Origin of the sequence: Microseira wollei NIES-4236 (assembly GCF_020521235.1) — a bacterium.
Lineage (GTDB): Bacteria > Cyanobacteriota > Cyanobacteriia > Cyanobacteriales > Aerosakkonemataceae > Microseira > Microseira wollei.
The window spans coordinates 1-57,671 of record NZ_BLAY01000026.1 but is presented as its reverse complement, the minus strand read 5'-3'; the positions used below and the strand labels follow the sequence as shown (position 1 = coordinate 57,671).

60 protein-coding genes (1 of these 60 running past the window's edge) are annotated in these 57,671 nt (G+C 45.1%); 21 read left to right on the top strand and 39 right to left on the bottom strand.

Translation table 11 applies throughout. The annotated features are described in order from the left end of the window. The 4 genes from MiSe_RS10785 to MiSe_RS10770 form a co-directional block, all read right to left on the bottom strand. Positions 1-1,575: the 5' portion of a hypothetical protein gene (locus tag MiSe_RS10785; RefSeq protein WP_226578648.1), read on the bottom strand. The gene continues 18 nt to the left of window position 1, outside the view; the window shows 1,575 of its 1,593 coding nt (coding positions 1-1,575); its start codon is at positions 1,573-1,575; its stop codon lies off the left edge, out of view. A gap of 53 nt (positions 1,576-1,628) precedes the next feature. Continuing rightward, positions 1,629-2,609: a glycosyltransferase family 2 protein gene (locus MiSe_RS10780; RefSeq protein WP_226578645.1), complete on the bottom strand. Its 981-nt coding sequence runs from the start codon at positions 2,607-2,609 to the stop codon at positions 1,629-1,631. A gap of 211 nt (positions 2,610-2,820) precedes the next feature. Then, a complete protein-coding gene (locus MiSe_RS10775) occupies positions 2,821-3,075 on the bottom strand; it encodes a helix-turn-helix domain-containing protein (protein WP_226578641.1) in 255 nt (84 codons plus the stop codon). A gap of 9 nt (positions 3,076-3,084) precedes the next feature. Next, entirely contained in the window at positions 3,085-3,255 is a 171-nt protein-coding gene (locus MiSe_RS10770) for a helix-turn-helix domain-containing protein (protein WP_307731329.1), read from the bottom strand. 195 nt (positions 3,256-3,450) lie between these two features. Here MiSe_RS10770 and MiSe_RS10765 point away from each other — a divergent pair, with 195 nt between their 5' ends. The 6 genes from MiSe_RS10765 to MiSe_RS10740 are packed head-to-tail and all read left to right on the top strand — an operon-like array spanning position 3,451 to position 9,821. Next, a complete protein-coding gene (locus tag MiSe_RS10765) occupies positions 3,451-3,696 on the top strand; it encodes a hypothetical protein (RefSeq protein WP_226578638.1) in 246 nt (81 codons plus the stop codon). Between the two features lie 26 nt (positions 3,697-3,722). Next, positions 3,723-3,914, top strand: coding sequence for a hypothetical protein (locus MiSe_RS10760; protein WP_226578635.1), 192 nt, complete (start codon positions 3,723-3,725; stop codon positions 3,912-3,914). Then, positions 3,914-4,201, top strand: coding sequence for a hypothetical protein (locus MiSe_RS10755; protein WP_226578632.1), 288 nt, complete (start codon positions 3,914-3,916; stop codon positions 4,199-4,201). The genes MiSe_RS10760 and MiSe_RS10755 overlap by 1 nt, the downstream gene beginning before the upstream one ends. After that, positions 4,173-4,382 carry a hypothetical protein gene (locus MiSe_RS10750; RefSeq protein WP_226578629.1) on the top strand — a complete coding sequence of 70 codons (210 nt, stop codon included), beginning with the start codon at positions 4,173-4,175 and terminating at the stop codon, positions 4,380-4,382. Before MiSe_RS10755 ends, MiSe_RS10750 begins: the two co-directional genes overlap by 29 nt. Continuing rightward, a complete protein-coding gene (locus tag MiSe_RS10745; protein WP_226578627.1) occupies positions 4,379-7,162 on the top strand; it encodes a two-partner secretion domain-containing protein in 2,784 nt (927 codons plus the stop codon). The genes MiSe_RS10750 and MiSe_RS10745 overlap by 4 nt, the downstream gene beginning before the upstream one ends. Next, positions 7,152-9,821, top strand: a complete 2,670-nt coding sequence (locus tag MiSe_RS10740) for a CHAT domain-containing protein (RefSeq protein ID WP_226578625.1) — start codon at positions 7,152-7,154, stop codon at positions 9,819-9,821. Before MiSe_RS10745 ends, MiSe_RS10740 begins: the two co-directional genes overlap by 11 nt. 276 nt (positions 9,822-10,097) lie before the next feature. On the opposite strand, the gene MiSe_RS10735 is transcribed toward MiSe_RS10740, so the two are convergent. From MiSe_RS10735 to MiSe_RS10725, 3 genes are read right to left on the bottom strand one after another with little or no spacing between them, the layout of a single operon-like run. Further along, entirely contained in the window at positions 10,098-11,171 is a 1,074-nt protein-coding gene (locus MiSe_RS10735; protein ID WP_226578623.1) for a tetratricopeptide repeat protein, read from the bottom strand. Positions 11,172-11,216: 45 nt separating this feature from the next. Then, positions 11,217-11,366 carry a hypothetical protein gene (locus tag MiSe_RS10730; protein WP_226578621.1) on the bottom strand — a complete coding sequence of 50 codons (150 nt, stop codon included), beginning with the start codon at positions 11,364-11,366 and terminating at the stop codon, positions 11,217-11,219. 25 nt (positions 11,367-11,391) lie between these two features. Next, a complete protein-coding gene (locus MiSe_RS10725; protein WP_226578619.1) occupies positions 11,392-12,474 on the bottom strand; it encodes a tetratricopeptide repeat protein in 1,083 nt (360 codons plus the stop codon). A gap of 216 nt (positions 12,475-12,690) precedes the next feature. On the opposite strand from MiSe_RS10725, the gene MiSe_RS10720 reads away from it, so the two are divergent. The 8 genes from MiSe_RS10720 (at position 12,691) to MiSe_RS10685 (ending at position 19,219) form a co-directional block, all read left to right on the top strand. Beyond that, the gene (locus MiSe_RS10720) at positions 12,691-12,870 is read left to right on the top strand and encodes a hypothetical protein (RefSeq protein ID WP_226578617.1); all 180 of its coding nucleotides are present in this window, start codon (positions 12,691-12,693) and stop codon (positions 12,868-12,870) included. A 261-nt stretch (positions 12,871-13,131) separates the two neighbouring features. Beyond that, positions 13,132-14,637 carry a lectin-like protein gene (locus tag MiSe_RS10715; RefSeq protein WP_226578616.1) on the top strand — a complete coding sequence of 502 codons (1,506 nt, stop codon included), beginning with the start codon at positions 13,132-13,134 and terminating at the stop codon, positions 14,635-14,637. A 539-nt stretch (positions 14,638-15,176) separates the two neighbouring features. Then, positions 15,177-17,354 (top strand): PA14 domain-containing protein, encoded by a 2,178-nt coding sequence (locus MiSe_RS10710; protein WP_226578614.1) that lies wholly within the window; start codon positions 15,177-15,179, stop codon positions 17,352-17,354. Positions 17,355-17,358: 4 nt separating this feature from the next. Beyond that, positions 17,359-17,766, top strand: coding sequence for a hypothetical protein (locus tag MiSe_RS10705; protein ID WP_226578611.1), 408 nt, complete (start codon positions 17,359-17,361; stop codon positions 17,764-17,766). Next, the gene (locus MiSe_RS10700) at positions 17,757-18,026 is read left to right on the top strand and encodes a DUF4160 domain-containing protein (RefSeq protein WP_226578607.1); all 270 of its coding nucleotides are present in this window, start codon (positions 17,757-17,759) and stop codon (positions 18,024-18,026) included. The genes MiSe_RS10705 and MiSe_RS10700 overlap by 10 nt, the downstream gene beginning before the upstream one ends. A gap of 14 nt (positions 18,027-18,040) precedes the next feature. Further along, entirely contained in the window at positions 18,041-18,505 is a 465-nt protein-coding gene (locus MiSe_RS10695; RefSeq protein WP_226578604.1) for a DUF2442 domain-containing protein, read from the top strand. Between the two features lie 121 nt (positions 18,506-18,626). Next, positions 18,627-18,995, top strand: a complete 369-nt coding sequence (locus tag MiSe_RS10690) for a GIY-YIG nuclease family protein (protein ID WP_444980483.1) — start codon at positions 18,627-18,629, stop codon at positions 18,993-18,995. After that, complete coding sequence (locus tag MiSe_RS10685) at positions 18,992-19,219, top strand: hypothetical protein (protein WP_226578599.1); 228 nt, start codon at positions 18,992-18,994, stop codon at positions 19,217-19,219. Before MiSe_RS10690 ends, MiSe_RS10685 begins: the two co-directional genes overlap by 4 nt. Before the next feature lie 175 nt (positions 19,220-19,394). Here MiSe_RS10685 and MiSe_RS52615 read toward each other — a convergent pair whose 3' ends face one another. The 3 genes from MiSe_RS52615 to MiSe_RS10670 are packed head-to-tail and all read right to left on the bottom strand — an operon-like array spanning position 19,395 to position 20,454. Continuing rightward, positions 19,395-19,535, bottom strand: a complete 141-nt coding sequence (locus MiSe_RS52615) for a type II toxin-antitoxin system HicB family antitoxin (protein WP_373872773.1) — start codon at positions 19,533-19,535, stop codon at positions 19,395-19,397. Positions 19,536-19,587: 52 nt separating this feature from the next. Beyond that, positions 19,588-20,010 (bottom strand): transposase, encoded by a 423-nt coding sequence (locus tag MiSe_RS10675; protein ID WP_226578596.1) that lies wholly within the window; start codon positions 20,008-20,010, stop codon positions 19,588-19,590. Positions 20,011-20,064: 54 nt separating this feature from the next. Continuing rightward, on the bottom strand, positions 20,065-20,454 hold the full coding sequence (locus tag MiSe_RS10670; RefSeq protein WP_226578593.1) for a helix-turn-helix domain-containing protein: 390 nt from the start codon (positions 20,452-20,454) through the stop codon (positions 20,065-20,067). Positions 20,455-21,061: 607 nt separating this feature from the next. On the opposite strand from MiSe_RS10670, the gene MiSe_RS10665 reads away from it, so the two are divergent. After that, on the top strand, positions 21,062-21,286 hold the full coding sequence (locus MiSe_RS10665) for a hypothetical protein (RefSeq protein ID WP_226578589.1): 225 nt from the start codon (positions 21,062-21,064) through the stop codon (positions 21,284-21,286). Between the two features lie 69 nt (positions 21,287-21,355). Then, on the top strand, positions 21,356-21,565 hold the full coding sequence (locus MiSe_RS10660) for a type II toxin-antitoxin system RelE/ParE family toxin (protein ID WP_226578586.1): 210 nt from the start codon (positions 21,356-21,358) through the stop codon (positions 21,563-21,565). A gap of 148 nt (positions 21,566-21,713) precedes the next feature. Here the strand turns inward: MiSe_RS10660 and MiSe_RS10655 are convergent, their stop codons facing one another. From MiSe_RS10655 to MiSe_RS10620, 8 genes are all read right to left on the bottom strand, one after another. Continuing rightward, entirely contained in the window at positions 21,714-22,121 is a 408-nt protein-coding gene (locus tag MiSe_RS10655) for a helix-turn-helix domain-containing protein (protein ID WP_226578583.1), read from the bottom strand. Continuing rightward, the gene (locus tag MiSe_RS10650; protein WP_226578678.1) at positions 22,105-22,404 is read right to left on the bottom strand and encodes a type II toxin-antitoxin system HigB family toxin; all 300 of its coding nucleotides are present in this window, start codon (positions 22,402-22,404) and stop codon (positions 22,105-22,107) included. Before MiSe_RS10650 ends, MiSe_RS10655 begins: the two co-directional genes overlap by 17 nt. 86 nt (positions 22,405-22,490) lie before the next feature. Beyond that, entirely contained in the window at positions 22,491-22,724 is a 234-nt protein-coding gene (locus MiSe_RS10645) for a hypothetical protein (RefSeq protein ID WP_226578580.1), read from the bottom strand. 38 nt (positions 22,725-22,762) lie between these two features. After that, positions 22,763-22,933: a hypothetical protein gene (locus tag MiSe_RS10640; RefSeq protein ID WP_226578577.1), complete on the bottom strand. Its 171-nt coding sequence runs from the start codon at positions 22,931-22,933 to the stop codon at positions 22,763-22,765. Continuing rightward, positions 22,908-23,318: a hypothetical protein gene (locus MiSe_RS10635; protein ID WP_226578575.1), complete on the bottom strand. Its 411-nt coding sequence runs from the start codon at positions 23,316-23,318 to the stop codon at positions 22,908-22,910. The genes MiSe_RS10640 and MiSe_RS10635 overlap by 26 nt, the downstream gene beginning before the upstream one ends. Positions 23,319-23,372: 54 nt before the next feature. Further along, entirely contained in the window at positions 23,373-23,780 is a 408-nt protein-coding gene (locus MiSe_RS10630) for a hypothetical protein (RefSeq protein ID WP_307731326.1), read from the bottom strand. Between the two features lie 55 nt (positions 23,781-23,835). Beyond that, a complete protein-coding gene (locus MiSe_RS10625; RefSeq protein WP_226578573.1) occupies positions 23,836-24,351 on the bottom strand; it encodes a helix-turn-helix transcriptional regulator in 516 nt (171 codons plus the stop codon). A 113-nt stretch (positions 24,352-24,464) separates the two neighbouring features. Next, positions 24,465-25,922: an aminopeptidase P family protein gene (locus tag MiSe_RS10620; protein ID WP_226578571.1), complete on the bottom strand. Its 1,458-nt coding sequence runs from the start codon at positions 25,920-25,922 to the stop codon at positions 24,465-24,467. Positions 25,923-26,004: 82 nt separating this feature from the next. On the opposite strand from MiSe_RS10620, the gene MiSe_RS10615 reads away from it, so the two are divergent. After that, on the top strand, positions 26,005-26,451 hold the full coding sequence (locus MiSe_RS10615) for a DUF4332 domain-containing protein (RefSeq protein WP_226578569.1): 447 nt from the start codon (positions 26,005-26,007) through the stop codon (positions 26,449-26,451). Between the two features lie 45 nt (positions 26,452-26,496). Here MiSe_RS10615 and MiSe_RS10610 read toward each other — a convergent pair whose 3' ends face one another. Further along, entirely contained in the window at positions 26,497-27,111 is a 615-nt protein-coding gene (locus MiSe_RS10610) for a TetR/AcrR family transcriptional regulator (protein WP_226578567.1), read from the bottom strand. Positions 27,112-27,309: 198 nt separating this feature from the next. Between MiSe_RS10610 and MiSe_RS10605 the strand changes: the two genes are divergently transcribed. The 4 genes from MiSe_RS10605 (at position 27,310) to MiSe_RS10590 (ending at position 33,387) form a co-directional block, all read left to right on the top strand. Then, a complete protein-coding gene (locus MiSe_RS10605) occupies positions 27,310-28,860 on the top strand; it encodes a M16 family metallopeptidase (RefSeq protein ID WP_226578565.1) in 1,551 nt (516 codons plus the stop codon). Between the two features lie 388 nt (positions 28,861-29,248). After that, on the top strand, positions 29,249-30,520 hold the full coding sequence (locus tag MiSe_RS10600; RefSeq protein WP_226578562.1) for an RNA-guided endonuclease InsQ/TnpB family protein: 1,272 nt from the start codon (positions 29,249-29,251) through the stop codon (positions 30,518-30,520). A 44-nt stretch (positions 30,521-30,564) separates the two neighbouring features. Further along, the gene (locus MiSe_RS10595) at positions 30,565-32,073 is read left to right on the top strand and encodes a M16 family metallopeptidase (RefSeq protein WP_444980481.1); all 1,509 of its coding nucleotides are present in this window, start codon (positions 30,565-30,567) and stop codon (positions 32,071-32,073) included. Between the two features lie 390 nt (positions 32,074-32,463). Further along, entirely contained in the window at positions 32,464-33,387 is a 924-nt protein-coding gene (locus tag MiSe_RS10590) for a hypothetical protein (protein ID WP_226578556.1), read from the top strand. Here MiSe_RS10590 and MiSe_RS10585 read toward each other — a convergent pair. From MiSe_RS10585 to MiSe_RS52610, 20 genes are all read right to left on the bottom strand, one after another. Beyond that, a complete protein-coding gene (locus tag MiSe_RS10585; RefSeq protein ID WP_444980482.1) occupies positions 33,384-34,289 on the bottom strand; it encodes an MvdC/MvdD family ATP grasp protein in 906 nt (301 codons plus the stop codon). The two genes, MiSe_RS10590 and MiSe_RS10585, sit on opposite strands and share 4 nt — an antisense overlap. Next, on the bottom strand, positions 34,267-35,025 hold the full coding sequence (locus tag MiSe_RS10580) for a peptidylprolyl isomerase (RefSeq protein ID WP_226578552.1): 759 nt from the start codon (positions 35,023-35,025) through the stop codon (positions 34,267-34,269). The genes MiSe_RS10585 and MiSe_RS10580 overlap by 23 nt, the downstream gene beginning before the upstream one ends. Before the next feature lie 35 nt (positions 35,026-35,060). Further along, on the bottom strand, positions 35,061-36,389 hold the full coding sequence (iscB, locus tag MiSe_RS10575) for an RNA-guided endonuclease IscB (protein WP_226578550.1): 1,329 nt from the start codon (positions 36,387-36,389) through the stop codon (positions 35,061-35,063). A 472-nt stretch (positions 36,390-36,861) separates the two neighbouring features. Beyond that, positions 36,862-38,268, bottom strand: a complete 1,407-nt coding sequence (locus tag MiSe_RS10570; protein WP_226578548.1) for a calcium-binding protein — start codon at positions 38,266-38,268, stop codon at positions 36,862-36,864. A 98-nt stretch (positions 38,269-38,366) separates the two neighbouring features. Next, complete coding sequence (locus MiSe_RS10565) at positions 38,367-39,095, bottom strand: SDR family NAD(P)-dependent oxidoreductase (RefSeq protein WP_226578545.1); 729 nt, start codon at positions 39,093-39,095, stop codon at positions 38,367-38,369. Between the two features lie 56 nt (positions 39,096-39,151). Continuing rightward, positions 39,152-40,477, bottom strand: a complete 1,326-nt coding sequence (locus tag MiSe_RS10560) for a DUF4910 domain-containing protein (protein WP_226578542.1) — start codon at positions 40,475-40,477, stop codon at positions 39,152-39,154. Positions 40,478-40,548: 71 nt separating this feature from the next. Further along, entirely contained in the window at positions 40,549-41,580 is a 1,032-nt protein-coding gene (locus MiSe_RS10555; RefSeq protein WP_226578539.1) for an RRXRR domain-containing protein, read from the bottom strand. Positions 41,581-41,791: 211 nt separating this feature from the next. Then, a complete protein-coding gene (gene rfbC, locus MiSe_RS10550) occupies positions 41,792-42,358 on the bottom strand; it encodes a dTDP-4-dehydrorhamnose 3,5-epimerase (protein WP_226578536.1) in 567 nt (188 codons plus the stop codon). Positions 42,359-42,382: 24 nt separating this feature from the next. Further along, the gene (locus MiSe_RS10545) at positions 42,383-43,036 is read right to left on the bottom strand and encodes a PIG-L deacetylase family protein (protein ID WP_226578534.1); all 654 of its coding nucleotides are present in this window, start codon (positions 43,034-43,036) and stop codon (positions 42,383-42,385) included. A 5-nt stretch (positions 43,037-43,041) separates the two neighbouring features. Next, positions 43,042-43,839: a sugar phosphate nucleotidyltransferase gene (locus MiSe_RS10540; RefSeq protein ID WP_226578531.1), complete on the bottom strand. Its 798-nt coding sequence runs from the start codon at positions 43,837-43,839 to the stop codon at positions 43,042-43,044. A 167-nt stretch (positions 43,840-44,006) separates the two neighbouring features. Then, the gene (locus tag MiSe_RS10535) at positions 44,007-44,192 is read right to left on the bottom strand and encodes a hypothetical protein (protein ID WP_226578528.1); all 186 of its coding nucleotides are present in this window, start codon (positions 44,190-44,192) and stop codon (positions 44,007-44,009) included. An 11-nt stretch (positions 44,193-44,203) separates the two neighbouring features. Beyond that, a complete protein-coding gene (locus MiSe_RS10530) occupies positions 44,204-45,457 on the bottom strand; it encodes a class I SAM-dependent methyltransferase (protein ID WP_226578527.1) in 1,254 nt (417 codons plus the stop codon). Between the two features lie 253 nt (positions 45,458-45,710). Then, positions 45,711-46,736 carry an NAD-dependent epimerase/dehydratase family protein gene (locus MiSe_RS10525; protein ID WP_226578522.1) on the bottom strand — a complete coding sequence of 342 codons (1,026 nt, stop codon included), beginning with the start codon at positions 46,734-46,736 and terminating at the stop codon, positions 45,711-45,713. A 46-nt stretch (positions 46,737-46,782) separates the two neighbouring features. After that, positions 46,783-49,572, bottom strand: a complete 2,790-nt coding sequence (locus MiSe_RS10520) for a tetratricopeptide repeat protein (RefSeq protein ID WP_226578520.1) — start codon at positions 49,570-49,572, stop codon at positions 46,783-46,785. 71 nt (positions 49,573-49,643) lie between these two features. Further along, complete coding sequence (locus MiSe_RS10515; RefSeq protein ID WP_226578517.1) at positions 49,644-51,560, bottom strand: tetratricopeptide repeat protein; 1,917 nt, start codon at positions 51,558-51,560, stop codon at positions 49,644-49,646. Positions 51,561-52,582: 1,022 nt separating this feature from the next. After that, positions 52,583-53,335, bottom strand: coding sequence for a hypothetical protein (locus tag MiSe_RS10510; protein ID WP_226578514.1), 753 nt, complete (start codon positions 53,333-53,335; stop codon positions 52,583-52,585). Then, positions 53,299-54,696, bottom strand: coding sequence for an RNA-guided endonuclease InsQ/TnpB family protein (locus MiSe_RS10505; RefSeq protein WP_264196433.1), 1,398 nt, complete (start codon positions 54,694-54,696; stop codon positions 53,299-53,301). Before MiSe_RS10505 ends, MiSe_RS10510 begins: the two co-directional genes overlap by 37 nt. A 311-nt stretch (positions 54,697-55,007) precedes the next feature. Continuing rightward, entirely contained in the window at positions 55,008-55,628 is a 621-nt protein-coding gene (locus MiSe_RS10500; protein WP_226578509.1) for a hypothetical protein, read from the bottom strand. Between the two features lie 845 nt (positions 55,629-56,473). Then, on the bottom strand, positions 56,474-56,980 hold the full coding sequence (locus tag MiSe_RS10495) for a hypothetical protein (protein ID WP_226578506.1): 507 nt from the start codon (positions 56,978-56,980) through the stop codon (positions 56,474-56,476). Between the two features lie 533 nt (positions 56,981-57,513). Next, positions 57,514-57,639 (bottom strand): tetratricopeptide repeat protein, encoded by a 126-nt coding sequence (locus MiSe_RS52610; protein WP_226578673.1) that lies wholly within the window; start codon positions 57,637-57,639, stop codon positions 57,514-57,516. Between the last annotated feature and the right edge of the window lie 32 nt (positions 57,640-57,671).

Genomic DNA, 57,671 nt, shown 5'->3' with positions numbered 1-57,671 from the left:
TTTTAACGTCTTACCCGCAGAAAGTTTCTTCACTTCCTCAGTTAAATCCATCCAAGGTTGCAATTGACCTAACTGAAAAGTCCGACTCATCACCACATAAATCGAAGTTTGATCGCAACCAATCCCCGCACTCACAACATTCTTCCACGACATCGCTACCAATTCATCCATCACTACCCATCCATCATTTTCCCATTTTAAAACCCGCGTAAACTTAAAAGGTGCATCTTTTTTACCCGTAATTAGCATTTTTTGCAGTAACTTGCGAATCAAATTCGGGAAAAATCGCCCAAAAGAAAGCATCACCACGCGCAGAATTAACAAATTTAGCGGCGTCATTTGTTTTTGTTTTGCCCACCCCAACTGACCTTGAATTGTAATCGTGTCATCCTCTAATTTTACTTGATATTTGTCAACCAGATGCCCCACGGCATTTTTCACTTTTTTACCCTCGCGTACTAGCAGGGAAAACTGCGTATCCGAAGCTACTAATTTTTTCCCCCGAAACAGCTTAAAAACACCGCCTTTATTCAAGGCCAAATAAAGTTCTGTATCCCCGCGTCGTTCGAGCAAAATTTGCGCTTCTTTTAACCAAAGACTATCATTAGTACGCGGTGCGGGTGCGGGTCGCTCTGCCACAAAATCTCGCCAAGCGAGTAGATAATTCCAAGTATGGTGACCGATAATATGGTCGTCAGCATAACAAGGTGCAAGATTGTTAGCAAGTGCCACTAAAAAGCGGTCATTTATCCTCAGTGCATCTGGCATCCACCGCCCGACTAATTCAAACCCGTGGGGGAAAAAGTTATAGGTATTTCGACTGGCATATTCTCCCCCGTAAGAGCCATCTGGATGCACGAAATGCGCCGCTAAATCAACCGCTTTAATCAGTGCTTCTTTCAATCTTATATCGGGTCTAATTTGATAAATTCTCGCCAAACAAGTAATCGTCAGCGTATGATACCCCGGATCGCAACCTTCGTATTCTTGAAACCAACCTTCAGCGTTTTGCCAATCTAAAACCCGTTCCAAACGTAGCGCTTTCGCTTTATCCCACTGGGTAGTTGATAATAGTTTAGAAAGCAATTCTAAACCCAAGACAATTAAAGCTTGGTGATTGGTCAATCTGCCGCTTTCATTGTGATGAGCTAACCAATTTGCCCGCTTCTCAAAAAACTTGAGAATCTCGTCATTTTTTAATTTTAATTCTGTGTAACTTTCAATACAAGCCAGTAGGGAGAAAGCAGCAGCGCCCCCCGCTCTTTCGTAGGGGAAATAATCATCGCAGGAGCCGTCGCGATGGGCGCTGCGGGCGGCGTAGAGTATTCCGGCTTCGACCCAATCTCGAATCACCCGCCTTCTATAAAAGGGATTATTCGGCACAGCGGTATGATAAACCAGCGCCAAAGGCCAGACAAATTCCTGTGCCATACCGCTGGGAAAATCGATGATTTTGTATTGCCAGAAGTTGCGGTCAAAACAGCCATAAGTGGGGCTGTGGGGATTGCGGTCTAGCAATGTTAATATTTTGGGAATTTGGGCGAGTGCTTCGCGGGCGAATAAGTCTTTGGTCATTGGTAATTGCTAATTGCAAGCTTGCTAATTGCTAATGGCTAATTGCTAATTGTTTATAGTTCGTTGTTCCTCTGCTCCTCTGCTCCTCTGCTTCTTTCTGCGTCCATTCTTCGCATCCGTAATTGAATTTCTTCCATGAGTTTGCGATTGACTGATAGTAAATCTGCTACTAAACCAAACATCCATAGTTGAAAACCGATTAAAATTAGAATTGTCGCCAATATTAAGCTGGGAATTCTCGTGCGAGCCGTACCTTGAAAGAAATAAATTAACCAGCGCAATCCTAATAAAAATCCGGCGCTAAATGGCACGGTTCCTAATATTAAGAAAAAGCGGAGCGGTCTGTAAACCATGAAGATTCGCAGGATGGTAAAAATCGACCGCTTGATATAAGTTGGAATGCTTTTAACTAGGCGCGAAGGGCGTAAATAACCGTTGGTTCTAATTGGAACTGATGTCATTACAATCCCTTTTTGTCCGGCTTGAATAATCGTTTCTAATGTATAGGTATATTCGTTAAATACGTTCATCCGCATTGCCGCTTCGCGAGTGAAGGCGCGAAAGCCACTGGGCGCATCGGGAATATCTGTACTGCTGGCGAGGCGCACTACCCAACTGCCGAATTTTTGCAGGAGTTTTTTGATGGGTGAAAAGTGTTTGATTTTGAAAATCGGTCTGGCACCGATCACAATTTCGGCTCGGCCTAATAAAATTGGTTCAATTAATTTGGGAATATCTTCTGCACAGTATTGGTTATCGGCATCGGTGTTAACAATAATATCTGCACCGGCTTTGATACTTGCTTCTAATCCTGCCATGAATGCTTTGGCTAAACCTCGATTGGTGGTCAAGCGCACGATATGATCGACTCCGTAAGCTTTGGCAACCTCTACGGTGTTGTCAATACTGCCATCGTCGATGATGAGCCATTCGATAATATCAATGCCGGGAAGCTGGCGAGGGAGTGCGTTTAGGGTTGTTCCCAGGGTGCTTTCCTCGTTGTAACAGGGAATTTGGATAATCAGCTTGGTCATGGGTGGATTTCCCAGATGGGAAATTTCATCGCAGGGAAAGCATGATATTACCAGAGTCGGATGGTTGTGCGATATGCCTCCCTTCCGCACTCGCGAACGCTTCCCCTCCCCAAACCACCCAATTTCTGGCAACTTTCAATCATCGATGGTTGGTAGGGGCACGGCAAGATTAACATTGTTCGCGATGCCAATATATTCTGATGCCGTGCCCCTACAGCGCTGTATCCCGATCGTCATTCCGGGAATTACGTTCAAGATATAGATCGATAAAGTCTTCCGCAGCAGCTTCATCTATCTGTCGCAAGGCTTTGATGATTTCGGTGACTGCTTCCGCCAATGGATCGCTAACTTCATTCACCCATTGGTAAACGGTGGAACGGTTGATGCCCATTTTCACGGCTAGCCGATTTTGGGCAATGCCATAGGTTTCTAGTACTTGTCTGAGTGCCTTACCTGCTTTTCCCATGCTCAAAGTTTATGTCTGGTCGTCATTCTGAACAATGCGCCCCAGGTACAGCACTAGAAACTCTTTCGCCGCCGCTTCGTTTATCTTCTCCAAGGCTGAAACAATCTCGGTCACTGCTTCAGCCGAAGGATCTCTGGTTTCGTTGAACCACTGGCTGACGGTAGACCGATTGATGCCCATTGTCAACGCTAGTCGATTTGGGCAATGCCGTAGCTTTCGAGTACTTGCCTGAGTGCCTTTCCTGCCTTTCCCATGCACCCAATATTGTCAGAGGAACATAACCAAGTAAATGTTCTCAATTGAGCGCATACGGGTATGATCTTATCCTTCTCGATTGAGAACAGAGGGATTTGTCAGCAATTCAGGTAAACCCAAATGATAGAAAATTTGACTGCTGATAGTAGCCAAATGCCTACTGTGTCTATCGCTGATGCAATACCAGCTTCAGATCAACCAGCCAATCGCATGATTCTGATTGGTACGCCAGATTGGATTAAGCAAAAGATCCACAGTTTGCACGTTGCGCGTATCGCGGCAATTTGGGCTTGGAGTCAACCAGTACCAACGCGCAACAAAGGTGAAATGATTAGCGTTCTGAAATGTCCGCGAGTGCAGGCTTGAGATTGAAATGAGGAGCAATCCAAATTATGATTGACGATCCCGAAAAAGAGCCTTACCGTTGGGACGAACCCATCGTTGCAGACAGCCCCAAGCAGGCACAGAAAGACTGCCAGAAACGAGCCGATCGGTATGGGGTTGAACTCGAATCAGTCACCGAACCCCGCAAAATTGAAGCTCGTCCACAAGTGTACCGTTGTAACTACAAGGAGAAACAGTAATGGTTGTTTTGGAATGCGTCAAACCAGGGGCTAAACCGGGTCAAATCATCCTCGCCGTCGATCTGACGATTGCGGGTTTAGCGGCTGAAGTTTTAGCTGCGATCGAGGATCTGGGTTACAAACCAGAAATTCGGCATGTCGCCTATCCGTCTGGTGTTCACGTACTGGCAGTTCTGAAGGATGAACAGCATCAGGCATCCGTGGATGGTGAATACTTACTCGAAGAATGGCAACAACTGCGATCGCACATCAATCCAGATGCCGTGCATTTGTGGCGTGGTAAGTAGAATTGGTAGGGGCACGGCACGATTAACATTGTTCGCAAGCCAATATATTTTTGATGCCGTGCCCGTACAGCAATTGATGGGTGCGATATGCCTCCCTTCCGCACTCGCGGGAGCATCTCCACCCCACACAAACCCGGTTTCTGGGAATTGCGATCGCGAGCGCGCTAAAATTCTCCCATGAAACACAAATTGGCAATTCGGTGTTGGAAGTGGAAAACCGCACAGCGAGCGCTACTTGCAGGTTGTGCGATCGCTTGCATTTGCCCTGTCGCGAAGTCTCAAATCGTCCCAGATCGCACTCTGCCAATCAATTCCACCGTTGAAGTGCAAGGTGAAGCTAATCTAATTCAAGCAGGAACAACAGCGGGTGGAAATCTTTTCCACAGTTTTGAACTGTTTTCCGTTCCTACGGGTATCGAAGCTTACTTTAACAACGCACAGAATATCCAAAACATTATCGCCCGCGTGACTGGTGGTTCTATTTCTAATATTGATGGTTTCATTAAAGCTAATGGGACGGCTAATTTATTTTTAATCAATCCCAACGGAATTATTTTTGGTGCTAATGCAAGGCTAAATATTGGTGGTTCTTTTATTGGTACGACAGCGAATAGTCTCAAGTTTGCCGATGGGACAGAGTTTAGTGCTGTTAATCCGCAAATTGCGCCTTTGTTAACAATTAACGTTCCGATTGGGTTACAAATGGGTGCAAATCCAGTCAGGATTTTATTGCAGGGTTCAGGGCATAATTTTACACTTGGTAAAATTGCCGAAATTCAAAGAGAAAATAGCCCTCAAGGTTTAGCAGTACAACCCGGAAGAACCTTAGCTATTGTAGGAGGTGAAATAAGATTAGAAGGTGGAACCTTACAAGCTCCAGGAGGGAGAATTGAGTTAGGAGGATATTCGCGAACTGGAATTATAACACTCAATAGCAATGGGAGCTTGAGTTTTGCTGATTCTGCCGAACGAGCTGATGTTGCGATCGCTAATCGATCTAGAATTAATGTGAGAACGGATGGCGGCGGCAGTATTAATATTAATGCCCGCAATTTAGAAATTAGTTCTGGAAGTATTTTAGAAGCTGGAATCGCCGAAAATTTAGGTTCGCCTGGTGCAATAGCTGGAAATATTGAGATAAATGCAACGGGTAAGGTTGCGATCGCGGGTGCAAGTCTTAGTCCACAAGAATTCTTTACCGCTATTATTAACGATGTCGGCGCGCCCGGTATTGGTAACGGTGGCGAAATTAACATCACAACCGAGTTGCTTGAAGTAACTGATGGAGCAGTTTTAATTACCAGTACTAGAGGATTAGGCAACGCAGGCAGCATTAATATCAATGCCCGTGACAGGATCTATTTTACTGGACAGCGGCCTTTTACACGCAATAATACTGATATTTATTCGAGTGGATCCTTCAGCAGAGTGGAAGGTACAGGCGCAGGGCAGGGGGGAAATATTAACATCAATACCGGGTCGTTGTTTGTTACTAACGGTGCAGTTTTGACGGCTAGTACCTTGGGACAAGGAAGTGCAGGAAATATCAATATTAATGTTCGCGATCGGGTTTTGTTTGATGGAGAAGGAGCCAATGAATTTTCCAGCGGTGCGTTCAGTCGGGTGAGAGGGGGAGCAGTTGGAGAAGGGGGTAATATTAATATCGCAGCTAGGTCGCTTGAGGTGAGCAATGGTGCTTTGGTCACTACCAGCACCAACGGAGAGGGAAACGGAGGAAATATCTGGATTAACACAGTTGATGCAGTAACTTTATCTGGGTTTGGCATTTATGATGGATTTTCTAGTGGATTATTTAGCCAAACAGAGCGGCTGGCATCTGGGCGCGGTGGAAATATTATAGTCAATACAAATGTGTTGCGAGTGCAAAATGGCTCCGTGATTAACGCTGCAACAATTAGGGACACAAATGGTGGCAACGTTACTATTAACGTTAATACTTTTGCAGCTATAAATGGCGGACAAGTATTTACTACAACTAACAGTGGTGGCAAAGCTGGCGACATTAGAATTAATGCGATCGCACGCATAATTATCTCTGGAAGCGACTCCACGTTTACGAATCGACTGGCTCAATTTGGTGCTGAAAACGTCGCGGGCGTTGGTGCAAATAGCGGACTGTTTGCAAATACGGCAGTTGAGTCAAAAGGTGCGGGAGGAAATTTAACCATTCAAACTGGACAGTTGCAACTTGAAGCAGAAGCTAAAATTTCTGTTAGTGCAGATGGAGAAGGGGCAGCAGGCGATCTTAATATTACAGCTAATTCTATCGAGTTAGATAACAGTAGCCTGAATGCCGAAACTCAAGCGGGTAATTTTGGTAATATTCGACTGCGATCGCATAACATAATATTGCGGGATGGCAGCGCGATCGCAACAAATGGCAGAACAAGTGCTACGGGTGGTAATATCATCATCAATACGGGTGTTTTAGCAGCATTAGAAAATAGCGATATTACCGCCAATGCGGAAAGAGGTGATGGAGGTAGAGTGCAAATTAATTCCCAAGGAATTTTTGGCACTCAATACCGTCAACAAGCAACGCCACAAAGCGATATTACTGCTAGTTCGACATTTGGACGAGAAGGAGAAGTTAACCTCAACACTCCAGATGTTAACCCCAGTCAGGGATTATTAGATTTATCCCCGCAATTTGTCGATACGTCAAGACAAATTGTCTTGGGTTGTTCTCCCGATGAAGATAATAGGTTAAGCGTCACCGGGCGCGGTGTACCGCCTCAACCAGCAGAAGCACTTCGCAGCGAGGCTGTAATATTTAATCAACTCGAAAATCAATCGGAAACAGTTACTCCACAAAATACACCTACCCAGATAGTAGAAGCAACTGGATGGATCAGAAACGATCGAGGTGAGATTGTTTTAGTAGCTTCTCCTCCTACTAATAGGTTGTTGCGGATTTCAGGAAATTGTCATGCACCTTAAACGATCGAGAAAATTTTGCACCTGCCTATTCACCCGCCAGGGATTAAAATCCCTGGCTCATAGCTTAAGTCCACTGAAGTGGACTAAATTTTATTTTCCAGTCCACTTGAGTGGACTTCAGCTATTAGCCCGCAAATTGATTTGCGGGCGGTTTATGGGAAAAATGCGAAATCTGAGTATATTTATTCTGTTCTTAATAACGCTGGTTTTAACTTTGATTATACCAAGTGAAGCGGGGGAGCGATCGCCCGCTTCTCCGGCTTTACAGCTAACAATTCAAGCCCAAAAAATTCATCAAGCTGGACAGTTTGAAGCCGCTGCCCGAATTTGGCAACAAGCAGCAGATCTTTCGGCTCAAATTGGGGATAAAGAGGGAATGACTTCAAGTCTAATTAATAAAGCCGAAGCATGGCAAAGTTTGGGGCGCTATCCTTTAGCTTGCAACACTTTATTACAAGCTTTTGAAGTCGGCGAAACTAGCTGCGAAAAATTAATCCAACACCATCAAACTTTGCTCGATCGATCTAATAATCCAAATCTTGACTTTTTGTTTCATCCCCTTGACAAACGACCTGATTCTATCTCCAAAGCGATTGGGTTACGGGGGTTAGGCGATGTCTTGCAAAAATTAGGCGATTTAGAATTATCTACACAAGTTTTATCGCTGAGTTTAAAAGTTGCCCAAAGATTGCCCTCTCCCGAAGCAGAAAGTGCCGCTTTGCTGAGTTTGGGAAATGTAGAACGAAGTAAAGGTTATAGAGAAGAGCAAAGTTTTACTAGCGTCGAACCCTTAAACTGTCCTCATGCTAGTTACTCTAATACTAAAGAACGCTATCAACGCGCTGCTGAATATTACGGACAGGCAGCGATAAAATCTGCGTCAAACGCTACAAAAAACCAGGCACAAATTAATTATATAAGTGTGGCTATCGCACTCCAACAACCATCAAGAATACAAACTTTATTACCTCAAATCATAGCTGAAATCGATCGCTTACCAAGGGATAGAATAACTATTGCATCTCGCATCAACTTGGCGCACAATTTAATTTGCTTAAAACAAGTTAATGCCGCTGTCGCTCCTAGTTGGAAAGAAATTGGTCAATTATTAGCCACATCTGTGCAACAAGCAGAGGAAATTGGCGATTTACGATCCAAATCTTATGGTTTAGGATATTTAGGTAGACTGTACGAAGTGACTCAAAATTTTAGCGATGCTCAAATTTTGACCCTGGAAGCTTTAAGATTAGCCAAGGAAGCGACAGCAGCGGATATTGCTTACCAATGGCAATGGCAATTAGGTAGATTGGGGGAAAAACAGGGGAGAGTGGGGGATGCGATCGCATTTTACACCGAAGCATTCTACACCATACAATCTTTGCGCGGCGATTTAGTTGGAATCGAAAATCCAGACATCCAGTTTTCTTTTCGAGACAGCATCGAACCTGTCTATCGTCAATTAGTTAAATTACTCTTACAATCTCACTCACCAACTCAAAACAATTTAGAATTTGCTCGAAACATTATTCAATCTCTCGATATTGCCGAATTGGAAAAATTTCTCCGGTGCAGTTTGGTAGAAAACAATCCAAAGCAACTGGACGAAATAATTAACCAACAAAGTCAAACAGCAGCAATTTATCCGATTATTTTAGATAACCGCTTAGAAATTATCCTCAAATTACCCAACCAACCGTTAATTCATCGTTGGACTGCTTTACCACCATCTCAAGAAGTTGAAAATACGCTAAACAATTTATTTGTTGCCTTGAGTAAATTGGCAGACTTGGAAACGACGGTTTTACCCTTGTCTCAAACAGTTTACGATTGGTTAATCAAACCCATCAAACCAGATTTAAACGACATCAAAACCTTGGTATTTGTTCTAGATAGCGAACTGCGAAAAATTCCCCTGGCATCTCTCTACGACAGGGAACAGAAACAGTATCTAGTCCAACAGTATGCCACAGCAATTGTTCCCAGTTCCCAAGTTTTAGTATCCTCCAAACAATTTAACCAGGTTTTAATCGCTGGATTAAGCGGGAGTCGAGATTTAATCATAAGACAGCAAAAATTTAACTTTGTTGCCTTAAATCATATCAAAAGCGAATTGCAGCAAATCCAGGCAACTTTGCAGCGGTTAAAGATAGATTCGACAATTTTGCTAGATGACAAATTTAGAACTGAAAATTTTCAAATTCAACTCAATTCATCCGACTATAACGTGGTTCATTTAGCAACTCACGGTAATTTTAGTTTCGACCCCAAGTTAACTTTTATTTTAACCGCTTCACCAGAGCCAATTGATGCGATACAATTGCAGGAAATATTGCGAATTAGAAGCCAAAGTAGATCTGAAGAGATTTCTTTATTAGTTTTAAGTGCTTGTCAAACTGCTCAAGGAGATAAACGCGCTACTTTAGGATTAGCTGGAGTAGCTGTAAAGTCGGGTGCGCGCACTACTTTGGGGACATTGTGGCAGGTGGATGATGCTTCTACTAGCACTTTAATGAGTCGGTTTTATCAAGGATTGGCTTTAAATAAACTGACGAAAGCTGTGGCGCTTCAGCAGGCGCAACTATCTTTGTTAAAGGATGAAAAAAATAAACAGCATCCCTATTATTGGTCGCCTTATATTTTGGTGGGAAATTGGTTGTAAGTGCAGCGGCAGGATTAATCCTGCCGCTACACAAGCAAAGTCTGCCTACGCAGACTGAAGAAAAAAAGGGGTCAGGACTTACACGCGACGATTTTATCACCTTTGTTTCTTGCTACGATCTCTGGTTCCCAAACCGACGATTTTTCATAGAAACAAAGGTGATTTGCGTAGTCGTGGGGATATATTAATCGGATTTGCTATCAGTCCGTTTTAACGGACTTTCGCTATTAGCCAGGGATTTGAATCCCTGGCGGACTGTTGGACATAACAAGAGGTTTATTGATTTTTTAACTTCTGTAATTGTTGCTCGATTTCGTTAATTTGTTGTTGCTCTCCTAAAGTTTCGTATTCCGTTTTGGCTTGAGTTAACCAATTGATAGCTTCCTTAAAATTACCCATGGCGCTGTAAAATGCCGCTAAACGAGTTTTTGCTTGTGCTTGTGCCTCGATATCGTTGGCAGTTTTCCCTAGTTCAATTGCCTGCAAGTAGCGATTTAGGGCTAAATTAATTAGTCCTATCTGTCCGTATAATTCACCCAAAGTGTAGTAAAATGCTGCTGTTTTAGTTCCCCGTTTAACTAAATCTTCTAACTTGTCTGTTGCTTCGGCAATCAGTTTATTTTTGAGGTAAATTTCCACCAAGATTAAAATTTTTCCTTCATCTGGTAAATCTTGACGATTCACAGCTTCTATGTCTGTTAAAATGCGCTGTGCATCTTCTAGTTTGACCAAGGTAAATACTTCTTGCGCTACAACTGGACTGTTATTTGCTTTCACAGAGAGGGAATAAATTCCACCAGGTTGCAGCGCGCGATCGCTTGCATATACAATCTCTGTCGTGCTAACTTCCTGCTCCCAGTTTACCCCCGTACCGCTGACTCGCACAATATAGCTGGTTGCGCCTGCTACCGGATACCAGCGGAATGTAGGTTTGTTATTTAATATTGCTGTTCGGCGCGGACTGATAATATCAGGAATAGGATAACTTGAACTGCGCGTCGGGCCAATTGGGCCGCTTGGTGTAAAGATAGCTTGCGATGTGGGAGGACAACCATTTCCTGCACCAGAAATGCCTTCAGGAACGCGCCAAGATTGGCGATTTTCGTAACAAAAAACAATCGCTCGAATGCCTCTATTTAATTTGAGTAAATCTCCTGAATATAAGTTTGTTCCAACGCTGGTGCGATGAAATTGCGACCTTCCCCGACGTTGCAACAAAACTTCGCCGCTAGCTTCAACAATTTTGCCAATTGGCGAATCATTGAAATTAGATTGTGCAATTGCTAACTGCCAATTTACAGCGGATAGGATTGTGGCTATGATGAATGCGATCGCTACGCGGTTTTTCATCAACATTACACCTCTGGTAAAAGCACCTACCCTCGAAGGGTAGGACTACACAAACAAAGCCTGCCAAAGCAGGCTAATCAAATTCTTCAGTCCGCTTTGGCGGACGCAAGTTTGTATAGCCGCACCCTTCAGGGTGACGGCGGCTGGTGCATTATTAGATCTCGTTCCCAGGTTCAACCTGGGAACGATAATCATGAGGCTCCGCCTCTTACTCAAAACATTAATTTTTAACATTATTTATCCGTTGTCGTGCCATCCCGATCCAAATTGCTTCATCTTTGTTATACATCGAAGCATATCCGAGACATTGTTGCCATTGCACCAACGCAGCTTTTTTATCTCCTCGACGATCTAAAATTTGAGCCAGCAAACAATAACTAGAAGCGCGCGATCGCGTTAATTCTATCGCAGTTCGCAAATGTGCTTCTGCTTCAGAGTAGCGACGTTGTTTTAGCAACACCCAACCCATATTTTTATGAATATCCGACTTGACAATCTTGTCTTTAGCTAGCGGTAAAGCTTTTTGCAGCAAATCGAAAGCAGCAGTAGGATTTTTATCCTGAATAATATACAAACGAGCTTTGTTGTTATAAGCTGAAGCAGCAACAAAATCATCTCGCATGGCTTTTGAATATTGTTCGTTAGCTGCCTGATAATTTTGTTGGTCTTCGTAAAGGTTTCCCAAATTATAATGACCCGATGGCGACCCTGGATTTAATTTTAGCGCCCAATTGTAGCCTGCTTGCGCTTTAGGCAATTCACCTGCTAAATGATTTGTTACCCCGTACCAATTTGCTAACCAAGATAGACCAAATCCACAGCCAATAAATGCGGCTGAAAGCAACAGCGGCACTCCAGGTTTGAGCGAGTTGATGAAATTGTGCCAGGTGGATGTATTGGGTGCGGATGATGTTTGCTGTTCGTTGGTGCGATCGCGCTCTACAATCGCGGGTGTGACACAGCGATCGCACTCTTGTTGTGTGTGTGGATTCTGTTGCGATCGCACCTGTGCAGTCCTTTGCTCCTGCAAATGCTCTTTCTGTAGTTCTTGGAGGACTGATATGACCTTTTTTGCCGTGACTTTTTTCCCTGTTACTTCTGACAGTAGTTTCCATAACTTGGGAGCAATACCCCGTTCTATGGTGTTTTTTTCATAGCCAGGAAACTTGATGCTCTTGAGTTGATTTCCGCTCAAAATTTCCGTGAGTATGTGTTTTTCAACCGCTTCCAACGGTCGTCCTGTGCGTTTGTAGACTAAATTTTCCGCCAACGCCACTAACGGCGACATCTCGTCTGCATCCATTGTTCATCTCAGTTTCATATTTTTCCTTTGAGTATACCGTGAAACGAGCAAGCTCAACTAAATTTTTTATGAATTTTATTTTTGGACTTCGGTAAATTATGAACTTTTTGAACTTTTTGAACTTTTTGAGCTGAACAAAAAAAGTTCATATCCCCTTGATTTTTTGGAAGATGCGATCTTAATATCGAGACTAAGTTCAATCTTTAGGATATTTAGATGTCTACCTTTGATATTGGCAATCTTTGCGGCACGCAAGCTTATTCAGGCTCCCTTGATGGTGCTGCTGCATTTGACCTTTACTGCACTTTAAGTGGAGCCGAAGTAACTCTTGAAAGTTCTCTGGGTGGTGCGAGCAATTATTCTAATGTGCCAAGTTGTAGCGGAGATATATTGTAAATTCCAGCAACAGCTCTACCTAAACCCGACTTTTCCAAAAAGTCGGGTATCCAGAGATATCTAATTAAGCTGAATCAAGTTGAATTGTATGTGTGAGTTATATGAATGATGAAAGAAAGTAAATAGTAAATTTCCCTAAAATCCGGCTTTTGATGATTTAGACTTTAACCCCCTTGTGATTTGGGAAGAGGGCGCGATCGCCATTTAATTCTACTAAATAGCATCTGATTATTTGGAGGATAAATCAATTGTATGTCTGTTATGAAAAAGTTATCAATGGCTGCAATCGGAGCAATGCTTTTCACAATGGAAACAGGGATTCCGGCTCAAGCTCAAAGTAATATAAAGCAGCCAATACATTACAACTCTGTAAATAGACATAAATATTTTTTCATAGATCCCGCAGCTAATGGCCCTTTTTTGAGTAACTGGCACCGCACTCAATATGCGGCTAACAGATCCAGCGGAAATCTTGTCACAATCAATGATGCTGCTGAGCAAAACTGGCTTGTAAAAAACTTCGGAGGAAAAGAACTTTTTTGGATTGGATTGAGCGATTTTGCTAAAGAAGGTGATTTCAGATGGGTGAATAACGGTCAGCGCCCTCAATATACAAATTGGTGGCCTGGAGAGCCAAATAATGCTTACTATAATGAAGATTTTGTTGTCATGAATTGGGCAGCACCTGGTAAATGGAACGATGTATTAGGCATTGGCACTAACCCCGGTGGCTTTAATTCCGACTCCATACGCGGCATTGTTGAATTTGAAGGACTTACTGTTCCGACAAATGGTTCAAAAGCTTCTCTGTTATTCCAAGAAGTTGGAGGTGTGCTACTACCGGGTTGGGATCATGTCGGACTGTATTTCAATGGCTACGTCTATGAATCAACCAAGCCAACTACTGAAGGACTCTACTGGAATCCAGAAAGCCGAAAATATGAGCCTGTTGATAATGTTAATGGTGTTCAGAAAGAACGCAGTCGGGGCGTATTTCGAGCATTTCCATCATCAAATACATTGGAAATACCTATTTCTTATGACCTCGCCAATAAGATGGCTGATAAGATAAACTCCAAAGTTCGCAGCGCAGGGTATCAATACCTGACTCTGCCTGGAATGCTTCAGGGTAATTTCTTACCATTTAAGCAAAAAGGGTGGTTGGATAACAACTTTACTTGTGTCGGACTCATAGAGTGGGCTGCCGAATCAGTTGGTCATCGGGGAGGTCAAGGGTTCATTCCCTGGTATCAGGAATTTATTTACATTCCCTATCTAAATGTGAGTATCCCGACTCTCACGCCTCAAATTATGTACTGGGCGGTTATCTCACCAAACTCCTTTTCCAATCCTGGGAATTATTTGCATAGTCTATTAGATCCAGTTGATTTCATTTTGACTGATTCACTTGGACGCAGGTTTGGCTACACCGCAGAACTAGGACTCGTTAATGAAATCCCTGATGCGTTTTACAGTGGAGACGGTTGGGCAGAGCAGTTTTACATACCCAATCTGCCGTCAGGTGACTATAAACTCGATCTGTTTGGCCTCGATGATGAAGCGAATATTGCCATAGGCAACTCAACAATTGGAACTTTATTTTCAGGATTTCTTGCCAAAGGCGAAACCCGCACTCTCACTTTTCACCTACCGGAACTTGAACTAGAACCGAAATCAGTACCAGAGTCTTCTTCTGAATTAGGTGTATTTGCAATTGGTGCTTTGGGCATTAGTTTGCGCCTGAAACGCCAACAAAAAACAATCTGAAAAGTTACCAGCGTTCCACACAATTTTTCAGAGACAAAAGCCTAAAAAATTAGCTATTTTTGGCGTTCAACCATAAAAATTGCCAAAAAAGCTACCGCACCCGCATATTAGCCTCAACCTCATTCCAACAAACTTGCATAAGCAAGCCAAACTTTTACACGGAGAAAACCATGTTAGAGTCTTTCGGATCGGAATCCAACTACCCTTTGAACCCACTTGCCAATCCTTACCAGATTGGTTTGCTTGGTAACGTAGAACCAACAGGCGGAATCATTTCTCAGTCGGCAGTTAAAAACTTGCTAACGGGTGGTACGAGTCACGAACTGATTAATACTGCGCTGATAGTACCAGGAATTGAAGACCGTTTGATAATGAGTGACGACTCATTTGGATCGCAGATAGAAGACACTAGCAACAGTGTTGACAACTCGGTAGATTCTCTCACGGGAATAGTGTTGTCTCAGGGAACAGATAGCGATCGCCAACTTCCTCCCATATTACAGCAAGCTCTGCGCTCGGCTCACGATTCTCTCACTGGTTTGGCAACCGATCCAGATTACAATGCCAAGATGAATTTAGCTTTTGGCGACAACTTCGATACTAAGGTAGCTAACGATATCGTTCAAAAGTTTGCGAAAGCCAATTTTACCGAACTCCCATCCATAGAGATTGTTCCATCTGCTGCAATTAATGGAGCAAATGGTGCTTTTGACAAAGCTACCAATAGAATTTATTTATCCAGTGAATTTGTAGCAGAAAATGCTGGTAATCCAGGTGCGATTACAAGTGTGCTGCTAGAAGAAACAGGGCATTATATAGACTCGAAGATAAATATCTCGGATGCAACAGGAGATGAAGGAGATATTTTTGCGAGACTCTTGCAAGGTCAAACGATAAGTACGGGTGAACTTCTGGGGTTAAAAGCTGAAGATGATACCGCAACGGTTGCTTTTAACGGGCAAAATTATTTCTTAGAAATGAGTAGGTCTCCAATCCAAGGTAGCATTGGATCCTTCTATTACAGTAATCCTAATATTGCCCGTGACTTAGGGGAATCTACTGGTAATGAAGTTCAGTTTGCACCTGGTAAATGGCGACAAGACTTCCAAAGAGGTGCTATTTTCCACTCATCAAATGGAACTTTTTCTGTACGCGGTAGCCTTGGCAAATATTACCTCAATATAGGCGGTCAAAATAGTCAGTTAGGTTTGCCTACTGGTGAAGAAGTCCATATTGGGAACGGAAATTGGCAGCAGAATTTTGAGAAAGGCTTTATAGACTGGCGGAATAACGGTACTGGTCAAGTTATCCTTATTCCTGCAAACAACTGGCGGGGTGAATATTTTAGCAATATAAACTTAACAGACAAACCCGTCTTTTTTGAGAACTTAGGAGATGGTAGCCGAGGTTTTTCTCGCAACTGGGGTAATAACTCTCCTAGTCTTAATATACCCACTGACAATTTCTCTGCTCGTATGACGACTCAGCGTTATCTAGCTCCAGGTCTGTACAAAATTACAACTCAAGCCGATGATGGCATCAGGGTACGTATTGGCAATCAAACAGTAGTCGATAAATGGGTCGATCAGCCATTTGTAACCAATTCTGGCTATTTCTACTCGAACGGTAGTAACTTTCCGATCGCGATTGAATACTACGAGCGGGGTGTTGGTGCAGCTATAAACTTTAACATTACCCCTGCTACTAAATTCCAAGATTCAGTGAATGAATCGCAGCAATGGAAAGCCACTGTTTTCAATTGGAATGGCAGCCAAGGTAATCAGCCCCCTATCAATTTCTGGAACGGGGAAATGAACAACCAGAATGCTATTGGTGTGATTAATTTGGGATCTAATACCCGCAGCGATGGCAAAAAAGGCATCAATTTTGACTGGGGAGATGGCGCACCTAATCGAGATGGGAATCGTCTACCCCATAACAATTTTGCGATTGGCGCATACACCTGGGCTGATTTTGACGGTAGTCCCTATAAGTTTCGAGTAAGAGGTGATGATGGATTCCAAATCCGTGCTAAAAATCACAGCACAGGTGAGTGGTTTGACATCACAGTTCCGAATCAGTGGACACAAGCTTACGGTTTTACAGAAATAACGAAAGCGCTACCTGCTGGTCGGTACGATCTAGCGTTCAATTACTATGAACATGGCGGTTTAGCGAATTTCGACCTTTCTTGGGAAAAGCCTGGTAATCCAGATATCGACATCCAACTTGTTCGCCTAAATGGTTTTACTGACCAAGAGTGGCAGACAATTCTAAAGGCTGAACAAAACTGGGAAAGAATAATCACCAATGATATGTTTTCCAGCGATCATCCAAGAGGGGGAGTTTTGAAAGTCGCTGTTGTGAAAGAACAATTAAATGGGGGTGAGGCAGGTTGGTTTGCTGGCACATACGATGTAGGAAAAACTAACCCTGTTATTCGCGATGTAGAGAATTCAGATGTTGATAGAAACGGAGTTGACTATGACAATATCATTCAGTTCAATACAAGGAGATTTCAGGAGGTTTTAAAGAACAACTGGCTGGTTCGAGTAGCAATGCACGAAATTGGGAATACATTAGGTCTTACTGATGACAACAGTAAGCCAAACTTAATGAGGCACGGCAGTTTTGACCCTATCATGGATGGAAATTTTGACAGATTGACTAACTTGGGATACAAGGTTGATCGCAATGTACCAATCTACTGGTCTTGATTAGTTGTTTTATAGGTCATGTCAAGGCGATCGCACTTCCTCTTTTCCAGGAGCGATCGCCTTTCCCCAAAATCAAGCGATCGCTCCTCAACCATCCCCGAAGTGCGATCGCCCGTTTATCTCCCTAGTTGCCCCAAGAAACCGGGTTTTTCAGATCGCCTTTACCTCTGAGCCTAAATCTTGTGCAAAAACCCGGTTTCTGAACCCCAAGCGATATGCCTGGAGGCACGCTGCGCGATCGCATGTTTTCTATTTCTCTGGGAAGTGCGTTCGCGAAGCGATGCGTAGCATTATCGCTTTTAGGGATGGATTTGGATGCGATCGCGTTTTAAGGCGATCTGGAAATAGTAGAGTGCGATCGCCTAAAATAGAAAGTATAATTCATGCCCAAAAGCTCTCGTCATGCCCGTAATTTCAATGTTTTATGGTGTCATCGTCAGAATGTACTATTTTGATAACCAAAAACATCAATGCCCACACATACACGTCACCTATCAAGACGAAGAAGCCGTATTTGCTATCCCTAATGGAGATATCCTTGAGGGCAAACTTCAAAAATCTAAACTCAAGCTAGTTCAAGCCTGGATCGAAATCCATCAAGACGAACTGATGGCGAACTGGCAACTGGCAGTCAATGGGCAACAAGTCTTTAAAATCAACCCTCTCCAGTAATCCGGAGTAATTGTATGTCTCCCAAAGTCATCAAAGTCGAACCCATAGAAAACTATCAACTTCGCCTCACCTTCAGTAATGGCGAAATTCGCCGCTTTGATGTCACTCCCTATCTCGACAAAGGGATATTCACCGAACTTCAAAACATTGACTATTTTCAACGAGTTCAACTTAGCTTTGGCAGCATTCAATGGCCCCACGAACAAGATTTTAGTCCTGATACCCTTTATCTCACCAGTCAACCCGAAGAAAAAATAGCAAACAACACATCTTCCCTACAAAGTCAAATTACCGGACATCTCTCCCCTGAATTAGCACAAATCTTTCTCGAAGGATTACCCGCACACATTCGTACCGGACTGGAAATGCGAGCCAAAACAATGAACTATCCAGTGTGGGCAGTAATTGAAATGGCGATCGCAGGCTATCTCGATGAAGAGGCTCTATCCTTTATCGATTGTAAGCCTAAGCTCGACTAGCGATTGTGGAGTGCGATCGCGCCACCTTGAAGCCGTGCGATCGCGTTATCAGGGGGATCTGGAAACAGTAGAGTGCGATCGCGCTGTAGGATGGAAAAACTGCTTGCGTCTCCAAATTTCCATGACCAACTCCATCCAGGAAGAAGCGCGCCAAATCCTCGATACTCTTGCCTTTACCCCCTTCGATCAATGTCATCCTCTCAGCCGCGACTTCGACGCAATTCCTGCCAGAGTTGGTTTGTACGCCTTTCGGCATCGGATTGAGGGATTACTCTATATCGGCAAAGCCAAAAACCTCCGCGATAGACTACGGGGTGGACACAAAGCCTTCCTTTGGGGCTGGCTCGATCGCTACGATCCAGATGATGTAAGGATTACCTTCGTTACTCTCAACCAATGGCAAAGACCAGGGTTATCATATGAACTAGAAACCCTCATCCTTCAAGCTACAAATCCGCCCTACAACGTTAAAATCCCTAGAGAACAATGACTCAAACCCTCAATATCCAGCACTTACCACCAGAAGCTATTCATTCCTTGATTCCATATTTGCCTGACTACGTAAAAGTCGCTCTAATTCAAAAAGCGGCTGAGCTGGAATGTTCCCTTGAATCTGTAATAGAAATGGCGATCGCCAGCTTTCTAGACAAAGACGCTTTCAGCTTTGAAGATTGCCTATTATCGCAACGTCTCCAAGACTCAAAACAGGGGTAATCTTCCCAAAAGAGATCGGCGTGTGATCGCGCTTTCAAAATGACAGTGCGATCGCCCGCTCAAATACAGTCAGATTTGGTCTGAGCGATCGCCTTACTTAAGCCGCAACTGTAGTCGGGCTGGGAGGGACTAAACCTTCTTCTTCGCAATACTCAAGATAGCTGGCGATCGCTTCTTATGCATTAGCGATCGCTTCTTCATAAGTTTTCCCATAAGTGCAAGGCTGCATCGCAATGCTCGCAAACTCTGGCAGCGTTACCAAATAAAGTCCATCTTCTTGGGACCATTGAATCAGTAAACTATAGCGGTAATTCATTCGTCTGATTCCTCTGCTGCAATTGTTTCTATAGCGCTTCGCGCTGGTGTATTTATAAATACTGAAAGGCAGCATCGGCAGCTTGGTGAATATTAAAATCATACTTCGGCAACTCTTTTCTGATAGCTGTCTTCACTTTGTACCACCAATGCTCAATCGGGTTTAAGTCAGGAGAGTAGCTGGGTAAGAATAGTAACTCACATCCAGCTTTTTCAATCAGTTCGCGAATTTTTCTAGAGTTATGAAATGGAGCATTATCCATAATGATTATCTGTCCGACTTTAACTTGCGGCAACAGGCATTTCTCTAGCCAAGTCTCAATGACTTTGGCTGTGCAATATCCCTGATAGACCATCGGAGCAAAAAACTTATCCTTAGATAAAGCTCCAATAATACTGAGTATGATAGCGGCGTTTTCCCGGTCGCGTGTCGTGATATCTTTTTCCTTTTTCACACGCATAAACTGCTGTTTCATTATTGTTAATTCCGCTCTCATCCATGTAAATCAACTGTTGTGGGTCGTAGATTGCTATTTTTTTTCTGAATTCATGGCGGGCTTCTTCACAGCGCTCTTTGTAGGCATAGGTTTTTTTTTACGAGTGTAACCCAGCTTTTTTAATCCTCGACTAATTGTATGATGACTGACATTTCCCCAGAGTGAGGCTAGTTCTTTTTGGGTTAGTGAGCCGTGGCTATCTACCAATTCTTTGAACCTAGGCCAGTCTCTTATTTTGGCGGGTTGAGGAGGTGGAATAGGTATTTGAGGAGTTGTTGAGCCTGTGGTTTCAAACTGCTTGAGCCACCGATAAAGTGTTGGACGGCTAATCTTGAGCATACGACTCACTTGAGAGAGCGAGCTTCCACTCAAGATTAGGTCAAGTGCCCGGACTCGTAAATCGTAACTATATGCGATCCCCATAATTTATTGAACTTGCTTTTAGCGAGCGTGTACTAATTCCTCAATTGTAACTATCCCAGCGCGAAGCGCTATAACTCTTGAATCGCTTGTTTTAACAATTTCTCCAAATACAACGGTGTATCTTCACCGTCTTTGAAAGCAATGGTAATCAACAGTTGTAGTTGCGGATGCTTCCAGTTTTAATGGCTCCCCTTCCCACGCCGCTGCACAAACCCTAATCCAATCAACTGGGCGTAGTCCCGAATTTTCCTTGGCATATATGCCCTTGCTTGATTGGCATAATTTTCAATTGAGTTGCTCCACTTGCTAGTTTAGCATTAGTAATTGAGGGGAAATGCAACTTTTCGCTCTCTCATAGTCAAGAGCGATCGCTTTTTTAGGAGAGGAGTGATATGCCTCCGCAACGCTCGCGCGAACGCATGTGGGGATGGATGTATGTGTGATTCGCGCTCCGCGACAGCTTCGCTTCATGGTTAGTGCGTGCGATCGCTCTTTTTGCGGATGTGAGTGCTGGTATGGTAAGACTGCGATTCTTGAAGCGATAGCTTCGCTTCACGCGCAGCGTGCCGGATCGCTATGATTGAACTAACATTCTTCCACACCACCCATGCCCGAATCTCTACAAACCTCACGACTCCAGCAAGCGATCGATACGGTAGAATCCCTATCGCTTGAAGAACAAAACCTAGTCGTTGAAATCTTACTCAAACGACTACAAAGAAAACGCCGAGAACAACTACTTCAAGAAATTGGAGAAGTGCGACAGGAAGCTTCTCAAGGCACGATCAAATTTGGCTCCGTAGAGGATTTTCTCAAGGAGTTAGATGCTTGAGAAAAATTGCTTGGACTCCCAAATCTCTGAGAGCGTACAAACGCCTAATTCGTCAAAACCCTCAAATGCTTGCCTGCGATCGAGGAAACCCTCCGGCAACTTGCAAGCGATCCCTTTCATCCCACTCTCAAAACCCACAAACTTTCTGGTGAGTTTGATGGTATTTGGTCAGCCTCAATTGATTATAGTTATCGCATTTTGTTCGAGTTCACCGTGACTCCAGACTCGGAAGACGCAATCTTACTGCTGAACCTTGGCAACCATGATGATGTCTATTAAAGCCAAGTTTATTCCTCTACAGCCATCATTGCGGAAAAAGACTTCGGCTACGATGAAAAGAAGATGCGAGAGCTTGCGCTGTGCCGGAGGCTTATCGCCCCCGATCAATTTCTATTGAGCGATCGCCCTCAACATCAGTTTAATCGGTTCATTCTGCTTCGAGAAATAAATCCATCTCAACTCGAAAAAACTCGGCTAGTTTTCTGGCTTCATCATGGTTAATCGGTCTTTGATTCATCAAAATTTCTGAAACTGCTGTTGCCGAGCCTAAAATTGGTATCAAGTCAGACTCTTCCAAATCCCTCGCATCCATTAAATGTCGCACCATCGAGCTATAATTTGGTGTATAAATAGGATAATTTTCTGCTTCAAATTTCTCAATCAGTACAAGTAAAAGTTCCAGAAAAACCTCTTCTTCCAGCGTGCGCGTCTCACGATGTTCAAGCTCTTGAGCCAGAGCGATCGCGCGATCGTTCTCTGCAACTGTCGCGATCGGTTTCGGCTGATACCGAACTAATAGTTCAGTATAAGATTTTGCATCAAAAGTACGGGTCATTTTTCCACTCATCCTTGTCATATTCTGCGTGAGTTAAAACGTATTTGATGTAGACTCTTTGAGAAACATAAACAAGATCGACAATCAACCGATACCTGTTTCCCTTGATATTAAACACTGTGAAGTTTCCCACCGCCTCCGCTTTTGGATAAATCTGCTGAACATCAAGCAAGTTCTGCCATGTGGCTCTGCTTGCAACTTTATACCAAGCATAAAGCGCTTCCCTTGCATCTGCATGTTCCTCACAGAATTCGCGCAGCGTTTTTCGGCTAATGACACGCATCACACCAACCTTTTCAATCGCGCCATCATCTCTATTATCTTGCCGCTCGTGCAGTAACCATAGCCAAACATGTGTATCCAGTAAAATCATGAACCCAACGCATCCCAAAGATCCGTCATCGGTGCATCAAAATCTTCAGCAACTATTATTGGTAAACCTCTCAGAGGATAATGCTTCTGCGACACCGAATCAGACGCCTGCGACGAATCAATCGGTGTCGCTCGATTCACCTGCGTCAACCGCAAAATGCTCAACAAAACTTGCAGCACTTCATCGGGTGCTAGCTCAATTTCACGCATCAATTCTTCACGAATAGTCATGTTCTAAAATCTCCTAAATCAAATGACCGGAGCATCCATCAACTATAGCCGATTTGCGTTGAGAGAGCATCACCTCGATTGGGTAGCGGCGAAGTCTTTTGGCAATGGGGAGAGCGATCGCCCAAGGAAAGGTTGGGAGGCATATCTTCCCAACCTTTCATCGCGATCGCCTCAAAAAAACTATCAGCTTTCCTCCAGATCGAAGACAATCTCGAAAGTTGCATTTGGCACATACCGCCGCAAGGCTCTCAACCGATCGTCAGCATCTTGGCGATTGACAAAACGAGCGATCGCGTGAGTTTTTGCACCTGGTAAAATCCGCACTATCATCCAAGGACGTTGAAGTTTTACCCGATTCCTGATAACTAAAACGTTGTTGGCAAGCACAGCGCCTTTGAGATTGGCACTTAGCTGCTCAATTAGCAAGGTAGCAATGTCCTCTAGTTCTTGTTGTTTTAAACTCATCCTCAAAGCATCAAAGTCGCGATCGCGGTAGTTGCTGATGCACGATAGTAGCTGCGTAATGCCGAAATCATCTAAAGCTTGCTGATAGGCGTCCGAGCGATCGCCGCGATCGCTGACAAGTTTTATCATGGTGATAGTCTCCTGTTATGCGGGAACTAGAAGCCAGCGGTAGCCGTGAGAAAGTTAGTCGCTGGCTTTTGACATTTCTAGGTTTGACAGCAATTGTTGACGGCTGCATAAATCCGCGTATCGTTTCTGCCATAAGGCTTCGAGTCGAGAAAGCGCTTCTTGGGTATAGCGCTTTGCTTCTTGCAAGATTAAATGCCGCAGATTGTTGAGCGCATCTAAGTTTCGACAGCTGCCGATCGAGGTTTGACACGCTGCAATCCACTGCTCTAATTTGCGGTAACTCACGAAATAACCGCCGAGTCCTTTGATATGCACCCACAAGACGTTGTGCCATTTTTCCCAATAGAGAATCCGTTCTTGACTCACTTTCAGGTGTTTGGCGATCTGTCTAAGGGTAATGACAAAAGTTTTGGGGTTGATGCGATCGCGTAGCGATCGCATCCCCTTGCTCTGAATATTCATGCTTGACTCTTGCCAGAACCAGCTATACTATATGACAATTTAGGCGTTAATTCAATTATATGTCAATATCCTCGTTCCATGTTTCAAAATTTCCTTCGTTCCCAAATCCAGCTATCTTGGCAACTAAGTCTAAATGTTTCGACTTAGAACGAGTAGGCGCATACAGCCCATTTTCCCACTCGCTAACCGTTTTCTGACGCACACCTAGCTGTTTTGCAAACTCTGCCTGTGTTAATCCCATATGGAAACGCAACAATTTGATCGAGCTGCTATTCCAAACTACGTTCCCATCTAAGCGCTGTACTTGATGGCTAATTGTAAATTGACGGAATGTCACCGACTGCCGCTCAAAATCGACATTTTCAACGCGATAGCCAGCGTCCATCCAGGCAGAAGCTTGCAGCGCACCTTTGCTGCGATTGCTCCACCACGCACGCTGAGATTTGGCTGAATCGGGCAACGAGTTATCGATCAGTGCCTCGATTTCAGCAAAGGTTAGGATAACTTCGTTTTGGTTGCTGCCACGCAAAAAATCCAGGAGTGGCTGGTACTTGCTGCCCTCCTTCTTCATGTTATCTAGTTGTTATCTCCGCTAGGTGACAAATTTAAAGGTAGCAAAATTCGACCATCTACCCCTAAAAGGGAGCGATCGCAATCCCATCAAGACGCGATCGCTTCTAGTCCTTACCACCCTCTAACCATACGCTCGATGGTGGATGGATCGGTTGGCAATGCAGCAGTTAATACTTCGCACCCAGATTCAGTAACTAGAACGTCATCTTCGATGCGAATGCCCCGCACGTCGCTAAATTGTTCTAAACGCTCCCAATTGACCACATCTTGATATTTGGCGCGCCGATCGGGGTAGTTTAAAATTGCCGGAACTTGATAGAAACCGGGTTCAATTGTGACTATCATTCCAGCTTTTAAGGGGCGGTCTAAACGGAGGTATTTTAAACCAAAGCGATCGCTCCTAGTCCTCCCCATCTCATACCCCGCCAAATCTCCCAAATCTTCCATATCGTGGACATCCAAGCCCAAAATATGTCCGATGCCGTGGGGGAAAAACATGGCGTGGGCGTCGGTTTCTACCAATTCTTCTACATCGCCTTTGAGGATGCCTAAATTCACCAACCCTTCCGTCAACACAGTCGCGGCGGTCATGTGAATGTCTTGATATTCTACGCCGGGGCGGATTTGAGCGATCGCCGCATCGTGCGCTGCCAGTACTACCTCGTAAATTTGGCGCTGAGAAGGGGAAAACCACCCAGAAACAGGCCAAGTGCGCGTGACATCAGATGCCCATCCCATCGGCGTTTCAGCGCCTACATCTGCCAGCAGCAATTCCCCGTGATGCACTGAGTTAGAATAGTGTTCGTTGTGGAGGACTTCGCCCTGAACCGTGACGATGCTGGAATACGCCGTTGTCATGTTATTTGCCATGATGACGCGCTCCATCGCCGCCCGGATCTCGGCTTCGGTTTTAGCGCCTGGGGATGCAGACATTCCGGCTTTGTGGGCTTCTATTGTTATAGCTATTGCTTTGCGAATTTCTGCGATTGCTCCCTCATCGTGGCACAGTCGCAACTTGACAATCGCGTAAGCTAATTCCCAATCGATCCAGCTCAGATGCTTTGCCGAAAACAACCAGCGGTTGAACAGATTCGACTGTTGCTGCTGTACGATTACATCTTGGACTGGAATTGTCGCGCATCCATAAGCTCGCGTCCACAAGTCGCTCATCGGGTAAGCTACATTTGCCCCAATTAGCTGACCCACCTGATCTCGTGTAGGCTTTTCTCCATACCAGAGCGCGTCGTCTAGACTTGGCTCATCCATGAACAACTCTAACCTGCCTGCCTCTAGGCGAATGGCAGCATTTTCTAAAGGGAGGCCAGCAAAGTATAAAAAGTGACTGCTAGCCCGAAACGGAAAGCGGTTGTCGGGAAAATTGCGCGAGGGGCGACATCCCGACCACAGCATGACTGGGAAATTAACAAGCTTAGCCAGTCGCTGCCGCCGCTTGCGGAGAGTATCTGCCAGAGAAGTGCGGGGAATCGTGTTCTCTGGGAGGTCACTCAAGCGCAAGCTTTTGCCGAAGAGTATTGTGTCTGTCAGACGGTCGCTCTGGGTCAGCATCATTTGTGAGCGTAAGATTTTATTAAGCGAAAGATATCACCTCCTGACAGGATATCAGAAGAATCAAACAACGCGAATAGCAGCTATGTCTTCTAAACTCAAGGCGGCGTCAATCCCCATTCAACCCCGTACCTGGCCTATCCTTGCACTCCCTGGATTGAGCGATACCGATGGTCAAAAACTTAATGAATGCGGTATTACCACGACAGCACAGCTGATTGCAGCAACTCGAACACCAGAAACTAAGCAAGCACTCGCCAGTCGATTGCAGGTTCACGCCCACCACGTCAGTAAGTGGGTAGCGATGGCAGAATTATCTAGCATACCCAGCGTTGGTTGTCAATACTGCGGGCTATTATTGCACGCGGGTATTGCCTCGGTTAGTCAACTAACTCAAACTCCGGTTCACAGATTGCACCAACAAATTTTGCGCTTGCACGTAGCCACGATGCAACGTAGAGACTTGTGTCCTTCTATGGAGGAAGTACAAGGGTGGATAAAACAAGCCCGAATGCTAATCGCTCATAGCTAATGGCTAACTGCCTTTTTCTGGCTATGAGCGATTAGCCATTAGCTATTAACCTTTAGCTAATACCCCGTGCAGGAAAATATCGGAGATGCCTTCAGCCATTTCCTTGATGTCTTGGGGGGAAGCACCCGGTGCCATGATGGTATTGTGACTGAAACCAGCGATCGCAAACATCCCCACAAAAACCTGTGCAACGATCTTGGGATTCATCCGGCGATAAATGCCTTTATCCATCGCCGTTTGAAAAAAAGCTTCCGCCACGTCGGTCATTTTAGCAATGACTTCGGTTTGGACGCGATCGCGCAAATCTGGGTGAAACTGCGCCTCCATAAAACAAACGCGCATCAAATCCGCATTCTCTTGTAAATTGAACATCCGCCGCCGCATGACTTGCCCCACCGCCTCGTAACTGCCCATTTCGCTGAGTTCGGTCAGTAAATCGGTGAGAATTTCTACCCATCCCAGAGTCGCCACCTCAATCAAAATCGCCTTTTTATTCGGGAAGTGGCGAAACAAAGTACCTTCTGCCACCCCAGCTGCGATCGCCAAATCGCGAGTCGTCGTGCCGTCAAACCCTTGGCGGGCAAACAACCGTTGGGCTGCCTTGATAATGCGGGTGCGCGTAGCGTCTTCTGTCAAAGGAGGCCGTTTCAATAGTCCCATAAATAACCACGTTGATAGGGCTGACCGCAGCAAAAGCTGGTAGCTTTATTTTCTAAGCAGTAAGTGGTTACTCCGCGTAACCTTAATACATCGTTAATAGATTTCCCTAATGGGTAATGGGTAGTGGGAAAAAATCTACTACCTAGTACCTAGTACCCAGTACCTAGTACCTACCACCGATCGCTGACCACTGACCAAATGCGAACTCTCATAGCGTTTCTATCTGCCGTTGTGTTGGGGTGGGGACTAATATCCACACCCGCCCTAGCGCGCAACGAGATCCCGACAACGGTAAATTTTAAATCCACTCCTGCTGGATCGATTCAGCCTTATCTGGATCGCGTCATGCAGCGGGTAACCGAGTTTCGCCTAGTTAACGGCATCAAGTTTATTGTCTTAGAACAACACCGCGCCCCCGTGGTTTCTTTTCTCACCTATGCTGATGTAGGCGGTGCGGACGAACCCAATGGCAAAACGGGTGTGGCTCACTTTCTGGAACATTTAGCGTTTAAAGGCACTACGCGCATCGGTTCTAAAAATTACGCAGCTGAAAAACCCCTGCTAGACCGTTTGGATCGACTCGATGCCCAAATTCGGGCGGCGTCATCGGCGGGTAAGCAAGCAGAACTTGCCCAGTTGCAGGCAGAATTTCAAAAAGTGGAAGCCGAAGCTGCTAGTTATGTCAAGCAGAACGAACTAGGACAAATTGTAGAGCAGGCGGGGGGAGTCGGACTCAATGCCAATACTTCCACCGATGCGACTCGCTATTTCTACAGTTTCCCCGCGAATAAGTTAGAACTGTGGATGTCTTTGGAGTCGGAACGATTTCTCTTTCCCGTTTTTCGCGAGTTTTATAAAGAGAAGCAAGTCATTTTAGAAGAACGACGCTTGCGGACGGATAATTCCCCCATCGGTCAGATGATGGAAGCCTTTTCCGATGTCGCCTTCAAGGTGCATCCCTACCGGCGTCCCGTGATTGGCTATGACGAAGATATCCGCAATTTGACGCGGGAAGATGTGCAGCTGTTTTTCGATACCCACTACGTCCCCAGTAAGTTAACGATCGCTGTGGTGGGCGATGTTAAACCAGCTGAAGTTAAACGTCTGGCTGAGATCTATTTTGGTCGCTATCAAGCGAAACCCGCTTCCACCAACCAAATCCCCCCAGAACCTAAGCAAACCGAAACCAGAGAAGTAACGTTGCGCTTGCCTTCCCAGCCTTGGTATTTGGAAGGATACCACCGTCCGGCGATGAATCATCCGGATCACGTAGTTTATGAATTAATCGGCAGCATTCTCAGCGATGGGCGCACTTCTCGCTTGTACAAGTCTTTGGTCGTACAAAAACAAGTGGCGCTAGGGGCGCAAGGTTTTAGCGGTTATCCGGGAGATAAGTATCCCAACTTGATGTTGTTTTATGCTTTAACTGCACCAGGGCATACCGTAGATGAAGTGGCGACGGCGTTGCGGGCAGAAATTGACCGCCTCAAAACCGAACCCGTTTCCCAGCAGGAGTTGCAACGGGTAAAAACTCAGGCGCGGGCAGGGTTGTTGCGAAGTCTCAACTCCAATTCCGGCATGGCTGAATTATTGCTGGAATACGAGGTCAAAACCGGATCTTGGAAAAATCTGTTTCAGCAGTTAGATGCGATCGCTAATATCTCCCCCGCCGATATCCAGCGCGTCGCTAACGCCACCTTCCAACCCTCTAACCGCACCATCGGACGCCTTTTACCCAAACAGGGATGAGGTCTGAAAAATTTTATCCCCAATTGGGGACAAAATTTGAGACCAATTGGTCTCATTTTGCCGACAAAGAAAAAATTTGTGTATCAATGGTACACAAAATACGGTGAGACAAAAAGATTTTGAGACCAATTGGTTTCATTTTGCCGGTACAAAAAATAAAACAGCAGAGAACAGGTTAACTTGTGGTGGGGGTTTGGGGGAGGCTATAAGTCCCACGCTGTAATCTTTGATTCAGCGTGGGATACATGGACATCCACGCGAGTGTGGTCTTGGGGGAAACCCCCAAGACCACACTCGCTCCCCAAGCTGATTTTACCCGGTCAAACCCGGTAAAATCAGCAACAAATGTAAGTTTATAGACCAGTATATCTGTGTTAGAATCAGTGATATGACTCTGATCGTGAACTACTGTTACCGAATTTATCCAGATGCTAGTCAAGAGCAGACGATGCTGCATTGGCTGGAGATATCTCGCAAGGTGTACAACTACGCTTTGCGGGAAATCAAAGATTGGGTGAATTCGCGTAAGTGTAGTTTGGATTATTGTTCGTTGGAACGAGAATATATCATTCCAGTGGACAAGCCATTTCCCACCTATTACGCACAACAGAACGCACTTCCCAAAGCAAAGAAGGAATTCCCCGAATTGGGTGAGGCTCCCTCTCAGGTTCTGCAAACTACAATTCGCAGATTGCATGACGCTTGGAACTATTTCCAAGAAAGGGGATTTGGCTTTCCTCGTTTCAAGAAGTTTGGACAAATCAAGTCCATGCTGTTTCCTCAATTCAAAACCAATCCGATTACGGGATGGCAGATAGGTCTGCCCAAAGTTGGAAAAATGCCTATCAACTTGCATCGACCGATCCCAGAGGGTTTTGTGGTCAAGCAAGCACGGGTATTGAAGAAAGCGGATAGATGGGAAGTAGTTGTCACGATAGAGTCTGATGTATCGATACCAGACGCCCAACCTCATGGAGATGCACTGGGTATTGATCTGGGATTGTCCAAGTTTTTGACAACCTCGGATAGAGAGTTGATTGCTAGACCCCGATTCTTGACATCCTTGTACCGCGAGTTGGAATTACTGCAACGCAAGTATGCCAGAACGAAAAAGGGTTCATCAAACCGCGAGAAAACTCGAATCAAGATTGCCAAATTCCACAACCACATCGCTAACGTTCGGAAAGACTGGCAGTTCAAGCTGGCTAACCATTTGTGTACCAAGGAAGGTATCGGAATGGTGTTTGTTGAAGACTTGAACTTAAAAGCAATGTCTAGGGGAATGCTGAGAAAGCATACCCTTGACGCCGCTTTTGGTCAGTTTCTCAATAAGCTTGCATGGGTAGCCAAGAAACATCAAGTCTACTTTGCCCGTGTCAATCCAGATGGCACGTCTCAAACCTGCCCTAAATGTGGAACACATACGGGCAAGAAAGAACTTTCCGAACGGGTTCATAAGTGTGATGGTTGTGGGTATGAAACCGATAGAGACCACGCCGCATCAGAAGTAATCAGGTTGCGCGGTCTAGAGCAATTGAGTACGCAGGGACGCTGCGGAATAGAAAACGCCTATGCAGTCGGTCTGCCGGGGGTGGAGGAAACTCCATCTAGGTCAGAGACGAAACCTCGAAAGAGAAAAACTAGGAATGCCAGATCGTGAGGTTTGGAAGCCTACACTGTACTCGTAAGAGTCAGTGTAGGAGGATGTCACAGATGCATTCCAATCTCAAATCAAAAATAGCTCCGAGTTGGCTGCTGCGGGGTGTAAAAGCGATCGCCCCAATCCTAGTAACAGCGCTGCTGTTGCTGCTGTGGCGCACGCCAGCAATAGCACAGGCGGCGCGACATTACACTGAATTATCGTTTCCGCCGATTCCAGAAATTCAGATACCTGCCTACACCCGGTACGAGATGGACAACGGGATGGTGGTGTATCTGATGGAAGATAAAGACTTGCCGTTGGTGGGGGGAATGGCAATATTTCGCACGGGCGATCGCACCGAACCGGCAGACAAGGTAGGATTGGCAGGGTTAGTCGGGACTGTAATGCGGAGTGGCGGTACAACCAAGCATTCTCCAGACGAACTCAACCAGTTATTAGAACAACGGGCGGCGGCGGTGGAAACTGGTATTGGCAGTACTTCGGGAAGTGCCAGTTTTAGCGCCCTCAGCGAAGATATAGAGGAAGTATTTGGGCTGTTTGCGGAAGTGATACGGGAACCTGCGTTTCCCCAAGACAAGCTAGATTTAGCCAAAGTGCAAGTTAAAGGTAGCATTGCCCGTCGCAACGATGACCCAGAAGCAATTGCCAGTCGGGAATTCCAAAAAGTAATTTACGGCAAAGAAAGTCCCTATGCCCGCACCGAGGAGTACGCCACGCTGGATAATATTTCTCGCGCAGACGTGGTGAGTTTTTACCAGAAATATTTCCACCCCAACAACGCGATACTGGGAATTGTGGGGGATTTTGACAGTAAAAAGATGCGCGATCTGATCCAAGCAAAGTTTGGCGACTGGAAAAGGAATCCGCAACTGCAAGTTCCGCCGCTACCGCAAGTATCGCAAGCGAACCAGGGAGGGATATTTTTTGTCAATCAACCCGAGTTGACGCAAAGTTATATCCAAATGGGACATCTCGGCGGTAGGTTTGACAGTCCCGACTATGGGGCGCTGGATGTGTTAAATAACGTGCTGAATGGATTTGGGGGGCGGTTGTTTAATAACTTGCGATCGCGTCAAGGTCTAGCATACAGCGTCTACGGTTTTTGGAGTCCCCGCTTTGATTACCCCGGTACTTTCGTTGCAGGTGGACAAACTCGTTCCGAAACCACGGTACCCTTTATTCAAGCCATCTTTGACGAAATTAAGCGCCTGCAAACCTCACCCGTAACGCCCCAGGAACTCGCTTATGGGAAAGACTCGGTAATGAACTCGTTTGTATTCAATTTTCAAGACCCCAGTCAAACCTTATCGCGGTTGATGCGCTACGAATATTATCGTTACCCCGCTGATTTTCTGTTCCGTTACCAGCGTGCGGTAGAAACAACAACCGCAGCAGACGTGCAGCGGGTTGCTCGCAATTACCTCAAACCACAGAACATCGTTACGCTAGTAGTAGGTAATCTCACTGATATTAAGCCGCCGCTGACTAGCTTAGCCCAACGAGTAACGCCCATCGATATCGCCATTCCGGCAGCGCAGCCAGGTGGGTAGGAGTCACAATCGGCAGCCAATTTCTTCACTTAATTTTAGCAGCCAGAGCGCGCGCCCCAATTATCTTTGTCAGATTTTTACGGATGTGGTCATCAGTACTTTCACTCATATCACTAATTGCTAAATGACCACACCGTATTTATACTGAAGAGCGCTTCCTAGCTTGAGTATTATAAGTAAATTCACGTAAGTTGTCAAGTAAAAATATAATCTATTGTCCAAAACTTTACAAAAACTTTATCAAATGTGCTTGTGTTTTTACTTAACCTTTATATAGTTTTATTGGTATTGTAGATATCATTTTTTTATGGGATTAGATTTTCTCTCGTCATTTTCAAATACCTCTCGTCGAAACCGATGTTAACACCTCGATTGTAAAAGGAGAACAGGATGAAACAAAAATTAGGTTTGACCAAGAGTGCGCTGTTATTCATTTCGACCTTAGTCACCAGCTTGGGCATTGCCGCCTCGCCCAGTATAGCTGCTAGCTTGGCTAGATCTCGATCGGTATTCACAATTGATTATTATAGTCAAAGCCCCGAAAACGTTCCGACTTTACCTGAGGATAGCGTTGAGGCAATTGCAGAGCCTGGAATGTCAGTTATTACGAATGGTATTCTGACTTCAGCTAAGGGTCGTGCTTCGGTTAGTGGCACAAATGTTATTGCACAGGCTGAGGCTTTTGCAAGTTTCTTTAAAGACCCCCTTTCTTCCTCCAATTTAACAAGTAATAAAGCTTCTGGCAGCGGTAACACCTACTTTGGGTTGGCACAAAGTGAAGCTAAAGTTGCTGGTGATTTCTCCATAAAAGCTGGTGAAACTTTTTCTTTTGATTTCACAGCTTTTTTAGAGCTGTCTACATTCGTAGGAAATCCCTTTGGAGAAAAGGCTACTGCCAGCGGAGATATATCCTTGGTTTTATTCGACATCACCAATCAGAGTGTCTTAGACTCTTTTTCAGTCTTTAGTAACATAGTAACGAGTGCATACGCGAAGCCATCAGAAGATGTTTTTGGTTACAACAAAAGCCAAAACATCAATATAAATTTTACGAAAAAATTCACTGATTTTGGCAGCATCTATAAAGAATCTGTCAAAGCCTCGTTTGATGGGTCGTATCAGCGTTCTTTCCAGAGCGATACTCGTCTACTTTTAATCGAAACAAAAACAAATCAAGTCACTGTCGAAGCTCCTGAACCATCGAATACATTCGCTTTACTTCTCGGCTTTGGAATGACAGGCGCTTTCTTGGGAGCTAAATCAAAACTTAACCAACAAAGCAAGTTATTTTCAACTGGGACCGACAAAGTTTAATCGAGCAACAGCTGGATTAATTCCTGGGTAATGGGAAAACCTGTTTGCCGTTCAAAGTGGAGAAACATGGGACTGGGATTGGCTTCTAAGAATACATATTCACCTTGGGGACTTAGACGCCAATCAATTGCAGTCCATTCTAGCATGAATGCCTGGGTAATGGCGAGACACTGCTGTTGGATGTAGTCGGGTAACTCGACGGGAATTAATTCAGCTTCTAAGTCTTCCCGAAAGTCTAAAGAAGGACTGCGAATTTCGGCAGAATAAACTGAATTGGCAATAACATAGCTGCGGATGTTAGTGCCGGGAATATATTCCTGTATGGTGACTGGAGACAGACTTAAAGTTAAATTGAGTCGTTTGGGATCTAAATGGTCTTGGGTGATAAATTGGGTATGAGCGCCTCCATAGACCGGCTTAAAAATTGCTTTTTCTTGAGACTGGACGAATGCGATCGCTTGTTCCGGATCGTTCCCAATCCAGGTGGCTGGAATTTTGACTCCTATTTGCTTAGCTTTATGCAACTGGAGCGGTTTTTCTTTGTGAAACTGGTAAGCTTGCCAGGAATTAACCCAACGGCAAGGGATAGCTTGCAAGAGCGTTCGCATAGCACTCATTGCATCGTTGACTGCGATTCTTTGCCGATCTGGGTCGTTTAACGAGGGGACGTTAACGCCAGAAAAACTACGCCAAAATACGCTGCGAATCTCTGAAAAATTTAATTTCCTGCCTCCAGGCAGAGTCAAATACCCCACTCCAGTATCTGGTTGCCAAGACAGGCGTAACTGAGTCGGAAACAAACGGGTATCTAAATAATCTACCGTCACACCCGCCTGGGTCAGAGTTTGTTTTAAATGGGCAGCATGGGCATCTTCAGAATTACCCAGAATTAAGATATTCATCGCTTTGGTTGTGCAGTACATAGTTGAGTTCGCCGGATAACCACTGTTTGAACATTTTGTCAATAATTTCTTTAGATCTTTCAGGGGTTAACTCGGCTGGAATAAATTCTTCAACTAGAAAAAGATGATACCCTTGTTCGGTTGCCAAGGGGCCGATTAACTCTCCGGGTTGGGCACTAAATATAGCAGAAGCTATATCTGGCTTTAAGCTCCAACGATGAAGCTTTCCTTCGTAACCGCAAAGATGCCGACGCCTCTCGTCAATATCGTAAAGGTGAGCCGCTTCATAAAAACTGATTTCCTCTTCCTCAATTTGATAGAAGAGTTCCTGAGCCAACTTTTGGTACGGTACAACAATTTGATAGAGTAATATTTGCTCGTAATCCAGTTTATTTTGGGCAAAAGTTTTTTCTACTTCGCGGTTGAAGAGGCTTTCAGCTAATTTTTTAGCCAGCAGGCGATCGCGCATTCCAGCTTCCCAGTCCTCCGGCGAGATCATCTCTTCTGCCAACCAGGCTAATGTCTGTGAAGCTTTCTCCAATCGCCTTTCATAACGGATGCGGTCGGCTTCAGCTTGAATTTCTTCTGCCGTGACTGTTATGCCTCTTTCCTGAGTGGCTTTTTCGATGATTTTTTGAGATAAAATCTGTTGGTTGACAAACTTCAGCTGCAGGTTTTTTTTTAGGTAAAAAACCATTTCATCAGCCTCTATAGATGGTCTAGTCAAGTCAGTCATCTAAAACCTCACGGGAAAACGGAAACCGCGATGTTTTAACTCGCGGATGAAGTTGACACGGCGGTTTGAACCGCCCTAGGGCTACTGAAAGCATAGTTATAACCATCTTTTCGATGAATTATTCGACAATATTTGTAGCTAATTCCTTGTACTATCTCAGAAGAAGTTGAGATATTAAAGGAGCCTGTTGACCTAACGGCTACACGGCCCAAATATTGTCCGACCTTCTTTCCTGATAAGACAATTGCTTTCACGATGTCTCCAGTTTGAAACCCCTTAACGAATTTGTTTCTAGGAACGTATCGCGATGGAAAACCAAATTTGTCTGTCCGACACATTTGGCGGGTTCCATGCCCAGTGGCCTTAATTAATAAAGGCTGATGCGTAAGTAAATCCAGCGACTCAACTTGACCAACACAAGCAGCATCCAACCAATGGTACTTGGGCAAATTTAACCGATTCCGGTTAAACTTAGTCAAGCCACCCGAACCAGTAATAACAGTTAACCCCGTTTGTTTGAGTCGATTAAATAACGCCCATCTAGTTGAATTGACTGCCGCAGCATCTTTAAGAGGACGCTTTGCCTGCGCCAAGATTCGCTTAAGGACATCTGGTTTCTTAGCTAGAAACTCCTCAATGTTTTTAGCTCCTTTCTTTTGATTGCATTTGTCACAGGCAAGGCAAAGATTCGAGATGCGATTAGTTCCACCCTTGGATTTAGGCTGAATATGCTCAATTTGTAATGGAATATTTTCACCGTTACAATAAGCACATTTTCTTTCCCATTTATTGAGCAGGTATTCGCGCACTTCGTATCCATGCAGCGTGCCTTGCTGATATTCGTAACCTGAGATTTCAGGGTTCTCTATTTGCTGCAAGTCAAACCTGACCAGTTCTTGAACGATCGATTTAACGGGCGCAAGCTTAATAAACCTGTTAACCCAAGTAATAGTTGTTTGCACTCTATGTTGCAATGACGGGGCTAACCAACCATCTGGTTTTTTACGGTTTAAGAACCTCGCTTTTCTATAGCGAGTCTTACGATTTCGCCGCGATCTACGCAGAGAACGGCGCGATTGGAGACTGAGTTTGATTGCTTGCCCTCTATGGGTTAATTCGGCAGCAAATAAGACTTTATTGCCTTGAACCAAGGCTATTCCAGTTATCCTCGACCCAGGATCTATCTTGATTGTGATAGGCTCTGGTTCGGCTATTACTACCTTTTTCAAGATGATTGCAAAAGGGAATAAACGGAAAACAGCTGCTTTTTTGGCCTGCAATAACTTCCTAGCTGTAACTGGACGGCAAGGTGATAGTGGTTTTTTGTTGGCATCAAGAACGAAAACATAATTTTGTTTAGACATTGTTTTGTCTCTACTGGTTTCCCGTGAAGTTAGCGCGCGCTTTTGTTTGGGGTCGGTAACTATCTAAAAAGCACTGTCTTACCCCGAGTAAAACTGTTTAACTTTTCGGTTCTAGAGGAGGCAGCGCGGTCTTGGGGGAAACCCCCATGAGCGACTGCCGTCAGGAGACTAGCACGCATCTCCTGGTAGGTTCTTTAACGCTTGCCCCAAACTTCGTTTCCCTGTTTCCAGGACTTAAGCTGGTCAGCTACCTAAAGATTTAGAGCCTGATGCCCCGCATCTTTAGAGCGGGGTGCTGACTGTTCTATTGGTTTGAGAAGGGTCTAAGTAGGTAGGCGCAATCAAAGCCATCTATGTTTAGTTTTGTAAACCGCTTCCAGCTCACCTGAATTAAGCTTTGAGCTAGATTTACATACCGTTACATAGTTTTGTTGCTCAACGCCTACCTACTTACACCCAAAACTTGGGTGGATCAAATTATAAAATCAGCAATATTGAGGTTGGTTGCACCTGTGGCATCAACGGTGCCCAAGACTACAGCTAAGATGCCGTCTGCGGGATTTGGGCCGAGTTTAATTAAAGTAGCATCAGCCCCAGTGGTAGGGTTAATCGCGTTGTTAATTTGACCGTCGCCATTGAAATCAATTGTTTCAAGGACGATATTAGCCAAAGATACTTCTCCAATTAAAGCAATCCTATCACCTTCAGCTAAATTAAAATCGACGATTACATCTGCCAAACGCGGGTCAGCAGTAGGGTTAACCGTCTCGGTTCTCAGTCCAAAGGTATCGCCACCATTACCCCCAATCAAAGTATCGACACCAAAGTCACCGATGAGGAAATCGTTACCGTCGCCGCCATTGAGCCAATCGTTCGCTTTGCCACCGCGCAAGATGTCGTTGCCATCACCTCCGTTGACATTATCGTCACCTTGGTTACCGTTGATCAAGTCGTCGCCACCTTCTCCAAATAACAGATCGTCGCCGGCGTTACCAAACAGCTGGTTGTCATCCGTCCCGCCGATAATTAGATCCCAACTTACCGTCCCTACGATTATGGGGTTGTCGCTGGGAGAGGTTATCATCACGTTGAGCGGTGGCTCTAATATTGGATTGGTTTCGGTTTCTGCGGGTGCGCTAGTTGTAGCCTCGGTAACCGGGGGAGTTTGGGTAGAAGCGTTGTCAGAGGGGTTACCGCTACTGGAAGTGGCTGTGGAGTCGGAGGGCGAAGTAGCGCTGTTATTCGATGGGACTGAGTTAATTTCCTGACTCGAATTATTCTGAGTTTGTGTTGGTGGGCTAGTTGTAGCCTCGGTAACCGGGGGAATTGGTGCTGGTGGGCTAGCTGTAGCCTGGGTAACGGGGGGAGTTTGGGTGGAGGCGTTGGCAGAAGTTGGGGTTGCCTCAGTAGTACTACGCGCACGAGTATTACCCACCAACGAGCTAGAAGTATTGCTGACTGGGCTGGAATTATTGTTGGCGATCGATGCAAGTGAGTCACCGCCGACGGGGGTTAGGTCAATCAAATTATTAACCGGCTGCGTCGCGAAGACGTTCTGGCTCGGATTAGTATCAGTTTGGCCTGATGTATGGGCTGTAGCGCTGGTGTTTGGGGGAGAGCCTGCAGAGGCGCTGGCTGAACCACCCACACTACTGGATGTCGCTCCCAGAATGAATTCTCCATGACCGTTACTGGTTTGTCCTGTGGGGGAGGCAGCTGTCATATTGCTCATATTACCAGCACCCTGTTCATTCACGAACGACATCACATGGACGAAAGAACTGCTGCCGTTAGAAGGGGTTGCGATCTCCTCCGGCGTTGTGCTGGGCGCGGTCGCAGCAGGAGCAATCAGAGAATCAGTTGGGTTTAAGATAGGCATGGTGACTCATCTCCTTTTGTTTTGAAATTGAGCTGTGCGATCGCCTTTGGCGCTGAGCTGAGCGCAATCGCAAGAGCTGCATTAGCTCAGCTCTCTGACTACATAGGTTTCGCTAATGGTCTGATGCTGATATCAGTCACTTCAGCACTTCGAGGTAAACAAAGTGCTGAAGTGACTGCGGCAGATACGTCCTCTGGCTGCATCAGGCGTTCGGGGTGATAGGGTTTACCTTCGAGCTGGTGAACGATCGCTTGTAAGGGAGTGGCAGTGCGTCCGGGAAAGACGCTGAGGACGCGCACTTGGTCTTGATTCACTTCTTCTCGCAAGCTGTCGGCGATCGCTTTGAGGGCGTGTTTGGTGGCGGCATACTGCCCCACCGTTGCTCTGGCATTCAAGCCTACACTCGAGTTGACGAAGGCGATTTGACCCCGGCAAGTTTTGACCATGGGTAGCAGCGCTTGAGTCAGGAGGTAAGGAGCGCGAACGTTAACGCGGTACTGCCTGTCCAAGTCTGCAACGGGAGATGTTTCAATTGCCCCCATCGAGAAAACACCAGCGCTGTGAACTAAGATGTGGACTTGCCCAAAATCTTGCTCAATAGAAGCTTTCAGCTGCTCAATCTCTTCGTCCCGCGTCAGATCGACCTGATAGGTTTTTGAGCGGGGGGAAGTTGCTCGAATGCTTTGGGCGCTAGCATCCAGGCTTTCTTTGCGGCGACCCACCAAGCAGAGAGTAGCACCCTGGGCTGCGATTCCAAAAGCGATCGCTTTGCCGATGCCGCTACTGGCTCCCGTTATTACTGCAATTTGGTTAGCGATCGCGCTCATAATTTATCAATAACCTCCCGCTCTAACTGACTGAAAAAAAGGTCTTTTATTTTTTCCTACTCCTCCTTTTCTTTCAACAAATCATTCGCCCATAATGCATCCGCAGCATTTTTAATTTCTGCAAATGCCATTCCCGACCTTTCGGCAATATCCAGCAGGGTATGGTTGCCATCGGACAAATTCAAAACCCACAAGAGAGCCATTGTATTTAGCTCCTTATCTTTCTGACCGCCGACCGAGCCGTATAGACCTCGTTTGCCGAGCTGCGGTTCGCATTTTGGGTTTTGATTTAGGTAGGTTTTATTCTGGTCGATCACCTGTAAAATCGACTGACATTTAGCAAAAGCATCTGCCAGATATTGGGGTTGGACGAAATCCAGATTGTCTGCCGATGTATGGTATTCGGGGAAACTGCCCCAAGCCGATCGCATCAAGCAACCCACAGCTAGATTAAATCCTGGCGAGCAATATTGTCGCTCATCGTAGCCATAGGGAGAGAATTCTACAATTTCATACTCTTGAGCCGAATTTTTGAGGATATAAGCCACAATTTTGTCAATTTCGGCATCGCCTCTGCGGCTTTTTTTGTAGGTAAACTTCCCCGAATCGCCTAAACAAGTTAATACTAAGCCATGTTTAATCTTGGGAACTTGTGCCTCATTTAAACAAAGCCAGGTAATCGAACCAATCGTGCCGGGAATGAAGATAAATCGGTAGGAATATCGCCTGGAAAGCTGGCTCAAATGTTGGGCTAAAAAGACAGCGCTCGCAATTCCCGATAGATTGTCATTACAAAGAGACGGGTGACAGACATGGCACGATATCAGCACTTCTTCTCTTGTTTCACCTTTGAGGAAAAACTCCCCATAAGTTAGATAACCTTCCTCTAGAGAAGAGTCAATGCAGACTTCATATTCTTCATCATCTTGCAATTCCAAATATTGCTTGTAGCTCAGACAAAAGCCCCAGTCTTCTTTGTAATAGGAAGTTCGATAAGGAATCCAGTCCGGGTAATCCGGCAGAGTATGCAAGTGCTTGCTTAATTCGCTTAAAAATATCTTTCTTTTAACCGGCACGCTGTAACTGACGACGTGCAAATTGGATTGGCGGAAATCTACAACTCTCTCGCCTCGTGCATTTTTGATATAGGCGTCTTTGATGTTCCACTCTTGAGGAACCGTCCAATCAAAGACTTGAGTTCCCGACGGCACTTCGTGAATTTCTAAGGGAATATACTTTTGGAGAATTCTGAGAGTTTCTCGAACGCCATTCCCTGTAATGCTGCGGCAAATCGGATACAGTTCAGCTATCAGCTGATGCATCTGGAACCCAAACTCTGTTGTATTTCCAGTTTTATGGGTCTGTGTTTCTTGTGCAATCATCTAAAAACCTTCGTTCGTTGAGGAAACCTTGTAGCTTTAGCTACTGGAGGAAACACGACACGGCTAATTTATTAGCCGTTGACAATGCGCCAAGAGTTGTAAGCAAGAAACTTACAATCAGTGGGCAATGCGTTTTGGGTTAACCGCTTACCTGAGTTGATGTTGTGTAAGCTAATTGTTTTTCTGTCTGGATTTTTCTTGGTTGGTGATTGGTGCCACCCACCGACGTAGCAAAACCCATGCAAGGGATGCTTGACAACCGCACCCCGTTTAAAACCCGCACTGATTGTTCCACCGTATCGAAGTCTGATGTGTCCTGCTTGGTGTTGTAGTCGGTGGAGTTGACGACGGTGAAGTTCTAATGGAACAACCTCAATCAATAATGTGTTGTCAGGTGCGGTGTGACCCCCAACATACCAGTTAGCCAAAACCCATGAGTCAACACAATGAGCATCAAACTTATTAGATAGTTTATTCTTTGATTTCTTCAATCCTAAAGCTTGACGAAGATCGTAAGTATCATTCCCTGTGCGAGTTTCTAAGTCCGCAATCTGACGTAGTTCAGAATAAAACCAGTGCTTGCCGACCTCCAGAGGAGAAAACATTACGTTCCATTTGCGCCCGTTCTTCCATGTTTTGGCTTTAATATCTTCAAATATCGTGACAGGAAATATCGATATTAGCCATTTACAGATACGTAGCTTCCACTGCCAACAAGCTAAAGTTGATGGCGGTAATTTTTGTTTATTGACTAACCGATTGACACGGTTTTGACGACATGGTGTTTTACGAAACCGCCTAGCACGTCGCATATTCCGACGTGTTTCTATGTGGTCTTTTACCCAGTCAACTGCATGGGTTTGCACGTTTAGGTAGGTGTGTGAAAAGGATTTAACCGTAAATCCTTCACGCTTTGAACCTGGGTCAATCCCTACTGCAATTGGTTGGTGGTTACGGTTTGAGGGTTCTACATTGAGTCGAACACAAAATACTCCTTTTTTGAAAAACGGTGTTGCCTTACCTGACTTTATCCAACGTTTTGCCCTTGCAGGAGTTGTTGGCATTAGGGGTCGATTATTGCTGTCTACCACTGGAACAAACATTTACGATAAGTCCTATTGCTAGGTTTATATATCCCTTCGCCACTGACTATCACAGAGGTTACAGACTAGGGAGGCATCCAGTAACTTGTTGTGGGCTACCACACCCGGATAGTTCAGTAGTTTTGGCTAGACACTGTTTTAGTCTTGTATTAAGAGATTGGTCAGTTCTCCTCTTACAAGCCCCCGAATTATATTCGGGGGTTAGTGACCGCTATACACCTGCTAGATGAGAGAATGCCTTGACGGGAACAGATTCCAGCAAAGGCCAAGATAAATCTTTCTGGGATATTTCACTGACTGGTAGGGGCCATTCAATCCCCAAAGCCGAATCGTTATAGCGCAAGCCAAAAGCGTATTCCGGTGCGTGGAATTCGCCCATTTGATACATCACCTCGCTTTCATCGCTGAGGGATTGGAAACCGTGAGCAAACCGCTCAGGAACGTATAAAGCGCGGCGATTTTCAGCAGTCAGTTCTACACCGATGTAAGATAAATAAGTTTCAGATTCGGGACGCAAGTCTATAATGACGTCATAGATAGCTCCCCGAATACACCGAATCAACTTCGTTTCGGTGAAGGGAGCCATTTGATAGTGCATCCCCCGCAGCGTTCCTTTTTTATAGTTAAAAGATAGGTTGCACTGGACAAGGTTTGGATTTAAACCATGAGCTTCAAATTCCTTGGTGCAGAAACTACGAGCAAAAAATCCCCGTTGGTCGGGTAGTAGATATAAGTCAATAACGAACGCACCTTTTAACTTAGTTTCAGTGAAAATCATGGATTTATTGCCCCTTTTTTTTTCTCAAAATACGATTTTACGGCAGTAAAATGCTTCTGCATATTTACTGGGTGAATTTGATTCCATTCCCCGGATTCTGAGCAGCGAACGGAAAGTTTCTTCCGTAAACCATTGTTTATTAGTCTGGGTTTTAAAGGCATCCAGAATGTACTGGATTTTGCGGCGGCAAATCGACTCATCTATCTGGACGAAAAAGTTTGGTATTCCCAAATCCCCGTCGTATTTAGGGATTTCGTATTCCAGGATTAGATGATTTCTAAAGGTATTCCAAGTTAGGTCGGAAATTAAGCGGTGGTCTTGGTGAAGATCCTGCCGGTAATGAGTCAAAATCAGGTCGGGTGAGAATTCTTGTTTCAATTGCTCAAAATATTCTTTGACCTCAATCCCGTAGAAAGGAAGAAAGCCATCTCGGAAATCTTTAACGATTACTGTCTTTGCCTTTGCTTCTTTTAAGAAGAGATTGGCACTGGCGATGGCTTCCTGCGCTCTTTCCTGGTTTGAACTGAAGACAACCCAATAAAAGATGATGTTCTTGTAGTTTTCGATCAGCTTTAAAACTGTACCTCCACAGCCAATTTCGATATCATCGCAATGCGCCCCCAGACAGAGAACTCTGTACTCGGATTCGTTGGTTTTGTTAAAGCCGATCTGCATCATAATCATTAACCTACAAGTTGTTCCACTCTTTGGTTTCTCCAAACTTCCCAAGGTCTTTCGCCTCGCGCATACATATCATCGAGGTGCTGCTTCTCTTTAAAGGTGTCCATGACACCAAAAAAGCCGGTATATTTGTAAGCGGACAGTTCTCCAATTTCAATCAATCTTTGAAAAGGTTCGCCAACGAGTTCTTCTCCGTAATTAATGTATTTGAAGATATCTTTCTTAAACATAAAATATCCCCCGTTAATCCAGATATCCCGCTGTTTGACATCCTGGATTTTTCTCACCTGACCAGTTTCATCCAAGTCAACTAAATGAAAGCTTTGGCTGGGTCTGACGCACAAAAAGCTAGCGATCTTATCTTGCTTGTGAAAACGATCGATATACGTCGGTAGGTGCAAGTCGGTCAAGCCGTCGCTGTAGTTAGCCAGGAAGTATTCTTCTCCATCGAGATACTCTTCAATTGCCTTGAACCTTTGACCAATATTGGCAGTCAAGCCGGTATCCACAAAAGTGATTTTCCAGTCTTGAATATCCCGATTAAATAATTGAATATTTGCCCCGTTGGATAAAGTAAAGTCATTGGAGATCCACTCATTATAGTTTAAGAAATAGCTCTTGATCGTGTCAGCTTTGTAACCCAGGCACAAAATAAAGTCTTTGTGTCCGTAGTGGGCGTAGTATTTCATTACGTGCCACAAGAGTGGTCGATAGCCGATAGTAACCATCGGCTTGGGGATGCTTTCTGAATAGTCTCTCATTCGGGTGCCAAGACCACCACAAAATAAAACAACTTTCATTTTCAATTCCTTAATTATGGGAAATATTGACGAGCGCTGATTAAAAGCCCCACCAACCGGGGTTTAGGCTAGACCTCGGCTAGTGAAAGTCCTAAAAATCTAATGCAATTAAGTGTGCCATAGCTAATCTGATAGAAGTTGCCAAACTGGCAATTTCTTGGATCGTCCTAATTCTTGAGGGTGATATAAGTCCCAGGACTTAACCACGACGAGGCCAGAAACTGGGTGCGACCTGGATCTGTCGTTCCCCATCGACGATTTTTCAGAGAAACTTTGGTGTTTGCGTTAGTCCTGAGTCCTATACAAGCGATTTCATCGGCGATCGCGCGCGATCGCCGATGAAACAAACCCATCTGTTCACATCCTATGAATAGACCTGCACTTCGGGAATTGGCACGACAAATTTCCCGCCCCACTTGCGGATGTGAGCCATTTGTGCTATAATCTCTTCCTTAAAATTCCAGGGCAAAATCACCACATAGTCGGGTTTCGTTTCGTTAATTTTATCTGGGTGAAAAATAGGAATGTGAGTCCCTGGTAGGAATTTCCCCTGTTTGTAAGGATTGCGATCGACCGTGTAGTCAAGAAAATCGGTGCGGATACCGCAATAGTTTAACAGCGTATTTCCCTTACCCGGAGCGCCGTAACCGGCAATAGATTTTCCTTCTCGCTTAGCCTTAATCAGGAAATCTAACAGCTTGCGCTTGGTTTCTTTGACTTGTTCGCTAAAGGAAAAGTAGCAATCCAAGCTGGTAAAACCAGCCGCTTCTTCCCTAGCTTTGAGTTCTACTACCCGCTGGCTAATCGGTTTAGAATTGTCTTCAGCGTGACCAGCATAAATTCTCAAAGATCCGCCATGAGTCGGTAACTCTTCCACATCAAACAAGGTCAAACCGTGAGCGGCAAAAATCTTTTCTGTTGTCAGGAAGGAAAAATAAGAGAAATGTTCGTGATAGATGGTGTCAAACTGATTTTCTGCCATCAACCGCATCAGGTGGGGAAATTCTATTGTAATGACTCCCTGAGGTTTGAGTAAAATTTTCAGTCCTTTGACGAAATCGTTCAAATCTGGCACTTGAGCGAGGACGTTGTTACCGAGTAATAAATCTGCCTGTTTCCCTTTCTCAGCTTGTTCTCTGGCTGTTTTTTCGCCAAAAAATTCCACAATTGTTGGGACGCCTTTTTTAATCGCTACTTCAGCGATATTTGCTGCTGGTTCTATTCCTATTGCCGGGATGCCTTTAGCAACAAAGTATTGCAGCAGGTAACCATCGTTACTGGCAATTTCCACCACTTGACTCTGCTGGTTTAATTGGAAGCGATCCACTGCCATATCGACGTAGTTTTTGGCGTGTTGCAACCAGGTATCGGAGTAGGATGAAAAATAGGCGTATTCGCTAAAGATATCTTCGGGACTGATATATTCCTGGAGTTGGACTAAAAAACAATGGTCGCAAACATGGACGTGGAGGGGATAAAATGGCTCCATTTCGTTCAATTGTTCGAGGGTGCGATAACTTTCGCAGGGGGGAGACATGCCCAAATCTACGAAAGTATGGCGCAATTGAGTGCCGCAAAACCGACAGTTACCCCGATTTAAGCTGGTATTATTTTCCATTGCTAATTCTCCAGTTTTTATTTATTCTATAAACCCCTTTTTTTAATCAGGACTTACCCAAAGAAACCGGGTTTCTATCAAAAATCATTCAGTAAGTAAACGAGAAATCTACAAAGAAACCCGGTTTCTAGCCTCTTCCTGCGTAAGTCCTGTAAACGAACCGCCATAGACACGAAGTGGCTTCCCGTAGGCTAGACGCAGAGGAGGCAGAGAAGAAGATGAAAAGAGTAAAAGGGGTATTACTTGTTGCTGGCTATTGGCGCCAGAAGAAATCTTGGTCGATTTGCTGGGTGCGAATGAGATATTCGAGTTGTTTGAGGCGGGTAAATCCTCGAAATTCAAAGGTTTCTTTTGTCATGTCGATTTGGTTAAATAAGTCAAAGAATTGCTGGGCACCGCGTTGGGCGTTCCATTCGCATTTGAATCCGGGCAGGGTTTGGTTAATTTTATCGAAGGAAACCCGATAGCTGCGGTTGTCCGGATCGCTTTTGCCAAAGCTCAATTGACAACCTGTGAAGACATCGGCGACGATTTGGGCAATTTCTTTGACTTGATAGTTGCTGTGGGTATCGCCGACGTTGAAGATTTGGTTGTGAACGATTTCTCGCGGTGCTTCTAGGGTGCAGATAATGGCTTTGCAGATATCGAGTAGGTGAACGAGGGGACGCCAGGGGGTACCGTCGCTGGTCATTTTGATTTCTTTGATTGTCCATGCCCAACCTGCTAGGTTGTTCAAGACGATATCAAAGCGCATTCTGGGAGAGGCGCCGTAGGCGGTGGCATTCCGCAGAAAGGTGGGAGAAAAGCTGTCATCGGCGAGGAGTTTTACGTCTTGTTCCACAAGAGTTTTGCATTTGGCATAGGCAGTTTGAGGATTGACCGCAGACTCTTCGGTGACGAAGTCTTCGCTAGCAAAGCCGTAGACGCTGCAAGAAGAGGTGTAGACGAAGCGGGGTATCCCTGCTTGCTTCGCCAGTTGTGCCAAACGGACTGACCCTTTGTGGTTGATATCGTAGGTGATATTGGGTGCCAGCTGACCCAGGGGGTCGTTGGAAAGTTCTGCTAAGTGAGCGATCGCTTCCACTCCCTGTAGATCTTCCACCGTAATCTGTCGGATATCTTTGTTCAGGGTTTTGGGAGTTAGCGTCGTCCCGTTGTACAGCCAGCCAACTTTATAAAAGCCCGTATCGACGCCGATGACTTCGTAACCCCGTTGCATCAGCAAGGGGGCTAATAACGAGCCGATATAACCTTCTGTTCCAGTTACCAAGACTTTCATAGATTAGAAATTTTAGGCGTTTATTGTGGTTTGTCGCTGCTGCGGCTTAGGGATCGTTCCAAGGCATCGAGACCAATTGTGAGGCAATTTCATCTCGTAAGGGCGCAGCTTTATCTTGATTTAACCACTCAAATAACTTCGCCACTGATTGAGGAGACCGATCGATTTTGAGAAGCTCCTGGAGCATCCGCCAAGCCCCAGCAAGATTGCCAGCCTTGAGGGGAATTGCCGCCCGTGCCAGACAATAGTTGAAGTTATAGCTCCGAGCTTGGGCTGTAATCTCTGCAAAATCATCAGCCGGAAGATAACTCTCGGAAATTTCTAACCCCTGGCGGAGGGACGCCGCTAGAGTCCCAGATAATAAATCATTGGCTGTCATTCTGTGGGAATGCACGCGGTAACGAGCCAAAGTTCCCGGCTCGTACCACCAATCATAAAAAACAGCAATGCGTTTATAAAGCTCCCATTCAGGGGCGCAATCTAACTTAGGGTGATAGCCTCCTAACCGTTCATGAGCTGCCCGACGAATGACCACCGCAGGCACTTGTAATGGACAGGTCACGCCAATCCGCCGCAGAAAATTCTGTGGGATGCCGCTTTGCTCTCCAAACCACGAAGCCACCTCCCCTTTCTCAACCACTACCCCTTTCTCGTTGAAATATTCAAACCCTGTAAACGCGGCTCCGATAGAATCCGGACACCCTTCTAAACTTTGCTGAAGCTGGGAATAGAAACCGGGGAGAACGCAGTCATCATCGTGCAAGATATGAATCCATTGACCGCGACTGAGGGCAATTCCTGCATTATGATTTGGCAGCGCTCCGAGATTTTGTGGGTGTCGGTAGTAGCGAATTACGCCGCCCCCAATGGAATTTACTAGCTCAAATAAGGGCGGGGTACTGGCATTATCTACAACCAGAATTTCCATCTCCGCTTCCCCCGACCATTGTGCTAGCAAACTGGTCAGACATTCGAGCAGATAATGGGTGCGGTTATAAACCGGAATGACTACAGTCCAGAATGGTCGGGGGTTCTGGGGGTCTGCTACGGGTGGAATTGCGGGAAACTGATAGGCTCCCACAGTGACCTCGCCTTGGGGAATGGGCGGGGTTACAGGCACTTCCTCGACTATACCAGCAGGCTGGTAAGCTGCCACGGCTTGGGCATAATGCGGATTTATCCGGCTTAACCCCTGGCGATAGGCAGCAATTGCCTCTTTTAGGTTGTTCTGTGCTTGGTAAATTTTACCCAAGCGAGTGTAGGTTTCCCAATGGTTGGGATCGAGTTGCAGGGCGGTTTGATACGATGCGATCGCGTCCTCCAATTCCCCTCGTTCTTGGAGTACAACCCCCAAGTTATAGTGCGCCTCCCACAAGGAAGGCTGCATGGCAATTGCCTGCCGATAGTAGATCGCCGCTGTCTGCAAATCCCCTGCTGTTTTCCGACTGTTGCCCAATTGATTGTTCAAGGCAGCATAGTGGGCAAGTTGTTCTTGTGACAGCTTTCCTTGAGCGTGGAGTGCGTTGCCCAAATTCGCCTCTGCTTCCATGCAATTGGGCTCAAGTTCCAATGCTTTTTGATAGGATGCGATCGCTTCTTCCCACCGCTGTTGCTGTTGCAGGGTGTAACCCAGGTTGTTGTAAATCGGTGCTGCATCGGGTGCCAGGGCGAGCGAGCGCTTGTAAGCTTCCTCTGCTTCTTTTAACTGCCCTTGAGCTTGATACAAATTGCCCAAACTAAACCAGATTTTAACCGAATCTGGCTTGACTTGTAACGCTTTACTCCACCACTTCTGGGCCATCTGAGGGTTCCCCATCTGTTGAGCCACAATCCCTAATCCGTACAATGCTTCAGGGCGATCGGGCTGAGTCTCTAGAACCTGAAGGTAAGCTTGCTCAGCTTGATTTAAGCGATTAGCTTGCTGATGCTCAACAGCTTGTTGCAGGATTTCATCTGTGCTGTCAACCCCTGCCACATCCGGTAAAGAGCCAAAATCAAAATACAATGAAAACCGTGGCCAAGAAACATTTTGTAAATCTTTGTTTTTTTCTTTTAATTTTGCCTCTAGCAAAACCAATTGTGTTTCTTTTAATCTGGCTTCCCTAAGTTGGCTAAGGCTTCCCTCATAGGTGCCATAATTACCTTGTCCTCGATCTTTCTTTAAATAACAGGTATGCCAAAAAATCCACCCCACATAATATAATTCAAGACCTTGATACCTAATTATATTCCACACAGGATTTGGATGCTTGATAAAAATATGCTCGGGTGAAACAGTCCAATATGCAAGATCTCCGTCCCCGAGCGCAACGTCTTTTACATTGACGTAATACCGCAGATCATTTGGCTTTTTCCAAAGATTCACTCCTGAAAAAAACAATGCCGTATTTTGAATAGGATTTTTTTTCAAATACTGATAAATCCTCTCCAGACGAGCGGGAATACCGACGTGATCTCCATTAATCAAGACACAGGTTTTATATCGAGTTTTACTGATGGTAAAATTGGCATAATAGCAGAAAGAACGGACATCATTTGTCTCCGATTCTACTTGCTCTTTAGTGTTGGGTGAATATACCTGGTGCAAGTAATGAAAAGCTCTGATTTTGTCAGAATACTTCCGCTGATATTCTTCTATTATTTGAGGGGTATTATCCGTGCAGTTATTAAAAGCGATCGCTAATTCATCTACAGCGTCAATCCAAGTTTCGATTACCTGGGACAGAAATTCTGCTTCATTGTGAATTAGCATCACACCGCTGATCCCATCTAGTCGATTTTGTGGCTCAAAGGAAGATGGATTAATGACTGGATTTTCAACTGGAATAATTGCCATAACTTTTACACCTCAGCTTAGTCTGTTCAAGATGATAAAACTGGAGAAACTGCTCTCATTTTGCTTGACCTTTAATGGCGCTTCATCTCGTCGATCAAAGGTATCGAGAGCAATTTGGAGACAATCTTATCCCTTAGAGGAGCCGCTTCATCTTGAGCTAACCAGACGAATAACTTGGCGACTGCTTCAGGAGATCGATCGATTTTGAGAGCTTCTTGAAGCATCTGCAAAGCTCCTTTCAGATTACCATTTTTCAGCGGAATTGCCGTGAATTTTAAACAAGAATTAAAGTTATAGCTGCGAGATTTTGCCGTAATTTCTGCACAACAATCCGTAGGAAGATAACTCTCGGAAATCTCGATGGCACGGCGGATCGATGTCATCTGATCGCCAGATAATAACATTTCAATGGTTTTATTCTGGGAATGCTGACGCCAACGAGCCAAAATTCCCGGTTCGTACCACGCATCATAAAAAGCGGCAAGGCGTTTATACAACTCCCAGTCACTCGTATAGGTCAACTCAGGATGATATCCTCCCAATCGTTCATAGGCTGACCGACGAATGACCACCGCCGGCATATTCAACGAGTTCACTATGCCAATCCGTTGCAGCCAATCCTGAGCAATTCCTCTCTGTTCATACAATTCTTTGGCGAAAACTACCTCCCCTTGCTCGTTAATATTTTCATATCCTGTAAAAGCCGCCCCGATTGAATCGGAACATCCCTCTAAACTTTGCTTGAGGCGGGCATAAAAACCTGGGAGGATATAGTCATCGTCATGCAGCAGATGAATCCACTCACCTCGACTGATGGCAACGCCTGCATTCCAATTTCCTGGCAGTCCCAGATTTTGGGGATTGCGGTAGTAGCGTACTATTCCTCTGCCAATGGAATTTACCAGTTCCAACAGGGGCGACGGACTGGCATCGTCAATCACCAAAATTTCCATTTCCTCTTCCCCTGACCATTGCGCTAGCACGCTGGCGAGACATTCGAGCAGATAGTCCCTGCGGTTATAGACTGGGATCACCACACTCCAGAAAGGTCGAGGCTGTTCAGGATTTGTCACTGTCGGAATTGCTGGGAACTGATGCCCTCCCACTATCACCTCTTGTTGGGGGAGCGGGGGTGGTGTATGGTCTTCTTGGGCAGCCGCAGAATCGCTTTGGGTTTCCACCGCTTTGGCATAGTGGGGATTGAGCAGCTTTAACCATTGTCGATAAGCAGAAGCTGCCGCTGTTAAGTTGTGCTGGTCTTGGTAAATTTTGCCTAAGTTATAGTAGACTTCCCCGCAGTTGGGATCGATCTCCAAAGCTTTTTGATAGGATGCGATCGCTTCCTCTAACTCCCCTTGCTCTTCAAACACCACCCCCAAGTTCTTATGAGCTTCTACCAAATCGGGTTGCAGCGCGATCGCTTGCCTATAATAAGCCACAGCAGTCTTCCCATCCCCTGCTTTTTTCCGGGCTACACCCAATTTGTGATTCAATTGTGCATAATGCAATTGTTGCTCGCTGGAGAGCTTGCCTTGGGCGTGCAGCGCATTGCCCAAATTCGCATCTGCTTCTATAAAGTCTGGCTTTAATTCTAGAGCTTTTTGATAGTAGTTAATTGCTTCGTCAAATAGTCCTTGTTGTTGCAGAGCATAGCCCAAATTGTTGTAAATTGGCAGTGAGTCAGGTTTTAGGGCTAGAGCTTGAGAATAAGCGAGCGCCGCTGAGTCAAACTGCTCTTGAGCTAAACGCAAATTGCCTAAGCTGAACCAAATCTTAACAGAATCCGGCTGGACTTGGGAAGCGGCACTTAGCCACTGTTCAGCAGTTTGGGGTTCCCCTAACTGCTGTGCCAGCATACCTAACCCGTATAATGCTTCTGGATGTTGAGGCTGTTCTTTCAGCACCTGGCGATAAGCCTGCTCAGCCTCGGTGAAGCGATGGGATCGATGATATTGAACCGCAAGTTCGAGGATTTGAGAATCTGTCATATTCAATCTCCAGGAAGTTGACACTCCCCCGCATTCCGGACGGGGGATTCTTGGCACGGGCGTGCGATCTTGCAAGAGACTTGTTGCCAAGTCCGAGATTAGGATCTTCTCACGCCTGCGCCTTTAAGGTTGACCTGTGTCCCACGGTACTTAATTGATAACCAGTTTATTTTAACGCTTTATCCAAAATGTTGAGTGCCGCCCAATTATGGTCGCGGTCTAAAACGCCTTAACTTGCTCAATTGGGACAACTTAACGCCACGATTTTCCATCCAAACCGTATAGTTTTGTTGCGGAACAACTGAAATGTGCAGATAGCTTCATCTATTTTCCCATATTGCTCAATTCTTCCTTTTGCTTTAAATTATGTAGACAATCATGACGTTTTCTTTAATCGACCTACTTCGATTATATAGGTTGCTTACAACTGCTGCATCTCTCCCAACACAAAAATTTACTTGGCTGTATGCTTAATCCGCTATTTTCAGCATATTGACTGCGGTTTTAACCGCATAGTTGGGGAGCTGGGGAGAGAGTTTGACGGTTTCGGGACTTACCCACGAAGAGGCCATCACCAAAGTTTCGACCTACATCTCTAGTTGACAAATCAACGATTTTTCAGAGAAACTTTGGTGTTTGCGTCAGGGGAGAGCGGTTATGTTCCCACCAATCAAATCTGTCACCTCATTGACGGTTATACCAGTCCTGGCAAATTCGTAAGCAAAGATTAAGTTCTAGGTTTTGTTTGGTTGTTGGAAGTGTTTTGTACTGGAATGTATATTTCATGGTAATATCTTAATAGAATACAAGGGTGTAATACAAGTGTTTGCTGGTCAATTGTTATTACATATTTGTTAGGGAACACCGATCAACCAATAGCAGTTGAAATGGTAAAAACTGGGGGCGTTTCCCGTCATTTTTTACCCGCATTCCTCTGACGCTACCCTGGGGGTGAGACGGGAGAGGAATGCGGGGTTAGCTGAGTTGAAAACCGCTATAAATTGGGAAACCTTGTTCTCTGATTAAGCTGTCATTAACTGATTGTAGGTGTAACTTACACCACCGGCAAATTGGAATTGCTCAAATCCGGTGGTGGTCATGGTAATGCCATCTAGCTGAAAATTAGCACCATTGTTAGCGCCAAAACTGATCTTAAAGCTGTCTCGATTGTAAGAGCCAAGGCTGAGTATATCGGACTCTTTACCACCATCGACTGTAGCGTCACCGAAACCTTGAACAAAGTCTTTACCTTCTCCCATGTTTATGTTGACGCCACCTGCAAAACTGGAGGCGATCGCCCGATCGTCTCCCTGTCCCATATCAATACGGCCGCCAAAGATGCCGTAAGAGTTTGATCCGGTAGCCTGGGCCGAGATAGTATCGTTTCCATCTCCGGTAGTAATCCAGCCTGTAACGTTGTCAATGGCGATCCCCTTGTTAGAAGCCTTAGCAGTAGCTTCTATAGTATCGTCTCCAGTTCCGGTACGAATAACGCCGCTTCCAGTGTTGTCAATGGCGATCGCCTGGTCAGAAGCCTTAGCAGTAGCATTGATAACAGCTATAGCCAAAGCTTGATTCTCGGGACTGGCACTAGCAAAACTAGAACCATAAACACCTGCAAAGGTAGCAGCACTAGAAGTGGCACTAGCACTGAGAGTATCGTTACCCTTGCCACTGGTAATTATGCCTCCCATATTCTTAATGCCGGTGGCGGTGATGGTTGCCTGAGGTGAACTACCTACACTTCCCTTCGGGTAAGTGTAGGCTTCTGGCACGTTCTTAACGTTTCCAGAACTTCCTTCGAGGTACTATTAGTAGTAGAATCACTCACTACCGGATTCCCTTTACGGCGTTTTATCGTTGGGAACAGTCCCAGCCCAACGCGCTTTATGTTGATAGCGGCATTGATGTCGCGGTCAACCCAAAGCAATTCTTTTTCGTCCCAGTACTGGCGTATATCGCCATTGGTGAAGATAAACTCGTCACGGTATGCGAGCAACTGAGATGTGTATGCAGGTTTTACTGCTATTGTCCTAGCCCCAGCTTTTCCAGCTATGTATTCTAGAATTTTGAAAAACTGTCCAAATGCAGCATCGTTCCAGGATTTGTTCAACCCAGACTTGGCTGATTGACCATTGGGTAAGTATTTGCCATCCTCATCCTGTTTAGCTTTTTTCCGCTTTGACAAAGCTTTTAGGTTTAAATCTTCGTGGGCAAAAACTTTTTTGTTTGTCCGAACTACTGCATGAGCAGTCTTAAAAGCGTGGTCTTTTCTGGCCCTAGCAATACGTTGATGTTCCCGCGCTTCCCGTTTAGCCAATTTACGGCGTGATTTACTACCTTTTTTCTTGGTAAACTTGCGGCTAGAAACTTTAGCCAACCGCTTTTCAGACTTTCTGAAAGACTTCAACGCTGGTAATTTGATATTCTCTGAAGTTGCCAAGTAATCGTCTTCATGCAACACCGCGTCCAATCCAAGGGTGTTGTCCCAGGTTGGGACTACTTCATCGGGTGTAAAGGTTGGTACCTTGGGGTCTTCTAGACAAATTGTGATGTACCATCCGTCTGTTTTACCAGTAACAAGAATATTTTTCAGTACAAAACCATCAGGTAAACGACGGTGCAAACGCACTTTAATCCAACCTTTGAGTTTTGAGAAGGATAGGAACAACCAATTTTTTTCAATACGCTCAATAGTGATGGCTTGACCTTCAATCCTGATGGTGCGGTAACGTGCAGCATTTTTGAAACGTGGTTTCCCGCTACGATTTCCACTACTGTCGCCTTGAATAAAACGAGAAAAAGCTTTGTCTACCCGTTTACAAACATCCTGCAATGTCTGGGATGGGACACGATTAAAATCTAGTAATTCTCCAGAATAACCTATTTTAAGTAAGTCTTCTTTAATAATAGGAAGCTGTTTCTTTTGAGAGTATAAATCTGGATTTTCCCGTAGTTGAGGCAAAGGACAACTGACAATTGAACAAGCGTTAATTGAAGTGCGGTTGTGTTCCCACCAATCAAATCTGTCTCCTAGTTGCTTGTTGTACCAATATCGGCAAACCCTCAACCAAGTATTCAGTTCTAGTTTTTGATTGGTATTCGGGTAAGCGCGATACTGGTAATTTAACAACACTTTTGGCATCCTCCTTATTATATCTATGCTGATGAGGAAGCAATGAGGAAACAAAATGAAAGACAAATATATTAGAGTTAGAACATCAGAACGAAGATTAAATAAGCTTCGTTTATATGCCGCTTTGACAGAAAAGACAATGACTCAAGTAATTGATGAGTTAATTGACTCGTTAAAAATACCAGAGACAGGCAATTCCTCATCGACCCCACTCCCGCGTTACCGGGAAACATAGGTCGGGGGTCAATTCGTCATTGCCCCAAAATTCATCCCACGCCTCCCTTCGGGTAGGAGGTGGGGCTTCTTTTGGATTAAGCTAAACTTTTAGCTATCGCTGCGGCGAAAGCTGTGAGACCTTCAGACATAGGGGCTTTGCAGATAGCATCGACGATGGCTGAAGCATCTGCCCTAGCCAATGCTACCGCAGCCACAGAACCTATGGTATCGCCATCCACGGTGTCACTCCCCTGACCGGTGTTAATCTGACCACCGGAGTTATCAATGCCGTCGGCAGTCGCCTTGATGTTAAGGTTGGCAAAAGCATTGGCGATCGCACTAGCATTTGTCCGATTAGCAATGGCTGTGACCTGAGACATTGTCGCTGCTGTGGCGGTGATATCAGCTGTTGCGGTGCCCCTGACTATATCGCGTCCCTGGTTTGTATTGATACTGCCTTCGTTTTTAATCGCATCTACAGCAACGGTAGCCTTCCCACTCAGGTTGCCAGAAGCGATGGCATTGCCACGATTAGCTGCGCTCTCGACAAAGGCAGAGAAAGCGAAATCACCAGTTAAATTGGCAGTACCGATGATTTGATCGTCACCTTTCAATGTAGCTACAGCGGAGAATTTGGGATTGAATATCTCCGTACCTGGATTGACTACATCAGATTGGTTGGTAAACTGGACTTTACTCAAGTTTAAGCCTTGCATGATATCCTGTTTTTAATCTTTTTTTACATTTCTTGACGAAGCGGTCATCTGTTTTAGTAGCACAGCATTGCTGTACTCCTACAGCGTGGTCTATTTTACCTGATAATCGCGATTCGGTCTATTGGGCTTAACCCTCAGCTGCTTCTGCCTGCTTTAACTTCTGGTGACTAAATTGACACTCCCCCACTTAAAAGATGGGGGATTCTTGGTTCAACGAGCGATCTTGCAAGAGACTTGTTGCCAAGTGCGAGAGCATGACTAAATAGCCAAAAATTTAACTAAACTTAACCATACCGACTCGCAACGAGCAGGTATTTTTGTGGTAAGTTAGATGGGTTGCCGAAAACCAAGGCACAAAAACCGCGAAACATGTTTCGCACAAGCTCAATTTTTTTTTTGTTGATCTTGCGAGTACGCTCGGCCCCGTGCGGAATTGACGCCTGTGGACAAGAAGGAGCCGACTCCCTTGGTGGAAGCAGGAAGCAGACCCTCCAAAAGTTATTTTGGTTGAATGGTAAACTTTGACCAAGTTTAGCCAAGTTCTGTAGAGCACCACAACTCGACCATAAACTTTGCCCAAATACTCCAACCACTGCGTGAACTGCGACCCTTGCAGCATCGCATCGCCCCCAACCCCCCTGATTAAGGGGGGTGCCTCAGGCGGGGGGATGGTTCCTAACCATGTTTCGGACTTGCAATTTCTCGAACGCCACAAAATCGTTAGATTTTACGACGCACAATGCCGTTTTAACGGGCATTGCTCTTGACGCTGGCGGGAAACTAATAGAAGTTTGCGCCCTAATCGATTAACCGCTTTTTTGCGGTTGTTAGAACCCTTTTTCTGTTTAGAAATGCGGCACTGCAACCGCTGATGGAGCTTTTTCGGACTGAAGCAGGTGACGGGTATTTTCTACCTGATGACCTTGAGAATCGGTGTAGAAAGCTGATATTCCAACATGCAAGCCAATTGTTTTACCAGTAGGTTGAATGCTGATATGACGAGTTGCATCGATCGCGAATTGAACGTAATATCCATCGCTGCGACGAATAATTCTGACGCGCTTAATCTGGTCGATTTGGTAATAGTGCAAGTCATAAGCCCCAAAAAGTTTTAGCCTGCCAATGCCACATTTATCAATAAAATTGATAGACTTGCGGTTCTCTGAAAGCTTCCAGCCTGTCTGTTTATATTCAACGGAACGATTGTTTTTTTGTAATTTTGGATAGCCTTTTTTGCCCGGATGTCCAGACTTGCAGTTGTCGTAAAAACGTTGAATTGAACAGGATGCTCGTTCGGTAGCCGCAAGTCTAGCTTGAGAGTTTACAGCGGATTGCAGTCGTATGAGGTACACCTTTGTTTGTCAAGCGGCAGCATTAATGCTGCCGCTTGACAAACGAAGCCTTAAGGCTGTACCTCACTAAGAAAGCAATCCGCTGTAGAAAACTAGCAAATTCAAATTCCTTGGCTAAGATGGCACTTAACTTGCTTAGCAAGAGACAATTTGACGCCACGATTGTCCATCCAAAACCTTATAGCTTTATTGCGGATAAATTGAAATGTACGGATAGCTTCATCTATTTTCCGATACTGCTCGCTTTTCCCTTTGGCTTTGAATTAGTAGACAATCATGACGCTTTCTTTTATCGACCAGACTTGATTCTATAGGTGCTTACGACTGTTCTCCCTAAACACAAAACCAGGACTCTAGCACGCGGGGCCAAAAACAAAGGTGATGCGTCAATCTTGCTCATGGAAACCCACCATTTTTCGGAGCGCCCTTTGTTTTTTTGCATAAGTCCTGAAAACTTAACTATTTGACGGCGGTTAAAACCGCCGCGTCGCATTTCATCCACCGTGAATCACGGTGGATGAAATGCTCCCGAACTATTGAGGTAAATCTGTCTTAAACTCGTTTAAGTTGGGATTCAGTTCCAGGGCTTTTTGAAAGTAAACTGCGGCAGTTTCTAAATCTCCGGCTTTTTTGCGAGCATGACCCAATTTGCCATTCAATTCTGCATAATGAGCTTGTTGCTTTGGGGAGA

Bases quoted from the DNA above. Each gene is read 5' to 3' on its own strand.
- MiSe_RS10780 (WP_226578645.1), bottom strand. From the start codon at position 2,609: ATGACCAAGCTGATTATCCAAATTCCCTGTTACAACGAGGAAAGCACC.
- MiSe_RS10775 (WP_226578641.1), bottom strand. From the start codon at position 3,075: ATGGGAAAAGCAGGTAAGGCACTCAGACAAGTACTAGAAACCTATGGC.
- MiSe_RS10770 (WP_307731329.1), bottom strand. From the start codon at position 3,255: ATGGGCATCAATCGGTCTACCGTCAGCCAGTGGTTCAACGAAACCAGA.
- MiSe_RS10765 (WP_226578638.1), top strand. From the start codon at position 3,451: ATGATAGAAAATTTGACTGCTGATAGTAGCCAAATGCCTACTGTGTCT.
- MiSe_RS10760 (WP_226578635.1), top strand. From the start codon at position 3,723: ATGATTGACGATCCCGAAAAAGAGCCTTACCGTTGGGACGAACCCATC.
- MiSe_RS10755 (WP_226578632.1), top strand. From the start codon at position 3,914: ATGGTTGTTTTGGAATGCGTCAAACCAGGGGCTAAACCGGGTCAAATC.
- MiSe_RS10750 (WP_226578629.1), top strand. From the start codon at position 4,173: ATGCCGTGCATTTGTGGCGTGGTAAGTAGAATTGGTAGGGGCACGGCA.
- MiSe_RS10745 (WP_226578627.1), top strand. From the start codon at position 4,379: ATGAAACACAAATTGGCAATTCGGTGTTGGAAGTGGAAAACCGCACAG.
- MiSe_RS10740 (WP_226578625.1), top strand. From the start codon at position 7,152: ATGCACCTTAAACGATCGAGAAAATTTTGCACCTGCCTATTCACCCGC.
- MiSe_RS10735 (WP_226578623.1), bottom strand. From the start codon at position 11,171: ATGAAAAACCGCGTAGCGATCGCATTCATCATAGCCACAATCCTATCC.
- MiSe_RS10730 (WP_226578621.1), bottom strand. From the start codon at position 11,366: ATGATTATCGTTCCCAGGTTGAACCTGGGAACGAGATCTAATAATGCA.
- MiSe_RS10725 (WP_226578619.1), bottom strand. From the start codon at position 12,474: ATGGATGCAGACGAGATGTCGCCGTTAGTGGCGTTGGCGGAAAATTTA.
- MiSe_RS10720 (WP_226578617.1), top strand. From the start codon at position 12,691: ATGTCTACCTTTGATATTGGCAATCTTTGCGGCACGCAAGCTTATTCA.
- MiSe_RS10715 (WP_226578616.1), top strand. From the start codon at position 13,132: ATGAAAAAGTTATCAATGGCTGCAATCGGAGCAATGCTTTTCACAATG.
- MiSe_RS10700 (WP_226578607.1), top strand. From the start codon at position 17,757: ATGCCCGTAATTTCAATGTTTTATGGTGTCATCGTCAGAATGTACTAT.
- MiSe_RS10695 (WP_226578604.1), top strand. From the start codon at position 18,041: ATGTCTCCCAAAGTCATCAAAGTCGAACCCATAGAAAACTATCAACTT.
- MiSe_RS10690 (WP_444980483.1), top strand. From the start codon at position 18,627: ATGACCAACTCCATCCAGGAAGAAGCGCGCCAAATCCTCGATACTCTT.
- MiSe_RS10685 (WP_226578599.1), top strand. From the start codon at position 18,992: ATGACTCAAACCCTCAATATCCAGCACTTACCACCAGAAGCTATTCAT.
- MiSe_RS52615 (WP_373872773.1), bottom strand. From the start codon at position 19,535: ATGAATTACCGCTATAGTTTACTGATTCAATGGTCCCAAGAAGATGGA.
- MiSe_RS10675 (WP_226578596.1), bottom strand. From the start codon at position 20,010: ATGAAACAGCAGTTTATGCGTGTGAAAAAGGAAAAAGATATCACGACA.
- MiSe_RS10670 (WP_226578593.1), bottom strand. From the start codon at position 20,454: ATGGGGATCGCATATAGTTACGATTTACGAGTCCGGGCACTTGACCTA.
- MiSe_RS10665 (WP_226578589.1), top strand. From the start codon at position 21,062: ATGCCCGAATCTCTACAAACCTCACGACTCCAGCAAGCGATCGATACG.
- MiSe_RS10655 (WP_226578583.1), bottom strand. From the start codon at position 22,121: ATGACCCGTACTTTTGATGCAAAATCTTATACTGAACTATTAGTTCGG.
- MiSe_RS10650 (WP_226578678.1), bottom strand. From the start codon at position 22,404: ATGCGTGTCATTAGCCGAAAAACGCTGCGCGAATTCTGTGAGGAACAT.
- MiSe_RS10645 (WP_226578580.1), bottom strand. From the start codon at position 22,724: ATGACTATTCGTGAAGAATTGATGCGTGAAATTGAGCTAGCACCCGAT.
- MiSe_RS10635 (WP_226578575.1), bottom strand. From the start codon at position 23,318: ATGATAAAACTTGTCAGCGATCGCGGCGATCGCTCGGACGCCTATCAG.
- MiSe_RS10630 (WP_307731326.1), bottom strand. From the start codon at position 23,780: ATGAATATTCAGAGCAAGGGGATGCGATCGCTACGCGATCGCATCAAC.
- MiSe_RS10625 (WP_226578573.1), bottom strand. From the start codon at position 24,351: ATGAAGAAGGAGGGCAGCAAGTACCAGCCACTCCTGGATTTTTTGCGT.
- MiSe_RS10620 (WP_226578571.1), bottom strand. From the start codon at position 25,922: ATGATGCTGACCCAGAGCGACCGTCTGACAGACACAATACTCTTCGGC.
- MiSe_RS10615 (WP_226578569.1), top strand. From the start codon at position 26,005: ATGTCTTCTAAACTCAAGGCGGCGTCAATCCCCATTCAACCCCGTACC.
- MiSe_RS10610 (WP_226578567.1), bottom strand. From the start codon at position 27,111: ATGGGACTATTGAAACGGCCTCCTTTGACAGAAGACGCTACGCGCACC.
- MiSe_RS10605 (WP_226578565.1), top strand. From the start codon at position 27,310: ATGCGAACTCTCATAGCGTTTCTATCTGCCGTTGTGTTGGGGTGGGGA.
- MiSe_RS10600 (WP_226578562.1), top strand. From the start codon at position 29,249: ATGACTCTGATCGTGAACTACTGTTACCGAATTTATCCAGATGCTAGT.
- MiSe_RS10595 (WP_444980481.1), top strand. From the start codon at position 30,565: ATGTCACAGATGCATTCCAATCTCAAATCAAAAATAGCTCCGAGTTGG.
- MiSe_RS10590 (WP_226578556.1), top strand. From the start codon at position 32,464: ATGAAACAAAAATTAGGTTTGACCAAGAGTGCGCTGTTATTCATTTCG.
- MiSe_RS10585 (WP_444980482.1), bottom strand. From the start codon at position 34,289: ATGAATATCTTAATTCTGGGTAATTCTGAAGATGCCCATGCTGCCCAT.
- MiSe_RS10580 (WP_226578552.1), bottom strand. From the start codon at position 35,025: ATGACTGACTTGACTAGACCATCTATAGAGGCTGATGAAATGGTTTTT.
- iscB (WP_226578550.1), bottom strand. From the start codon at position 36,389: ATGTCTAAACAAAATTATGTTTTCGTTCTTGATGCCAACAAAAAACCA.
- MiSe_RS10570 (WP_226578548.1), bottom strand. From the start codon at position 38,268: ATGCCTATCTTAAACCCAACTGATTCTCTGATTGCTCCTGCTGCGACC.
- MiSe_RS10565 (WP_226578545.1), bottom strand. From the start codon at position 39,095: ATGAGCGCGATCGCTAACCAAATTGCAGTAATAACGGGAGCCAGTAGC.
- MiSe_RS10560 (WP_226578542.1), bottom strand. From the start codon at position 40,477: ATGATTGCACAAGAAACACAGACCCATAAAACTGGAAATACAACAGAG.
- MiSe_RS10555 (WP_226578539.1), bottom strand. From the start codon at position 41,580: ATGTTTGTTCCAGTGGTAGACAGCAATAATCGACCCCTAATGCCAACA.
- rfbC (WP_226578536.1), bottom strand. From the start codon at position 42,358: ATGATTTTCACTGAAACTAAGTTAAAAGGTGCGTTCGTTATTGACTTA.
- MiSe_RS10545 (WP_226578534.1), bottom strand. From the start codon at position 43,036: ATGATGCAGATCGGCTTTAACAAAACCAACGAATCCGAGTACAGAGTT.
- MiSe_RS10540 (WP_226578531.1), bottom strand. From the start codon at position 43,839: ATGAAAGTTGTTTTATTTTGTGGTGGTCTTGGCACCCGAATGAGAGAC.
- MiSe_RS10535 (WP_226578528.1), bottom strand. From the start codon at position 44,192: ATGGGTTTGTTTCATCGGCGATCGCGCGCGATCGCCGATGAAATCGCT.
- MiSe_RS10530 (WP_226578527.1), bottom strand. From the start codon at position 45,457: ATGGAAAATAATACCAGCTTAAATCGGGGTAACTGTCGGTTTTGCGGC.
- MiSe_RS10525 (WP_226578522.1), bottom strand. From the start codon at position 46,736: ATGAAAGTCTTGGTAACTGGAACAGAAGGTTATATCGGCTCGTTATTA.
- MiSe_RS10520 (WP_226578520.1), bottom strand. From the start codon at position 49,572: ATGGCAATTATTCCAGTTGAAAATCCAGTCATTAATCCATCTTCCTTT.
- MiSe_RS10515 (WP_226578517.1), bottom strand. From the start codon at position 51,560: ATGACAGATTCTCAAATCCTCGAACTTGCGGTTCAATATCATCGATCC.
- MiSe_RS10500 (WP_226578509.1), bottom strand. From the start codon at position 55,628: ATGCAAGGCTTAAACTTGAGTAAAGTCCAGTTTACCAACCAATCTGAT.